Consider the following 57671-nt stretch of genomic DNA (forward strand, 5'->3'; position numbering starts at 1 on the left):
GGAAAAAATTCAAAGGGAATCTCAAAAAGGGGTTCGGAATTTTTTAATTCCGAACCCCTTTTGTCTACAAACTGAGCCCTCCCATAAAGGAGGGCTTTTATATCTATTCCCCAGACTTTTGTTATTCATCAACCGCATCTGCCATTTCATCAAAATCGGAAACTGCGATCTATCAAACAGTTCAGCACAAGAAATACCTGGGTTTGTCATCGCGTAAGACTTGTAATCGGAGACTGCACGCAATGTTTGGATACATAGTATGCATGCACTGGTACTTGTTTTGATCCCTAGAAGTCTTTCTTAATACGATCGTCATGATTTAGATTGTTGACACCGTGTTTCCTCCTTTATAAGTTTATGCTACGTCTGATTGTTTAATTGAATCAACGTAATGGTTTGCTTTATCCTGGTCAAATTCCCCTTCCCATTTCGACATGACAATCGCCGCCAATGAGTTCCCTATGACATTAACCGCTGATCTTCCCATATCCAAAATTCGGTCGATACCGGCAATGAACGCAACACCTTCCACCGGCAGTCCCATAGAACCAAGTGTTGTTAAAACAACAACAAATGAGGCACCCGGAACGCCAGCCATTCCTTTTGACGTTAACATCAATACGAGTAACAAAGTGATCTGTTCTGTAATGGATAAATCTATACCATACATTTGTGCTACGAAAAGTGAAGCAAGTGCTTGATAAATCGATGAGCCGTCTAGATTAAACGTATAGCCTGTTGGAATAACAAAAGAAGTAATGGATTTCGGGCAGCCAAACTTCTCCATTTTGTCCATAAGCCTTGGTAATACCGACTCTGAACTTGCTGTTGTAAATGCCAAAATCAATTCATCCTTTAACACTTTCAGGATAACAAAAATGCTTGTCCCTGACATTTTCGCTATAATTCCAAGAATGGCGAATACAAAGAATACCATCGTCACATAAACAGCCATTACTAGGTTACCTAAAGGAATTAATGTTGCGATACCGAATTTCGCAACGGTTACACCAATCAGTGCAAACACACCAAAGGGGGCAAATTTCATGACTAGATTCGTCACCCAAAACATTACTTCCAACACACCTTCAAAGAATCCAAGAATAGGCTTTCCTTTTTCGCCTATCGCAGCCACACCTAAGCCGAATAAAACAGAAAAGAAGATAATCGGTAATAAATCCGCTTGAGCCATTGATTCAAATACATTTGAAGGAACAATATGAGAAATTGTTTCTCCAAAGCCACTGCTGCCAGCGGTATTTGTCGTTTCTTCATATTTTGAAATATCACTTTTTTCAAGATTGCTTGTATCTAAGCCAGACCCTGGGTGAAACATGTTTGCCGCCAGTAATCCAATAACAATGGCAATTGTGGTGACAATCTCAAAATAAAGAAGAGTCTTCCCGCCTAATTTTCCAAGTTTCTTTATATCGCCGACCCCCGCTATGGAGACGACTAGTGCAGCCATGACGATCGGGATGACGATCATTTTAATTAAATGAATGAAAATATCGCCGATAGGCACCAAAATGGCCATGACTGTTTCATTACCATGGAATAAAGCACCGACAACGATACCTAGTACAAGTGCAACAAAAATTTGAGTAGCTAAGCCAAACCTTTTCATTTGAATTCCTCCTTTGATAGTCGTTCTGTTGTTAGCGCTTCCAATTTTTAGATTATTTCAAGTTTATGATCATCCTACTGGAACCTACTGAATCCTACGGATACTTACAAGGGCCATAAAAAATAATAATTTCAGTCAAAACCCTTCTCACTTTTTTACCTTTTCATGTGTTATGTTTTTAATATAGTGACTGGGGAGGGACCGTATTGAAAAAGAGTATAAGGATATTGCTATTGATTATGATTGCGGTGCCTCTTGCGGGCGAATTCAAGTTTTACCCCTTCGATGATACATTCAGAGTCAGTTTGGGAACCCCCGTCTTCTTCTTGTTTTTACTATGGGGGAGGAGCATCCACCCGATTATTGCAGGCATAGTGACGGGAGTGAGTGTGTTTTTTTTGCGTTTTTCACTGGCTGTCGGGATACGGGACATATCCGTTGAGGATGCGATCTATCTTCATGTTCCCGCCTTTTTCTACTACTTCATTTACGCGTTGGCCTTTCATAAAACGAAATTGAACGAACGGCACGATCAGCCGTTTATGATCGGGCTTTTAGGGGTATTGATCGAGCTTTCTGCAAGTGTATCGGAGATGACGATCCGATCCATCCTGGCGAATCAGGGCACACCCTTGTTAGCCATTGACCAACTTGTTTTAATCGCCTTTATTCGAAGCTTTTTCGTTCTCGGCTTTTTTAATATATTAAAGCTGAGAGAAGCGAAATCCGCAGAAGCGGAGCAACGCATCCAAAAGGAACAAATGCTGCTTTTCATTTCAAGTTTGTATGAGGAATCGGTTCAACTGAAGAAAACGATGCAAAATGCGGAAGAAATCACCCGAACTTGTTATGACTTTTACCGTCGGATAAAAACAAGGGGGACTGATGGAAGCGATGCGCAAACTGCGTTGCAGATTGCCGGTCTTGTGCATGAGATCAAAAAAGATAACCAGCGGATTTATGCGGGGCTTTCGAAACTTATGTCATCCAAAAACCTGCAGGAATATATGAAGATCGAAGACCTTGGTAACATCATGATCGTGTCCAATAGACGATATGCAGAGTCCCTTGGCAAAGTTATTACATTTACCTTGCATATAGATGATGACCATCCCCCCTATCATGTATATATGGTATTATCATTAATAAATAATTTATTGGCCAATGCAGTGGAAGCCATTGAAGAAGAAGGATACGTATCACTGCATGTGAAAAGGAAAGATCAATTCGTGGAGTTTTGCATTTGTGATAATGGCCCAGGCATTGCGCCAAAGCAGAAGGAAATCATTTTTACAGCAGGTTATACAAAGAAATTCGATGTGGCGGGAAACCCTTCGACGGGAATTGGCTTATCGTATGTGAAACAAACAGTTGAAAAATTTGGAGGACATATCAAGCTAATGGATACCTATAAAGAAACCGTATTCATCGTAGGAATTCCGATTGATGCTATTATGGAGAAAGGGCTAACGAGATGAATTATTTCATTATAGATGACGATCCTGCCATTCGAGGAATGTTGACAGAGATAATTGAAGACGAAGATTTAGGCAAAGTGGTGGGAGAAGCAGAAGACGGAGCTTTAGTTAATAATGGCTTGTTGTTTTTAAAAAAAGCAGACGTTGTCTTAATTGATTTGCTCATGCCATTAAGGGATGGAATTGAAACAATCAGGTCTCTTGCTGATGGATTTCAAGGAAGATTTGTGATGATATCGCAAGTGGAAACGAAAGAAATGATTGGTGAGGCGTATAGATTAGGAGCGGAATACTACATTACAAAACCGCTGAACCAAGTTGAAATTTCATGCATATTAAACAAAGTGAACGAGCGAATACTGGTGGATCAATCGATCCAGGGCATTCAAAAGTCGTTGAACGTGTTTACGGACCGCCCGAAGTCTTCTAAAACCTTTCAGACAAAAAATATCATGGAAGCCGGGCGGTCCTTAATTTCTGATTTAGGTATGATTGGCGAAGGGGGAAGCGAGGATTTATTAAACATCTTAGGATTCCTCCAAAATGAAAAGCAAAGACTCGGTCCTGCCTACTCGTTTCCATATTTAAAGGAGATTTTTGCTGGGATTGCTGCTGAAAAGCTGGGAGATCAAGCGAAAGAAGCCGAAATCCAGAAAGAAATGAAAGCTTCCGAGCAGCGTGTCCGTCGCGCTCTTAACCAGGCACTCATCCATATCGCTTCATTAGGATTGACGGATTATATGAATCCAAAATTCGAGGCCTATTCATCCACATTTTTTGATTTCTCGGAAGTCCGAAAAAAAATGCTGGAGCTAGAAGACAAAAGCAAAAAAGTAAGCAGTCAGAGCCGCAATAATATGAAAAAATTTATCCAAGTGCTGTTTATGGAAGCAAGGCAGATGATGAAATAATAAACCAGTAACACAAGTGGAATAGATTGAAAATTCCCAAAAACATTTTCTTATTTTTCGTTGGAAGAAGCATAAAGGCAAATCCGTTTATATGGGATTTGTCTTTATCGCTATGTTCTCCGTATTTTTTTATGGCTCTTTTCGTAAAGATTGTTGTTTTTAAACGAAACTATTTAAGGTTGATTGGAGCGGAAGTGCGAGACTCCTGCGGGAGCAGCGGGAGAGGTGAGACCCCACAGGCGTTTACGCCGAGGAGGCTCACCGCCCGCACCAAGGAAAGCGAGTATCTTGAGAGGAAATCAACCACAACCCACTACCTGGTAAATAGCAACAAAGTATGTGAAAACAGCCTTTTTTATAAACAGTATTGTTTCAAATCAATAGAAAAAGGATAAAGAAGTTCATTCGTTTTCTATTCGTTGATTAATTCCATCGCTCTAACTTTGGGATGCCTCTAGTGAAAAACTTAGCAATAAATTTAGGCATATTCATATTTTCCATCATATGATTTTGAACAACTTTTTGCATTTCTATCGCAGTAATGTTTTGAGTGAATTCACCATTTATATAACAATGACTGCAATATTTAGTACTTATCCTACCATCTTTTTCAGTTCCGCCACCTAATTCATCTTTAGATAGCGGCATTCCACAACTCTGACATGCTTTATAATTTTTCATGATAATTTCTCCTACAAAAAGTTTTATCCTAAACATTATCTAACAAACAAAGTTAAGTCAAGACAATATGAATCACATCTCATCGAAACGAATCAAACGTTGATGTGGGTGTTGCAGTTCTTCTGAAAGGCGGGACTAGCGAAGCTTTAGGCCTTCAATAATCATAAAAATAACCAGCCAAGCTATTGCTCAACTGGTTACTGGCTTTACATGTTAAATTAAAGTTTAAAATGACGATTCCTTATGGCAACTGTTGTGCAAAATACATTGATATCATTCGAAATTTATGATAAGTTAGTATAGAAACACATTTAAATATACTCTAAAACAGTTTACCCCTTACTATAAGTATAAGGTAAAACTCACCTCTAGTCAACCCCTAATTTCTCATTTTTTAAAGGAGTGTCCGTTATGAACAATGAAATTCGGCAGGAGCAAGAACGTTTGAATGAGGTGATAGAAACAATCACGAAACAAATCAGCAAAATAGAAGGAGAAACTTCAAAGCGTAAAAAAGAAGTTGTTAATATCCGTAAACACTTTTGGGATGACCTCAAGGTTAATATCGATACTTTCGATGATTACCTCGAGACCATCATTGGCTTAAGGCAGCAGGCCCAAGACTTGTCACAAAGCGAAGGCGCACATAGATATGCCTTCAAAAGGCTGTCAACACTGCGCCGCATGCAGGAAGTGCCTTATTTCGGCAGGATTGATATCACTGAAGAAGGGTCTCCCCTTACGGAACAAATTTATATTGGTACTTCCACTCTTACTGATGCAACAGGAGAAAACTTCATTATCTACGATTGGAGGGCCCCGGTTTCGAGTGTTTATTATGACTATCCTCCCGGTCCTGTAGAATACTCCACTCCCGGAGGCGTAATTCGGGGGATGCTGGAGAACAAGTGGCAATACACCATCAAGGGCGGCGTTATCGAATCGATGTTCGATACGAGTCTCACCATTGGGGATGAGATCCTGCAGCAGGTACTGGGCAAGGGAACGGATAAGCATATGCACAGTATCGTGTCCACCATTCAACGTGAGCAAAATAGGATCATCCGGAACGATCGCGGACGTCTGCTCATTGTTCAAGGTGCAGCTGGCAGCGGGAAGACATCAGCTGCCCTCCAACGGATCGCTTACTTGCTCTACAAGAACCGAGAAAGGCTTAAAGCCGATCAAATCATTTTATTCTCTCCAAACTCCATGTTTAATAACTACGTATCAAATGTGTTACCCGAACTTGGCGAAGAGAATATGCAGCAGGTAACATTCCAGGAATATCTGGATCATCGTCTGTCTGACTCGTTTCAAGTTGAGGATCCTTATGAGCAATTGGAATATTTGCTGACTGCAGCGGAGGATCCTTCCTATAGCACCAGGACAGCGAGTATCCAATTTAAGGCATCCATTCGCTTCTTTGAAATCATCAAGACCTACAGACAATCACTGGAGCAATCCGGAATGATCTTTAGAGGGGTGAAGTTCCGAGGGGAAACGCTCGTCTCAGCCAAACAAATTTCGGAAAGATTTTATAACACAGACACCACATTAAAATTTCACAATAGGATTGAAAAGCTGAAAGAGTGGTTATGTGAGCTACTTGATGAAAGGGAAAAGTTCGAGTTGAAACAACCCTGGGTCGAGGAGGAAATCGAGTATCTTAGCAAAGAAGACTACCAAAAGGTATACACCTATTTAGAGAAAAAACGCGGTCATGATGAAGATTCCTTTGACGATTATGAGATAGAAAATAAAATGCTTGCGCGTATGATTGTTCGAAAGAAATTGAAGACGTTACGCAAACGGATAAAAGCCCTTCATTTTATCAATATTAAGGGCATATACAAGCAACTTTTTGACGAACAAATACGGATCGAACTGTGGAATGAGGGTGAAACACCTGCCGAAAGGGAGATTTGCTTATCAACCCAAAAAATGCTGGACGAAGGCAAACTGTATTATGAAGACGCGACCCCATTTTTGCTGCTGAAGGAGTTAATTCAAGGATTTCAGTCGAATACAGCTATAAAATACGTGCTTGTAGACGAAGCACAGGATTATTCTCCATTTCAATTCGAGTTCTTGAAACGATTGTTTCCTAATGCCAGGATGACCGTGCTCGGTGACTTTAACCAGGCAATATTCGCTCATGCCAGTGAACGGGTTGATTTCCAGACTCTTACCAGTTTATACGGGATAAATGAAACCGAGAGCATTACCTTGGATCAAAGCTACAGATCCACAAAGCAGATTATAGAATTCACACGTGAACTAATTCCAGAAGGCCATCGAATTAAGGCATTCAATCGTGAAGGCGAGAAGCCAGTACTCACTCAAGTGTCCAGCCGTGATGAATTGCACCGTAAGATCATGTCTAAGGTCAAAGACTTTCAAAGCCGTGAGTACAATACAATCGCAATAATCTGTAAATCTGCTGCCGAAAGTGCCGCCGCATACGATGCCCTTAATGCCCACTGTGAAATTAAACTCGTACAGAAAGGCACAAATGAATATGAACAGGGTGTAGTTGTTATACCGGCTTATTTGGCCAAAGGCATCGAATTCGATGCAGTCATCATTTATGATGCATCCATGCAAACATACGGTGATGAGAGCCTGCGTAGATTGTTCTACACCGCATGTACCAGGGCTATGCATGACTTACAAATTTATACGGTTGGCAAACCCAGTCCTTTCTTGAAAAACGGTGCAACGGAGAGTTCACTTCTGACCTCCAAATAACAAAGAATGGAGTCATTATTAGTGCTTCCTTTTTTCTCCTTTCATTTTATTGCTCTTTTATCGAAATACTATAAAAGAAAATCTTTAGAAAAGGAGGAGATGGATTGACTAATGAGAAAGAACAGGTGGAAACGGGAGGAAGCCAGGTGACTGGTGAATCAACGATTCAAACAGTTAATGATGGCCATTATCATTATCCAGGGCCCGTGGAAGAAGGCTATAGCGGAAATACATGAAGAGCCGTACAGCCTGCCGGGAAAAAAGATCCTGATGTTCCTCAGAATAAAGACACATTTAATTACACCCGTAATTTAAAGTAGATCCGTCCAACATCATATACTTGGAGGTGAAGGAAATGAGTAAAAAGACAGGAAGAGGTCGCATTGCACCAAGTGTTAACCCGCAGGGACATGGAAAAGATGTGGAATTCTCCACCGAGCCTAAAAGCGATCTTGAAAACAAGGCAAAAAAGTCCAATACAAAATAAACATATTGGATAAAAATGCGGTCATGCTTTATTAAGGAAAGCCCTTCTCTTAGTCGAGAGGGGCTTAAAATTACTTACTCGTGGAAATAATTTAGTCGAATCCCTATACACTATGGAGCAAACTATAAAGTAATTATGAACTTTCACACTTGCTGCACTTGACTTCGATGCTTAAAAAGGCTATAAGGTGAACCGTATCAGGATAATAAAATGTCGTTAGTGATAACATCTTCTAACGCATTATAATTTATGGTAAACATGTTATATGAACTACAATTCCCAATTCTTTGCATGTAGATATAAAAGATGAAAGCAACCAAAGTATTTGGATAATTTCGTGTGGACAGGATCTGCCTTGTTGTAAGTTATTTAAACCTGACTCTAAATTGGATTTAGAAAGAAAATTCACCACTATATATATTTCTTTACCTGATATAGGAGAATTAATCGTCCTTTTTAAATATTCTCCGCCATTTTCCACGGAATCTCCAATCCTCTTTAAAGATATTTCTGTGTCTTTTATATTTTCATTCCATCGTATTATTTTACGATTTAAGTCAGTAGTGGACATGCTCATATTTCCTATATTTTTAAGTGCTTGAGCAAGAACTACTTGGAAATCGGAAGCAGAAAGCATAGAATTTCCATTTTTCGCATGGTAAAAGCAAATACTTTTTAAATTTTTGACAGATATAAAATCTGCAAATTCATTTCCTAAATCATCGCAAAATAAGTAATCAACATCAGTTGCTAAAGTATTTTCTATAAAGAAGAATAATGAATTTGGATCAAAATTAGTATAAGTAGGTAAATTATTACCTTTTTCTGAAGTAATATTAATTAATGATTCGTAGGGCTCTAATACCTCCAAAAATGAAGTAAGATTGCCTAATAACTTTGTATCCTTAAATAATTTTTTATTAGAATAAACATGATCAATTTCAGAGAATGTCACTATAAAATTTTGGTTTTTATTTATATATTCTACAAGATTTACTTCTTTATTAAAGTACTTTATAATAATATTTTTTAACTTTTTGGAATTTATTGTTAAAGAAGTTTTATTTTTTCTGAGCTCTAAGTTATTAACTACAGTATTTAATATACGGTATCTCGATGAATTATCATGAATTGATTGAATTTCACAAAATGTATTAAAATCACTCAGATATTTCTGTAGATTTATACTTCGTTTTGTTCCTCGAAAATCGTATGCTACGTCTTCAATTAATCCACTCTCAAAGTCTTCTAGCAACTCATTGAAAAGAAACAAAATGGAAGATGGTATTAACTCGATTAAATGTTCTTGGTTGCTTATTGGTATAGAGAAATTATCCAAATATGACTCGTTTAATTCAAAAGTTTCGACCTTATCAACTACATCAATAGCCCATTTAAAGTATTCATCAATTGGTACTTTTTTTCCGATTCTATTGATTTTGGAAGTGTTAAGAGCAAGAGATATTCTATTTTCTTTATCCTTAACTCTCAGATTATTAATTATATACTTACTTGAATAAACAGGGGAAAAAGAACTTCTTAAGTCATTTGCTTCAATATTACGCTTTCTAATTGAATTATTACTAATATCCATATTTAACATAGATAATTTTTCAAAACTAGAGGAGTCACTCAAAAACAAACGCGAAATAGTAGTATAGTCAACATCACTAATATAATCTTTTAAAATCGAACTAAGTCCACTTATATTTTTCTTATTTATTACGATCATATTTGAATATTGTAAAATTAATAAATATGCATATTTAATTTCTTCTTCTGAGCCGTCTTCATCTAAAAAGTTTGGTTTTCCTTTAAATTTATATATACATAGTGAATAGTTAAAACTTTTATCACCAATAGAGTAAGATTCATTTATTATTCTAGCTGTATAGGGTCCAGATTTTTTTCTAGAAATATTAATAAATAAACTATCTATAAACCTATCTGATAGTGAATTACTCAAGTGATAATAATATGCGGTTTCTCCTAGCGATAATCTATCAATCATTATCTTTATCTCCTAAACAACATATAATAATACTATTTTACCATTCATAATTAATGTAAAAAGCACGAAGTGGACAGTTTAAGCCTTATTCGATTCAGAGTTATTAAAAAACTTATAGGATCTCGAAGAATAAAATAATAACATCATACATCATTTTGCAAATAATGTAAAATAAGAGTATAATAACCATAGAGGTTATTAATGAATGTTGAAGTGGAATAGGGATGAGTAAATGAATAAAATAAACAATATATCTTTTGTTAAACCTAGAGACTTAAGCGGTCCTAGATCGTCCAATAGATTTGATTATCAAAAAGACTGGGCAATCTTGAAGATGATGGAAATGTATGAATTGAATGATGATTTCTTGCTAGTTATGGACTATTACGATGATGTCGTTATTTATGATTCAGCCGTTGACCCTGAACAAGTTTCTTTCTTTCAAATAAAGACTAGTTCAAAGAATTGGACTTTAAAATCACTAACAAAAAGAAACCAAGGTGCTGAGGGTCCCTCATTGTCCATACTAGGAAAAATGTATGAATGTAAAATGCAATTTCCACAGCATACTTTGTCATTAAATTTCATCTCAAATTACACTTATAATCTTAAATTATCTAGTGGTGATAAAAGTATAGCTAAAAGAAAAATATGTATGTCAGAATTAGAAGAAAATACAATTTCTGAAATCATTAAAAGTCTAATAGAAGAACATGAGTTGACAGAAAACCCAGACTTAGTAGAATTGACTTTTTTTGAAGTATCGGAGTTACTCATAGACAAAAGAGAAACCTATTTAAAAGGAAAATTGTCAGAATTTATTGAACGACAAAATCCGGATTCGAAGTACAAAATTAGTGTTATTTATGATTCTTTATTTAGTGAAGTTAAAGTCAAAAATAACTACGAAGAAGACATTTCTACTTTTGAGGAGTTAGCGAAACATAAAGGCATTAGTAAAGAACAGTTTAAAGAACACATCAAAATATTCTCAAAAGACGATGAGGAAGAGGAAATATGGAATTTTGTCAGTAACAGTTTAGCTCAAGAGGGTCTGCCTTTCTCAGACAGATTGAGAATGAATCAGTCATGGAATGAATATAGGATCGATAAGATGAATTATGCAAACTTAAAATTACAGAGAACGATTAATGACATTACAGAAATTATAAATGGTTATAAACATAAGCAGGTAAATAGAATTCAAAATGATTTATTAGAACCTGCATTTAATGAGTATATATCTAAGTACCCTTCCCCTTTATATGGGGAGTTTTACTTAAAAGTCATTATCCTAATGGAGTACAGTAAATGAATGGTAATTTTAGAAGGCTAATAAGGAATTTGAGGATAGGTAACTATGAAAAAATTAATAATAAAGGAAATAAAACTAATTTCATTTCAAGAAGAGAAAGCAAAGAAGATAATATTTCATCCAAACATAACAGTGATAAAGGGCGATAATCATACAGGGAAATCGTCTTTGATTAAAAGTATTTATTGGACATTCGGGGCGGACCCTAAAGATATCCATCCTAAATGGAAAAATGCAAATGTGATATCACTTGTGAAGTTCTCGATAGAAAATAAAATATATTCTATTCTACGTAGAGAGCGATTTTTTGCAATTTTTAATGAAGAAATGAATGTAATAAAAACATTCGATGGTATTACAAACGGGATCGGTCCATTTTTAGCAGAGATGTTCAATTATAAGCTAGTACTAAATAATAAAAAAGGTGAAGCACAAGTTCCACCGCCAGCCTTTTTTTTACTACCTTTTTATATTGACCAAGATGCTAGTTGGTATAAAAATTGGGATTCTTTTGACAGACTTTCACAATTTAGTAATTGGAGAAATGATGTAGTCAATTATCACACTGGGATTAGACCAAATGAATATTACGAAAAGAACGCAGCAATCAGGAGTCATAAAAAAGAAATATCGAAATTAGAGTACGAGCGAGAAATTTCTAGTAATTTTATTGCAAAGATAAGTAATCAAATTAAAGAGGATGTTGTTTCAATTGATACGGCTCAGTTTAAAAAAGAGATTGATGAACTTCTAGTAAATTATGATTTGTTAAACAAAAAAGGAGCACATTTAAAACAACAAATTCTGGATTTAGAAAATCACAAAATTCATATTGAACAGCAAGTGAAGGTTGTACGAAATACAATTAAAGAGTTAAAGGATGATTTTGAATTTGCAATGGAGCAAACTGATTTAGTAGAATGTCCTACATGTGGGAATGTTTATGAAAACTCTTTTGTAGAACGTTTTGCTATAGCAAAAGATGAAGATACGTGTAGGGACCTTTTAATAGAATTAGATAAAGAACTAAAAAAGGTTGAAATAGAAATTGGTAATGAATACAGTCTCTATGATGAAAACGATCTTGAACAAGCAAATATAAAAGAGATACTTTCTAGAAAACAAGGAGCAGTAAAACTCAAAGATATTATACTTAATGAGGGTAAAAGAGAAATGAATTCTCTAATGGAAAATGAAATAGCACAGCTTAATAATAGTATTTACCTTAATGAACAAGAAATTGATAATATAAAACAAGAGTTAAAAGAATATGAAGATAAAAAGCGGCAAAAAGAAATAAAATCTATGTATTATAATTTAATGCAAAGTAGTCTAGTACAACTTGATGTATTAACTATGAGTGAAAAATCATACAAAAAAATCACTTCGAAAATAGAGGAAACTGGAAGTGGAAAACCTAGAGCGCTACTTGCATATTATTACAGTATTTTAGAAGTAATGAAGCAATATTCTACATCTATATTTTGCCCAATAATTATTGACTCTCCTAATCAACAGGACCAAGAAAAAGCAAATATAGATAAAATGCTTAATTTTATTATTAGCAATAAACCACTTGGCTCACAGCTTATTTTAGGTCTTGTAGAAATGGATGATTTGGAATTCGAGGGAGAAACAATTGTTTTGAGTGAAAAACATAGTTTACTTCAGAAAGATGATTATCCAAACATATTCTTGGAGGTTAAATCTTTACTAGAAAAGTGCAGTTAAACTATTCAATATTTAGATCATTAGATTTTAATTGGCACTTTTGTCTAAAAGCACTAAAAAACAATACGGTTCACCGTATTGTTTTTTTAGTGGTAAAGCAGAGAGCGGAATGGGAGGTTTGCAGAATATTTAGAAAAGTTTAAAGGAGATTAGAATTTAATCTCCTTTAACATCTACCATTTTTTCTACAATTAGTTTGAAATCATTCACTTATCTCGAAATGGCCAATCCGAAAAGGATAACCCCAACTCTTCTCATTTTTAATGAAAGCGAGGTGTGAGATTAATGGATGAATCGAAGTTTCTGTACAACTAATGAAAACTATATTTCTTCGGAAAGGCATGAAATCATTTCCCATATCAAACTGAAAAACAACATCATCGATTACTTTTCTAAAGCAGTAAATTTTTGATGCGGAGTACTTTCCTTAAAACTTAACTTTGAAGAGTAATAAATAATCCAATCACCAGTATTCATCTTTTTTAAAGGAGCTCCTTTACTATGACAAAGTTGGGCTACCTTGAATTGTTTTGCACGAGTCAGCACCCGCAATTATCGTATTATCTTGGGTTGATTTTGAAACAGGAAATTTCATTTCCTGCCACGCCGCAATATCCCCGGTCAATTCTTTAACGTTATAACCTCGTTCCAATAAAACCTGTGCTATTTCGGCAGAAGTATTGCACCACATACCAGCAATTAACAATGATTTCCTTATCTTTTGGAATTTCATTTACACGATATGATAATGTCAGTTCAGGTATAACAGGTTAAATATTTGTCGATGAATCATACGTTTTTGAAGCAGCGGAATGTGAAAGAATGAAAGGGTGGGGTTACCGTTAAAAAAATACCAAATACATATACCGCTGTGCTAATATGAAAGACTGAGCTTTAAAAAATGAGAGGAGTTACAAATGAAAATAAATCGATTAATAGCGAACAATATAAGCCATTTAGATTTATCACTGCCAGACGACCAATCATTAGGAATTGCTGGTTTATCAGGTTCCGGGAAGACGACTTTTTGTCAAACCATTGGCGAAGAATCCAAGAAGCGTCTCGTTTCCTTATTGCCGAAGTCTGAATATCAGTATTTATTCCCTAATATTATGGAAACCAACTTCAGTGCCATCAAGATGGAGGAAATGCCTCTTGTCCTTTTTCTCGGCAAATCATCCATTTCAGCTAATCCCCGTTCGACCATTGGCACACATACTGGTGTGTTTAAAGAAATACGTGTTTGTCTTGCAGAAAAATTCAATCTTTCTCCGGAAGTTTTTTCATTTAATAATGCCTTAGGCTGGTGCCCCACTTGTAAAGGACGCGGTACGACGAAAAACGTCGAATGTCCAAAGTGTGAGGGGAAGCGCTACAATGAAGAAGTCGAGCAATATACCATTGAATTATTAGACCGCCCGCATACTATATCCGATATCAACAACTTAAGCATCGAAACGATCCTTTCACTCGCAGAGACCTTACATATAAGTGAAGCCAAACAGCATATTCTCCAAAATATTATCAATATGAATATTGGTTATTTAGGCTTGAACCGTATTATGGGGACAGTGTCGGGAGGGGAATTGACCCGGCTTTATTTGGCCGAATTCATGGCAACAAGTGAAAATACCGTGATCATCATCGATGAAATCTCCGTCGGTCTTGATCATCAAACCCTTTTGAAAATTTTGGAGCAGATTAAGCAATTAGGTTATAAAAATCAAATTTGGCTCATTGATCACTCCGACACGGTGCTGGATAGCACGGATGACCAATTGTTCTTTGGACCCGGCAGCGGAAAATATGGCGGGAAAATCGTTGAGGAATCACCGCGGCCCAAACCAATCAGCTGGAAGCGTAATGAAGCAGCGCCAACGGAATACTATCAATTTCAGGATCTCTACTGCCGTAATATTCAAATGGAAGAAATCCGGATTCCCAAGAATAGACTCGTTACCTTTACGGGTGAGTCCGGCTGCGGTAAATCTACACTAGTCAATGAATGCATCTCCAAAGATTTTCAGAAGCGGTATCCAAAGGATAAGCTGGTCATGGTCGGGCAGGACCGAAATAAATCGATCACCAGCCGGTCGACCGTTGCGACGTTTCTTGATATTAAAAAGAAGCTAACCAAATACAGTGATGAAATTGATGATATTTTTCAGCGTTCGATCGAAGATATCATCGAAGAACTCCCAAAAGAAGACATCGCACATAAACGTTTGAGCTTATTGATCAAACTTGGGCTTGGTTATTTAACGTTAGAAAGAAAAACACAAACACTATCGACGGGTGAATTTCAATGTGTCCACTTAGTTTCCGAGCTGTTTGCGAAGACAAGGAACCCGCACACGCTGTTCATTTTTGACGAGCCTTCAAAAGGGTTATCGCAAAATATTTTAAACCAATTCATTGACAGTGTCAGGGTCATTCTGGAGGATGAATCCGTCTCCATCATCATGATTGAACATAATGCCTATATGCTGGAAAGCTCGGATTATATCGTGGATTTTGGCAAAAGACAGCTAACACCTGTCCAGCATCTTGACGTTGTCAGTCATGATGATTATTACAGTCACAAAAACAGTGACGAGCGGGTGGAGCCATTGCATATCTCTTCGACGCTCCGGTCAAAAACTGGTATCGATTATTTACAGGAAAATCATCTGGACTATTTCAAAAACGCAGAGAACGTTTATAAGGGCGGCATTTTAAAAAGCCTATCACCAATCGCTCGCGTGATTTATGGGGAGTACGAGTCCGATACGATTGCCCCTGTGATCGCCATTGATCTTGAACGGCACTTGTACAGTCAATATACGTTTCTTTATGAATTGGGCGGAATGATCAACCATATAGTGGCTGCACATCCGACCAATAAGGATACAAGAAGCTTCGATTTCTATTCAGCAGAAAATCATTGTCCAAGCTGTTCGGGACGCCGGTTCATTGAAAAATTCGATTTCGATGTAGTCATACAAGACAAAAACGTGCCATTCTGGGATGGTTTATTACATCCGGACGTGATGGAAGTATTAAAATATTATCAGCATTCCAAACTGCAATTCCTGTTTGATGAGATCAAGAATGAACTCGGTCACGACATTAGTAAAAGCTATAATGAGATGACGGATGCCGAAAAGCATACCTTCTTATATGGGTATTGGGAAAAGTCCTTTTACGATAAAGCAGGCAAGGCATCGCGAATTTGGGAAGGGTTCAATTTCATCATTGGGCGTTATATCTTCGTATCGAAATCAATCATTAAAGAGCAGATGAAAGAAACAAAAGAGATGATCGACTGTCCAGTCTGTCAAGGAACGGTTCTCAAACATCATAAAAAGCTGATGTTTGGTGATACGGACATTCGCGAGATCATCCAACAGCCAATTGATCAAGTCGTCAAAATTGTAGGAAAGCTGCCGGAACTGGAAAAACTAAAAGCGATTGTGGGCGGCGATATCGCACTCACTGATGATGTCTCATTCCTTCCACGTGAAACAAAAGCGGCGTTGAAAATGCTCGAACTCGAACTAGCAAGCTTTGTCGGCTATGAAGTGGTTTTACAAAATACCCAACCATTCTGGGACAGCATTAAAGGCAATATCGAAGCAATCAGCAGCAAAAATCAGATTACCATCTGTGACTTTGCCAATATTAACGAAACAAGAGAAACCATTATTGATAAATATTTCACCAATGGCAAATACAAAAAACTAACCTATGTCTATGAAGCATTCGGCTACAAAAAAATCGTTACCCAAATCAATAAAATTAAAGCAAGTCATAAATGCCCATTCTGTAATGGCAAGAAAGTCATTTCAGAAGACAACATCCATGACGGTGTGTATAAATTAACGATCCCTTGTGTGAGCTGTCATGCCAGTGGCATCGATGATGAAGGGCGTAAAGAAATCGTCGAAAGCATCGACGTCCAGACCTGGCTGACAGGGAAAGTGAAGGATGTCGTGGCCGAAAGTGAACGTACCGAGGCCGTTGCCGATATCCCCATTTTCGCCCGGATACGTGAATTGAACAAACGAGACATGATGGCGGTTTATCAATGCCTAGACGAGAAAAAATAAATGTAACAGCACTCTATGGAAAATCAAGTTTGTCTACAGTTTTATAAAGGTTTGTACAATTTGACCGTTGATTGGAACGTAGGGCACTCGCTTTCCGCGGGCGGTCCGGGAGCCTCCTCGGCGCCTTTGCGCCTGCGGGGTCTCCCTTGGACACGTTTCTCCAACAGGAGTCTCGCACCTTCCGTTCCAATCAATTTTGGTTTTAATAAAAACCATTTTTGTCTACAAACTAAAAGTCCGCCGTAAATGGCGGACTTTGTTTATTATTTTGCAGAATGATCTTCTTGATAAACGGGAAGTGTTATTGAAATCGTTGTTCCCTTATTCAAAGCGCTAGTTAAATGAAGTGTACCATTCATCGTTTGGATGGTCTTGACAGCCACCATAGATCCCAACCCAGTCCCTTTTTCTTTGGAACTGTAATAAGGCTCACCAAAACGATTTATTTGTTCCTTGTTCATTCCGACTCCATTGTCACTGATTTCGATAATGATATCGAAATTATTTACATAAGAAACAATATTAAGTTCCCCGCCGTTTGGCATTGCCTCTATACCATTCTTGATGAGGTTTAGGAAGCATTGCTTGAAATGTTGAATATTCCCCCGGGTGATGCATGGAGCCAACTGATTAGATATAGTAACTAAATTCATGTTAGCCAATGGTTTGATCATTTCAATTACATATCCTATTTCACGGTTAATTAAAATATTTTCCACTTTCTCAAGTGCAGGTTTTGCAAATGCTAAGTATTCACTGATAATGGATTCTGCACTATTAAGCTCTCTAACTACATGTTGTATATATTGTTCTCTTACTTCCTGAGTCAGATCAGGAGCCTTTAGCAGTTGGACAAATCCTTTCACAACCGTTAAAGGATTTCTAACTTCATGTGAAATGCTGGCTGCAAGCTGACTGACTACCTCCATTTTTTCAAGCCTTACCATTTGTGTCCGGATTATAATGGCATCTTTTAAAATTTCTATGATATATAAAGCCAAAACGATAATGAAAGGAGGGAGGATAATAAAGTAAAATACATACGCCTCCGTTATTCGAAAATAATCAGACATAACGATTGAAATGAAGCTCGTTAGTATTCCAAGAAACAAAATTAATAGTATCGAGCTATTAAGCTTATTTTTTCGATTGAAATTTTTGAATTTGGAAGAAAATAAAGCCGTTATAATAAAGATTACGATATATACAGTTAACGTAAGTAAATTGAAACCATAAAAAGCAAACCTAAAAGTTAATATGATGACTAACAGGGCAGCCCCTACAGGCCAACCACCATAAAGGGTCCCTATTATAAAAGGGATTTGCCTGAGATCATGGACACAATATTCATCGATATAAATAGGAAACTTCATACATAAAATAATAGGAATGCTCATGCATGCAGTAATAAGGGTCTTGCCATACTGACTTAACCTTTTGCCATGATCTAATAAAATGTAATAAATCAAAATGCTTACTAAGATATAAAAAAGATTATCTAATATGTTTTGATTAATATAAATAAAATTCATAGGATTCTCCTGAAAAAGTAACCGTTTGGTTTATTATACAAGAATAACACCAAAAAAGAGAATCTTAATAAGTAATTTATTTACAGAACGACTTTAAATTTAAAAAAAGAGTTGGTTAATGTATCTATTTAATTAGAATTATTTAACGATTCATCCGTTCGAATTTGGTTATTACATAATAAAGGAAATATAATAGAGGCAGAGGTGATTTTTATTGAAAAAATGGACAAAAGAAATAGAAATAAATGCTCCGATTGAACAGGTATGGAAGTTTCTTGATGGTTCTGTAGAAAATTTGCAAAAAATTATGCCTCAAGTAGTTGAACAAAAGCCGGTTAAAATAACGGAAGAAGTGGTTGGAAGCGTATATCGCCAAAAATATCGAGAAGGAAAACGAACAGAAGAGTATGATATAGAAACATTGGAATATATGAATGAAACTAATGAGAAAAAGCTAAAAGTAGGCTTCATACTTGCTAAAATGTTTGAAATTACAGCTTTTTATGAACTAAATAAAATCAATGACAATAGAACTTCCTTTACATATACAGTCACCAGTCGCCCGTTAAAGTGGTTTTTGAAATTACTTTTAGTATTTGCCACCGATAAAGTGGTCGTTGAATTTTTAGACCGCGTCAAAAAGGTAGCTGAAGCAGAAACAAGTGTATTAGAATGAATTAGGTCAATCTTCTATAGGGGGAATACAACTTGTCCATATTGGAGGGTGTGCTTTATCGTTTCATTCCACTGCAGGCACTCGCTTTCCGCGGGCGGCCCGCCCTCGGCGCTTTGCGCCTGCGGGGTCTCCCTTGGACGCGTATTCCCGCAGGAGTCTCGCACACCTGCTCCAATCAACTCTGCGTGAAAACTAAGCCGACACGGCAACACAAATTAAAAAGAATCCATCTTTTTTCAAGGTGGATTCAAACTGAAATACAAGCCACATGGCACTATATGATGCCAATAAAAAAAGCGACCGTGATAAAGGCTTGATCGCTTGTGAAAGATATGGATTATTCAAAAGGCCCTTCCGAAAGAAGGGTCTCTTTATTTAAAGATGAAATGTTACTGCAAGCTTGCACGTCGCTTGTTTCGGGCTGTTATTACATTCAGCGTTAGAAAAATGTATGGGCTTCTCTATACCTCAATCTCCATCCCGATGTTCCGTTCTTTCGATTGGCTGTAAACACCTTTTGCCACAGCGAGGTCAAAGTAAGCGGCACCGACTGATTTAAAGAAGGTAATTTCCTCTTCATTTTCCCTGCCTGTTTTGGTCCGCATGACAAGTTCATAAAGCTCCCCGTGTATATCATTAAACGACCAATTTCCCTGATTGGCTGCAGAAATGAGTTCTCCTGCTTCAGCCTTCACGCCCGCCAAATCGTCGACGATAATTTTAGCAGCGCGTGAAACCGTGGTATTATCCACTTCTTTCATATCCGGTAAGTAAGACCCGACCCCGTTAATGTGTGTGCCCGGCTTTACATCCTGCCCATTAAATACTGGCTCGTTCGAGCGGGTTGCACAGCAAATGATATCTGCTTGACGAACAGCTGCTGAAACATCTTCGCAAACTTCAAAAGGAACGGTTACTCCGAATGCCTGTAGCTTTTCAGCGAATTTCTGCGCTTTCTCTTGTGTGCGATTTACTAATAAAATACGCTCAATGTCCCTTACGGCCAACACCCCGATTGCTTGTTCAAATCCCATAGCCCCTGTTCCGATGATCGTGAGAACCCGGGCGTCTTTACGAGCAAGAAAGTCTGTGGCAATGCCGCTCAATGCCCCCGTTCTGAGACGTGTTAAATAGGAGGCATTCAACAATGCTAGGTGTTCGCCATTTTCTGCATCTGACAGCAAGATGACCCCTTGTGTTGTGGCCATCCCCCTTGAAGGATTCTTTGGAAAAATGTTAACGACTTTGACTGCCGAAACCTCTTCAGATAAATCAGCGCTTGGCATGTAAAGGGCCGATGCCTCGTGTTGAGGGAAAGCAAGCACTGTGCGATGAGGGTTATCTATTTGTTGAGCACCATGTGCACGCAATACGGCCTTTATATCTGCTATTGCGTCTTTCATTCCATATGATTGTTGAATTTCCTTCTCACTTATTACCAACATTCAATTGTCCTCCTTGAAGTAAAAGATCCTTGGATTACATGGCACTAGTATTATGTGTTTCGTCTAATTTCTGATTGCTGCGATCCTTAACTGCCCAAATCGCTGCTAGTGACAGGACAGATGCAAAAATAATATAAAGGGCGACAGGAACATAGGAGTTATTAAACCTATCAAGTAAAGCCGTTGCAACTAACGGCGCTGTTCCTCCTGCCAGAGCTGCTCCGATTTGATAGCCAAGCGTGATGCCGGTATAACGGATCTTTGCATCGAAAATTTCCGAGAACATCGTTCCAAGAACTGCTGTGATGGGAGCCCAAATAACCCCCAAACCTATCACTGTTGCAACGATCAATAGCAGTACCGATTTTTGCTGCAGCAACCAGAAATATGGGAATGCAAACAGTGCCATCCCAATCGTTCCCCCTATAAACAGCTTTTTGCGGCCAATCTTATCAGATAAATTCCCCATGATTGGTATTAAAATCGTCGTTATAATTGTCGCAATCATGACTGCAGTTAATGTAGCTGTCCGGGAAAAACCGAGATTTGCAGTAGCATATGATACGACAAACGTGCTGAAAATATAAAATGGAGCTGTTTCTACCACTTTGGCTCCGACGGCGATAAGCACTTCACGCCAATAATTCTTAAGAGTTTCCACAATCGGCAGCTTTGGAACTTCTCCCGATTCCTTCACTTTTTTGAAAGACGGTGTTTCATCAATTCCTTTACGAATCCATAGGCCAAAAAATACTAGCAGAGCACTAAAAATGAATGGTATACGCCATCCCCAAGTCATGAATGCGTTTTCAGGAAGCAGTGTCATAATGGATAGGGCAACGGTTCCAAGCAGCATTCCTATCGTAACACCCATTTGAGGAATGGCTCCGAACAAGCCCCGTTTCTCAGCGGGAGCATATTCAACGGCCAATAAAAGCGCGCCTCCCCATTCACCGCCAATTCCCAGACCTTGTACTAAGCGCAGCGTGATTAATAAAATCGGCGCCCAAATCCCAACGGCTTGATACGTAGGAAGAAGCCCCATCCCAAATGTTGCGACACCCATTAAACTAAGTGTTAAAACAAGGGTTTTCTTTCTCCCGATACGATCGCCAATATGGCTGAAAATCACTCCGCCAAAGGGGCGGATGAAGAATGCTAACGCAAAGGATGCATAAGAAAGCAACAGCCCTATTGTCGGATCCTCATTCACGAAGAATAGCTGGTTAAACACGAGAGCTGAAACGGTCCCATATAAAAAATAGTCAAACCACTCAATTGAACTTCCGACTAAACTCGCAATTAAAATTCGCCGCATTTGTTTCTTCTCCATCTTGAGTCACTCCATTAAAATTGAAGTGTCACTTCAATTTATTATTTCCTTTATTGTAAATAATTTATAATTTTCTGTCAATTATTTTATTAATGACGGAACATTCATCAAAATTTGTACTGTATAATGAAGCTAGATACTATGTAAAAAAAGGGGGCATCTCTATGCCTTTTGATTCAATCGGGGAAAAAATGAAATCATTGAGGAAAGAGCGAAAACTAACATTAAAGAGCCTTGCTGAACAAACAGGCGTTTCGATCAGCTTTTTATCACAAGTAGAACGGGGTAAATCAAGCGTCACATTAGAGTCATTAAAAAAAATCGCTGATACATTGGATGTCAGCCCAAGTTTCTTTTTTTCAGAGGACAGTTCCCAAGAAAATTCAGATTATAATCATGAACAATTTCACTATCAGAATTTATCCAGCGGCATTCGTGATGCTGTTTTTTCGCCTATTCTTGTCACCTTAAAGCCAGGTGAAAATAAAGGAAGCGCCTTTTCTCATAGCGGACATGAATTCTTATTCATTATCGAAGGGAAGTTAACAGTGGAAATAGAGGGAGAAAGAATGGAACTCCATGAACAGCAGTCTTTCATGTTCGATGCTCGAAAAGCCCATTACTGGTTTAACTTCTCGGATCATATTGTCCGGTTTTTGGTGGTGTCGTCGAAATAACGTCACGGTGCTGTGGAATAAAAGTATATCCAGTTTACGAACATATGTCTTACAAAAGGATAGATGTAAACAGGGATTCCTCACTGTTCATCTATCCTTTCTACCTGTTAATTTGTGTCTTTGCATTAGGTCCTCATTAGTTGATAGAATGAGTTGTGTTTCTTTGATGAAACTATTAATGAGGAGCGCTATACATACCTTTCAACAAATAGAAAGTGGGATTTTATGATTAACCTGGATCAAGTGAGTAAAAATTTTTCACAATTTCAGGCTATTAAGTCTGTTACTTTAACAATACCTAAAGGTGAAATTCATGGAATAATCGGAGCAAGCGGAGCAGGGAAATCAACGTTGCTGCGGCTAATGAATTTGTTGGAGACCCCAGATGCCGGCGAAGTGGAGGTAAACGGCCAAAGGTTGACAACATTGAACAATAAAGCACTTCGAGGGGCACGGAAGTCGATTGGCATGATCTTTCAGCATTTTAATCTTGTGGCAAATAAAACGGTTTATGATAATGTGGCAGCCTCTTTAGAGCTGGCAAATTATCCAAAGAAGGAACGTCGGAGCCGTGTTGTAGAATGTCTCCAATTTGTCGGATTGGAGGGTGAGATGGAGAGATATCCTGCACAATTAAGCGGGGGACAAAAGCAGCGTGTTGCCATTGCAAGGGCGTTGGCAAATAACCCGCAAGTGTTGTTATGTGATGAACCGACCTCTTCCCTTGATCCAAATACAACGGCTGAAATATTAGATGTGCTAAAGAACATAAACCAACGCTTCGGTGTGACGATCGTCATCGTTAGTCATGAGCTGGATGTCATTAAAAGTATATGCAATCGTGTATCGATCATGGCAGAGGGAGAGATTTATGACACGGTCATAATCGAACCAACCGGGATTCAAAAAAAGGATAATCGTCCAGAATACTTTATCGAACAATTAGCAGAGAATGGTGGGCTGGGCCATGCCTGAGATTTTAGTTCAATATGAGGCAGAAATTTGGCAGTCAATTGGAGAAACCATTACGATGGTTGGTGTGTCCATTTTAGCTGCGATTTTGATTGGATTGCCTGTCGGGACCTTGCTATTTCTTTCTAGGAAGGGTCATTTGCTTGAAAATCCGTGGGTTTTCTCGATATTAAATTTACTTGTGAATATTATCCGTTCATTCCCATTTTTATTATTGGTTGTTTTTTTAATCCCGTTTACAAGACTCATAATCGGTACAGCCATTGGTACAGCAGCTGCTTGCGTTCCATTAGCCATCATCGCCATTGCCCATTATTCGCGATTGGTCGAGCAATCTTTATTGGACGTGCCAAAGGGTGTGATCGAGGCAGCCATTTCCATGGGGGCTTCCGTTAAGGATGTCATATTTAAATTTCTTTACGTGGAGGCTCGTTCAGGGCTAGTCCTCGGACTCACAACATCGATTATCAGTTTTATTTCCTATTCAACGATCATGGGAGTGGTCGGAGGCGGCGGTATCGGCGACTTTGCCATCAGGTATGGCTACCAGCAGTTTAAAACAGAGCTAATGATTTATATGATTATCATTATGATTATTCTAGTACAGCTTATCCAATTTATTGGAACTGCAATAGCCAGAATGATTGATAAAAGATAAATAATGGAGGGAAACATCATGAAAAAAATACTCTTTCTCATGGCAGCAATTATGTTGTTTTTAGTAGGATGTGGAAAGACGAATGAAGTAAAAGAGAAAGAAAATGCGCAGAATCAGGAGAAGAAAGAGGTAACATTGAAAGTGGCCTCACTCATTCCCCCAATGACGGAAATCCTTGAGCTTGTTAAACCAAAGCTGGCAGAGGAGGGCATTAACCTGGAAATGGTCGTATTAAGTGATAATGTGCAGCCTAACGCCGCACTAGCGGCAAAAGAAGTGGATGTGAACTTCTTCCAACACGTGCCATATATGGAGGAATTCAATCGAAACAAAAATGCCGAGCTAGTACCAGTGAAACCCATTTATTTTGCCAATTATGGTGTGTATTCCAAAGAATACGATTCAATGGATAAATTGCCAGAGGGTGCCGTTATTGCCATTGCAAATGATGTGTCGAATATCGATCGCTCGTTGGCCTTGCTGGCACAGCATAAAGTTATCACTTTAAAGGAAAAAAAGGGTCCATACTATACAATGTCTGATATCACTGAGAACTCTAAAAACTATAAGTTTAAAGAAGTCGATTTATTAATGCTAGCGAGAACGTATGATGAAGCAGATGCGATCGTGATAACACCTGCTTACGCTGCACCGCTTGGTTTGACACCAAAAAATGACGCCCTTCTCACAGAAGGTGTTGAAAATGACTTTGCGATTACATTAGTGGCACGCAAGGATAACGTGGACTCCGAGCCAGTCCAAAAGTTGGCCAAGGCCATGACAAGCCCGGAGGTACGCAAATTTTTAGAAGAGAAATATAGTGAAACGGCCATACCGGCATTTTAATTTTGATACAAAGAAAGGGCTATTCCTTCAACAGGAATAGCCCTTCTTTATGCTAATAAATCCGTTTAGTAAAAAGTCCCTTCATTTCTTGAATAAATATAGAAACTCTTCTAAAATATATTTAGTCCATAATTTTACAGTGAATAAAAATATTACATAGAAATGAATAAGAAAAGAAGTTGAAAGGACTTTCCATTATGTCGATGATCTACGAATCTCAAACACTAGTTTCTGCCATGCAAACGCGTGTCGGACAATATAAGGATCTAAAGGAACAGCTCACGGAATTAAAAAAAGGATTTGAGAGTATCGTTAATTTGGATGATGAGCTGCAGGGGCAAGGCGCAGAGGCCATTAAAGGGTTTTACAAAGCACAGATCGATGTCGTGGATTCTTGGCTGCGCCTGATCAATCGGCATATTGCCTTTTTAAGCGGAATTCAAGGAGATACAATCGAAGCGAACCTTAGTGAAACCATAGTTACGGTTCCTTTTTTAGAGGAAGAGCTGACAAATGCCACTCGGAATTCCAAGGAAATGGTCACAGCCCAGAAACATGATCTGAAAAAAATATTGGCTGGAATTGATGATATCATTCAGTTAGAGCCTTTTTCCGATGATACGTTCTTTGAAAATATCGAGAAGGCTGAAACAAAACGGACCGAAACGATAAACAAAGTAAACGAAATCGATCATAAGTGGACGACTGAATATGCCAAATCCGAAGCGGACCAAGCGGCAGTGACGGCACTCATGGAGCAATTGAAAGTATCCAGTACAAGGGGAGGAGTAGTATCCCCGCTCTATTTTAATGCAACAGCCTATAAAAATAGTGAAGCCTATAAAAACCTGGAAGTAAGGAAGAAAGAAACCGCGCAATATCTCAAGGTTAAGAAAGAGGAAGCGGAGAATCGCCGGATCAAAGACTTGAAGGCACAACTCGATCATGTAACAGATCCAGATGAGTTCCTCAAAATCGCCAAGCAGATCGGGTATGCAAACTTAGCGCCCACCCAGCAGCGATATGTCATGCAGCTAGAAGCATCCAAGCAAACCGCAGACATAGCAAAAGGAATCGGCGTAGGCCTGTATGATGTCGGGAAAGACTTCGTGACAGGAGTTTGGGACTTTGTCACAGATCCCGGGGAAACGGTTGAAGGCGTAGCAAATTCAATCATGCACCCGATAAAAACCTATAAATATATATCCAAATCCATCTCCGACTCATATGAACGGGATATGGTAAATGGCGATGCCTATTCGCGAGCTCACTGGGTATCCTATGCCCTCGGAACAGTCGTCACATCAGTAGTAGGAACAAAAGGCGCAGGTGCTGTAGCGAAAACTGGGGCAGCCACTACAAAAGCGGCTGCCGTCAAAGGCGTTACGAAAGCAAAAGAACTGGCCACTATCCCTAACCTATTGCCATACAATCCTAAAAACCAACTGTCGTTGGCAGGTGGAGTACCTTATAATGTGGTTAATGGTGTTGGGTTGAAGGATCAGTTAATTTCTATGGCGAAAGTGGAGTCTCAAGTCAATGGAGATGGTGGGAAAAAGTTTACTTTAGATACTATGAGGCATGTTTATCATGGAGAGATTAATCGACGTGGAAAAGCTGTTGGTTATCATCACGAGAGTATGATGGGTGGTAAGATAGTTCCAGGTACAGAAACAAGGCCTGATAGAAATGGAGTATATAGAGCAACGATCGAAATTAATGGAGTTAGAAAAAATGTAGATTCAAGTTTTTTTCCAAAAGAATGGGATCGTGTTCAGGTATTAAAATCTATTGAAGAGGCTTTTAATAATAAAAGGCAAATAGGTAGAAATAAATATTCAACTTTAACTTCTTCAGGAATTACAATTGAAATGTATCTAAAACCAGACGGTTCAATTGCAACTGCCTATCCAATTTATGAAGGAGGTCGATTATGAAATATTCATACGAGTTTTATAGAGATCATTTAGAAATGCTTAGAATAAAATTACCAGGTGAGATAGAATTATTCGCTGATTTTATTGAAGACATTTCTACTGAGCAAAAAGCAGATGAGTATATTACAAAGGTTGAAAATGTTTTAAATGGTTTATATCCGGATTTTGAGATTCAACTCAACGCCACAAGTGTGTTAATAAAAAAAGATATGACATTCTTGGAACATCTTTTTACATATGAAGAGCCTTATGAAAATGAAATGGAGACAGAACAATTTAAAGAACTCATGCTAATTTGGAAAAATAAAATTCCAGAAAGATTCAAGAAAAGTGAGAATTGAATCTATGTTTTTAATTTAATTATTTGTCTAAATTTAGAAAAAAATAAATAATCACTAACTGACCACATAAAAGATTTTTTAATAACGAAAAAACTTAAAAGTACTTCTAGGTTATGTGAAGCCTTATTAAATAAGCATTATGTGTTTTAGTGAATAAGATCGAAGAATCTTTCGCATACAAGTTCACCTATAGGAACGCGAATATTATATATCAATGTGTTAATCTTTCAAACCCTTGGTACCATTGGTGTCAGGGGGTATTTAGGGTTTTCTTACATAAAATTAAATGAAGTCATCAATGCCCGATAAATTAACTGGGGAATTTTATGGATTATTCCCTTAGTGTATTTTTCATACTTGCCCGTGCGATACGAAATTCAAGATTAGTAGGTGATTTTGTTGAAATATTCAGCTTTACAGGAATTTATTAAGCAGTATGGCGAAGATGATGATTTTACAGGTGGAGTAAGTGAAGACAAAGTAAAAGAAACTGAACAAAAATTACAGGTATCATTACCGGAAAGTTACAAGTGGTTTTTAAGAAATTATGGTTACGGTGGACTTTTTGGAGTGAGGATAATTGGATATGGTTTTACGGGTCCAGCAGTAGTAGATGCTACCAAAGATCATCAAAAGTATTATGATTTATTAGGTGGACTTGTGGTTATAGAAGACATTGATGAATTTGCCTATTGCCTCGATACTAATAAAATGAAGGATGGAGAATGCCCAGTTATTATGTGGGATAATCAGGAAGGCTATGGTCGAACGCTTGCCGATAATTTTTTAGACTATTTAATCGAACGCCTTGAATTGGCAAAAGAAGATTGGGATGAAGATGAAGAAGATTGGTAAAAGCTGAGGTTAATATTTATTAAATATGCTCTAATGTAATTGTTTAAAACCTTAATCGGTAAAATGCCTTTCAAGGTTCCTTTTTCATTTGAAAAATATGGCACGTTGTTATATTGAAGGCACTGGATAAGATTTATTTCTTATTCAGTGCTTTTTTAGTTTGTTACAGAAGCTTTTAAAATATAATACCGAATATATAAATTATTATTTTTTGTTTGGAAAAATATATTATAATTCTATAATATAGTAAAAAAGAACGAATATTGATTTGTGAATTAATGAGAGAAGTTTGAAGAGTTAGGCGAAATGGCATGAATTAGACGAATTAGAAAATCTATCTGGTTAATTGGTAGTGAATCGTATTACGACTATCCGGACAAACACGTAATAGTCATTATTAATACGCTTGAAGCGGAAATCTGAATATCCTTAACCAGAGATATCGTTTAAATTAGGTGAAAGAATAAATAAGTAAGGGAGCAAGCTATGATTCCGGTAAATATAAAACAGTTATGGCAGTTTTCAAAGATTCCAAATATTGAGGAGTCGAACTTTAATAAAGTTTTAGAGAAATTTTTTAATTTAAGGGTTCCGGGCTTAACACGTGAAAACACACAAAATGCACTAGACGGGCGCTTGCTTGATTGTGATAGACCGGTTATTTTAACTATTAATACAGGTACGATAAAAAAAGAAGACATCCCGGGTATTGACGAAGTTATTGAGCGTATTTCATGTCTAAAAGGACGCAACAGTTATACAAAAGAAGCGATTGGGCATATGCGTAATAAAATGGATCAAGATGAAGTGGGGTATATTTCTTTCGAAGATTTCAATACGCGAGGTCTAAAAGGTGCCATAAATGGTCAAAGTGAATCAAAGGAAGATACGTGGGCGATTTATGCTTACAACAAGGGGGTTCACTCAGAAGAAGAGGATGAATCAGTAGAAACGTCACGCGGTGGCTCTCACGGTGTTGGGAAAATTGCTTCCAATGCAGCATCTGATTTAAACCTTATGTACTTTGCCAATTGCGATGCAGAAGGGAACCAGCACCTTGGCGGCACAGTACAGCTGATCGAGCATACGTACCATGACCAAAGTTATCGGTCATCTGGCTATTTCACATATATTGAGGTTCTTGGTGATAAAAAAACGAAGTTCTATCCATTTGAAAATACGTTCCACAAAGTATTCGAGAAGAAAACGCGTGGTTTAAAAATCGTTATTCCTTACCTGCGTGATGAGTACAACAATGAAAAAGAAATTATTAAGAGTGTTTGCGATAGCTTCTTTATTTCGATCCTTCAACAAAAGCTAGAAGTTGTAGTTAATGACAAAAATATTACATCTAAAACGATTAAGGATTATGTAGAGAATCCAGATTATTATGTGCAAGAAATAGGAGAAATGAAGAATGAATTTACACCTTTATATGTAGGTACTTATTTAAACCAAGAGCGAAGGTCAATAACTGTAACAGATGGTATGATTGATTATCAGTTCAATCTATATTTCCGTTATGATGAAGCAATTCCTAAAGGCCGGATGGCGATTGTCCGAACGATTGGTATGAAAATAGAAGACAAGAAAATAAAAGGGAATGTGAATAAGCCATTCAATGCAGTATTAATCGGGGGCGCGGCAGAGGATGGTTACTTAAAATCATTAGAAAACGAATCACATACAGAGCTTTCCTATGAGCATATTAAAGATCCGAAGCTTCAAAAGCGTGCGAAAAAATTTATCAACAACCTATCTCGTGAAATTTCTAGCATAATCGAAGAAGCAATCAAGAAAAATAACCCAACAGATGGGTTGATGAATACAAAGGATATTTTGTATGTTGTGGAAAACCAGTTTAAACGGGATTTATCAGACTCGATTGCAACCGTTAAGATCAATAAAGGTAAGTCACTTGTGAAAATGACAACAGATGTTCCAAAAAAGAAGAAAAAATCAAAAAGTGCTACAAAACCTGGCGAAACACGAAAAAAGACAAATTACGTAAAGAGAGTCAATCGCCAACTTACTGTAGAAAATGAAAGTGATCAAGAACCAGAACGTGATAAATACATTACGCACCCAGATATCGTTGAGCGTCTAATAATCGGGAATAATGAAATGGTCCATTTTGATTTTAAAGAAAGTAAAGAAATCAATAAAGAGCACTCATGTAATATTTCATTATCAATTATTGACGGTATGGGAGTAGAGTATACGGATGAATTTAATCTTCATGAAAATTACAGCCGTGTTATTGATGGCACTACCGGTAAGGTTTGTAAAGTTGAAAACAATATCATTAAAGATGTTGCCATCACGGAAGGTGTATCCAAACTTCAATTAGAGTTAAAAAACAATTTCAATAAAGCGTTGAAATTTGTTTACTATGTAGAGGTGTAATATGATTTATAAAAAGGACGCAAACTTCCCATATCCATTATTAACAAATACATCAACAAGTTATGAAAGCAGTCAATTTACTTTAGATGTCCAATTACAGGAAAATGTAAATAATTATCGTTTTGACATACAATATGATATCTCTTCGGAGTTTATGAATCTATTACTAGAAAAAGGCAAAGCACAGCTTATTTTAGTTATTCAATCAAAGGACAATAAGTTCTATAAACTAAGACCGCATGACACGTTCATTGAAATTCCAAAGTCACGCATTTCTGTCAGCAAACGAACATCTATCCAGTTACACCTTCAATCGAAAACGGATATAAATTTTAAAGAAAATGATGATCTAAGCGGAATTTACCAATATTATAAAGATAACATTGTTGTACCAAAGCATTCAATTTTAGGATTTTCAAACATTGAGATATTTGAAGGAAGTTATGAAAAACCATTAGAATTATTCGAGAAGAAAGTAGATCCGAATTTATTAAGTGATGTCAAAATTGAACTTGGCAGTGAAACAATTATTATTCATTTTAAAAATGAACAGTTGCAGTTTAATCATTTGCCAATGAGTAATACATTAAATAATCCATATATTTATATGGGACTTCAAAAGGCGCTTCAAAGGTTTATCGAAATTAACGGAGATGACGGAGAAGTAGATCTAGAGCAACTCGAAACACCAATAGATCCATTGGACTTCAAATTGTATAATTTAATGAAGAAAAAGATGATTAATGAAATAAGAATTGATACGATTGATGAAGTCATTTATGCCATTTCGGATAGAATCATAGAGAAGTTTATTGCTGCTGTGAAGGGGCTAAGTTCAAATGGAAATTAGACTGCTTAAAAAAGGATATAAAAACAACGAACAGTTTTACAAGGATTTTTTAGACGATCAAATTAAGTATAAAGAAGATTATTTTTCGGGGGAGGTTGTCTATATAGACGAAGCGCCTGATTTCCCGATTTACTTGGCACAACGAAGCGAAAAAGATCGAAAAGAATTGTTCCTAGAAGCCTTTGATGTACTGTCGCGTACCTATTTAAAAACCGATCGTGATCTTCACTTTGAAGAGGTATTTTGGCATTCCTTACTTACTGTAACGAAGCGAGATAACTTGTTAAAGCAATACCCACAAATTGCAGATGGCATCAATCATTTTAACAATATAGTTTTAAAGGATTTTAACTGGGAAAGCTATATTTATAAATGTGTCCTTGGTGCTCAATATATTAACGATGCGGTGTCAGATAAAGCGGAGCGCATACGTTATTACGAGTTGTTAATTGATAATTTAGATATGTACAACTACATTATTAAATATGAAATTTTCCGCAATGATCGTTTCTTATTGAATATTTTAGACATTATTGACGAACTGAATGTCTCAAAAGTGATGAAGTCGAAAATTATCGGGCGTGATGATCTAGGAAAAGATGAGCGTGTTGGCCGACGCGTCATTTTCGAATTTAATAAAAGCTATCCGGTCATTATGTCACCCATAATTGAAAAGGAAGATTTAAGAGAGTTCTTCTTAACATATTTAGGCTACTATTATGACATTTCGTCGTTACAGGCAACAGTTTAAAATAAGAATTCCTAGAGAAGCCAAGTGATTTTCGATTTTCTTAGACTATTTATTAATGGAAAAAGCACTTATATGTTTTGCCAACAATTTAGGCAATGTAAAAGACTTCAAAGGATAACGAAGAAGACGAACTAATCGTAAAGGCTGCCTTGACAGCTGGCAGAGGCACGGTAGGTGTATTAGTAATAAAGCAGGACTGTAATTAATCTCTCCAGTGAAGACCTCTCCTGTAGAAATATGATCTTGTTAATGACGTAAATTTAAAAGGAACCTTTTTATTGACCAAACAGAATGGTACCATATGCAAAACGAATATGCCTGAACCAGTACTAGCAGTAAAAGATAGAACAACAATAGAGGAGATGCTAAACTACCACCTTAGGAAAGCGATGGATCAAAAACAAATACTCGAACCATCAAAAATTGATGCAATAGACGTATTCTTAGCTTCAATAGGAGCAGCAGCCATCACAGGTGAAGAAATTGGTGTTACAGGTGGTATCTAATAATTAGTTAGATCTTCCCATATACTAAATGAGTACGAAAAGATCGGAAAAGAGCATGATTTCAATTGAAATCATGCTCTTTTTTTATTAATTGATTTGAAATCTATTAACCTTTCCAATCAATGTTACGTAAATTAGAACGTCAAAAGAAATAATAAATTTTAAAAAAAGTGAATTCTAATTTAGATCGTTGCTGTTAAATTTTCGCAGCCATTTTATTTGATGGAGATACTCGCCATGTAAAAAGTGAAAGAATCTGTACCATTTGCAACAAGTAATAGTTTTACAAATAAAGGTGAAAATTTCAAATTGTAATATATAATGGTACTTATATAAAATGGTTTCTTTCATTTGAATTAACCATGAAAATTTTCATTACTTTATATATTGTTTCAATATTAACAATTATTTATGAATTAGTAATTGTTAATGATTACACATTACTCTTTTATTATCACATGTATACACAGACGAACCTATTTTATTTTCATTCGATGAATATTCAGGGAGAAGTATGTGTAAAAATATTATTTTTGGAGGGAAAAACATGTCCATAGTTATAGAGAATCTACACCAATTTTTAATAATCAATCCTTATATTGAAGGAAAACGGAAGCTCAGAATCCTTTCCGGATATGCTTCTCCCACCTTTGTTCATCACATATTATATGCATTGGAAAATATAGAAATTGAACTTATTATTGGTATGATAAAATATGATCCCATCACAATTTGGGAGCATAATGAATATATAAAAATGGCTGATAGTACAAAACGTTTAGAAGTGAAATATTATATGGGGGATACACCAATACATTCTAAGGTATTGTATTGGGAAGCAAATGGTATTCTTGATGAACCCTTAGCTTTTATAGGATCTGCAAATTTTACTAGGAATGGGTTTGTAAATTATCAGGAGACTATGGCCTCGGTTGAACCAGCAGAAGCTTTGACTGCCTTTCCTATTGAAAACCTGTTGAGTTTTAAAACTTCTTCTATTGAGGAATTAATAAACTTTACCTATCAAGTTAGACATACTACAAGTATTGATACATCAGCAGTTGCACAAGTTGTAAGAAACACGAAGCCATGTGTAGATTTACTGTTAACTACAGTAGATAACCCCCGTAAAATACATACTACTGGAGGATTGAATTGGGGACAGAGGCCTGGTAGGGAACGTAATCAAGCTTATATTCCTGTATCAAAGAAGTTACATAATGCTAATCCAGGTTTCTTCCCAAAAAATAAAGAAGAATTTACCCTGTTAACCGATGACGGAGAAAACTTTGTTTGTGTGATGGCCCAAGAAAATAATAAAGCAATAGAGACTTGTCATGATAATAGTATTTTAGGTAAGTATTTTAGAAATAGATTAGGCGTGCCTTTAGGAGAGTTTGTAACTATAAAACACCTGGATGATTATGGGAGGAATTACGTTACAGTATATAAAATAAATGATGAGACATATTTTATGGATTTTAGCTAAAAATCAGGAGGTTAAGTAATGTTAAAACAAGTGAAAAGTAGGGTTAATAAGCTTGCAAGAGTTCTAAGAGACGAAATTGACGAAGAAGGAATCAATCAAATTATTGATACAGCCGAACAAATAAATGAGAAAATCGGCTTAGTATCTGACGGAAATGGGCAGGGTCTGTTGTTTGGACAAGTGCAGAGTGGCAAAACAAATAATATGTTAATGACAATAGCTAAAGCTTCTGATAATGGCCATCGTTTATTTGTAGTTTTAACTTCTGATAACTTGTGGCTATATGAACAAACATTAGAACGTGTTCAAGAATCGCTTCCTGGTTTATTAACATTAGGAAAAGATTCATGGAATGTGGATTCTATGACTAGCAGAGTAGAGACTGCCTTAAAACATACTGGGGTTGTACTAGTTGCAACTAAAAATAGTAGGATACTACCAAAAATGAAGGAATTTATTGAACAGCACATCTCTAATAATCTAAGAGCAATAATTTTCGATGACGAGGCAGACCAAGCTAGTTTAAATACTTTAGCAAATAGTGATAAAGATGAATTAAGCAGAATAAATGGAGACATAGTTGATATAAGAAATTATTTTGAAAGACATGTTTTCATACAAGTGACCGCAACACCACAGGCTTTATTTTTACAAGGAGCTAATACGACATTTAGACCAGATTTCACTATAATTTTCAAGCCCGGTAAAGGCTATGTGGGGGGGGGAATCGTTTTTTGAGGAGAACTCCCACACAATGAGATTATTTCAAGATACAGAAATAGAATCCCTAATGAATGGAGAAAACTACGAAAATATACACAATGGGTTAGCGATCCCGACTGGATTAAGACAAGCCTTATGTACGTTCTTTATTGGAGCAGCATTAAAAATCTATGAAGGTGAAGGAACAAACTATACTTTTTTATGTCACGTTAGTCATAAACAAGATGACCATAAACGGCTAGAAACAATAATCAATGGATTTATTACAAAACTTACTTTAGCTCTTCATGAAGATGATATGCCCGAGAGGGAAATTGTATATGGTTATCTACATGAAGCGTATCTAGATCTGAGTCAAACAAATGAAAATCTACCTTCATTTATAGAGATAGTTGAGGAAGTAGCTGAAAACATTACAAGTACACAATCACAACTACTTATTTCTGGGAGTCATTTTAGACGACCAAACTATAAATCTCCGTTTAACATTTTAATTGGTGGAAATAAGCTAGGACGGGGAGTAACTATAAAAAGGTTGCTAGTAACATATTATGGCCGCACAAGCCAGGCACCGAAATTAGATACAATATTACAACATGCAAGGATGTATGGTTATCGTAAAAGTGATCTTGGAGTATCAAGATTCTTTACAACCAATACAATATGGGATGTATTTAAGGAAGTATATTCTTCGGAGAAACGATTAAGAGATGTCATAGAAAAATCAAACCCAGATGATTTACAAGCTCTTGTCCTCTCGAGAACCAGTCAATCGATACTACGCCCAACAAGATCTAATGTCCTTTATGTTGACTCAATTCTTTTCTATATGCCAGGAAAAAGATATTTTCCTAGATATCCTATGGAGAGTCATGTTGAAATTCTAGATGATGTCCTTAAACCGTATGAGAACAAAAAAGATTTGACGTTAGTTAAAATTCAAGACCTAATAGAGATTCTAAATCTAACAAAATCAGAAAAGACTGAAGGAGGAAGCTGGGATGACGAGGCAATTATAGCTTGTTTAAAAAACATGAAAGAAATGTATAATAATCAAGGCTACATTGCTGTCCGTACTGGTAGGGATATCACGAAAGGATCCAGATCAATGCTTTCTCCAGATGATAACTCATTATTTAATGGAGCTGGTCCTACCTTAACCATTTATAAATATAATGGTAAGGAGGAGAATGGTTGGAATAACAAGCCTTTGTGGGTCCCTAATTTAAGATTCCCCGATGGTAAAACGTATTTCATGTTTTCTACAGTGGATATAACATCGGAGAACTAATTTTTGCGGTTTTAAATGGAGTTAACATTTTAAAAAAATTTTTAAAAATTATTTGGTAATATGTTACAATTAATCGTTATTTAAATTAAATGACTTTCTTGTTGGGCTTCATGTATGTTAACCTTAGCTAGGATATTTTAAATTCAAAATCTAACTCATACTGCTGAATCCATCCCCTTTTGTAAAAGTTGTGCAATTGGATTAAGTAGTTCGAAATAGCTGCATATGTTCGGTTCATGAGTTATACTGTATATACAAATAATGAACGAACAAGAGGTGTTCAACATGAAATTTATTAAAGGAGAATTGTTCTGCGGTCCTGGTGGATTATCTTTAGGAGCTAAAATGGCAAAATTCACTACAGGTAGTGGTGAGGTATTTGAAGTTGTTCATGGGTGGGCTAACGATAATCATCCATCAACATGTGAAACATTTCGAAGTAATATTTTGTCTGAAAGTGATGATCCCGATAGTGTAATTTGTCAAGATGTAAGGGAATTAGATATTGAGTCCTTACCAAAGATAAACGCATTTGCTTTTGGATTTCCTTGTAATGACTTTAGTACTGTAGGGGAATCTCGGGGTTTGGAAGGTAAATATGGTCCGCTTTATTCATATGGCGTTAAGGTATTACGATATCACCAACCAGATTGGTTTATTGCTGAAAATGTAAGTGGATTGCAGAGTTCCAATGATGGTAGTGCTTTTCTTCAAATTCTTAGCGAATTATCTGAGACAGGATATGTACTTACTCCACATCTGTATAAGTTTGAGGAATATGGAGTTCCACAGGCAAGACATAGGGTTATTATTGTAGGAATACGCAAGGATTTAGATGTGACTTTTAGAGTCCCGGCACCAACCACCCCAAGTAAAGAGGAATGGAAAAGTTCTAAGGAAACTTTGGAAAACCCTCCGATTCCATTAGATGCTAAAAACAATGAAAGAACTACACATAAAGAGAAAGTTGTTAGGATGTTAAAATATATTAAGCCTGGAAAAAATGCATGGAGTGAGGATATACCTGAAGATTTACGTTTGAACGTTAAAGGGGCTAGACTTTCTAACATATATAAGCGTTTAAATCCAGAACTACCAGCATATACTGTCACTGGATCAGGTGGTGGTGGTACACATATGTATCACTACTCAGAACCGAGGGCTTTAACAAACAGGGAACGTGCAAGATTGCAAACTTTTCCTGATTGGTTTGTATTTGAAGGAAAAAAAGAGGATGCAAGAAGACAGATTGGTATGGCAGTGCCCCCTGAAGGGGCTAAAGTCATCGTCGAAGCTATTTTAAAAAGTTTTGCTGGTATAGATTATTCTTGGATTGAACCGAAATGGAAAGATTTGTTGAGTATAGAAAAAGCACGTGATAAGAAGAAAAGAACTGCAAAAATAGTTGAAACCGAAAACGGTCAATTAATGTTTAATAAAATGAATTAGTTACCTTAATAAAACTCTTCCTAATAGGAGGAGTTTTATTTTTAAAGATTAAAGGAAAAATGGTGTTAACTTTCTGACTAAATCGATTATTAACCCCTAGTTTTCACGGCGAAAGACTCATACTCGGAAGTAAGAGTTAACTTTATCTATATACAAGGAAATAATTTTTTAGATTTAGATGTTTCGAAACTTTATTGGTGTAAAATAGTATTGCAAATGTTAGATTCATATTCTATTTTTTATAAAAAACGCAGAGATTTATATAGCAGCAAAAACTGCCTCAGTTCTTTTTCCTAAATGCTTATACAAATATTAAGGTATCATCCTCTTAATATCTACAGTTGTTGGCAACATATCAGACAGTCTTATACTTCAATGTAAAAAATACATTGAAAAAGCTGATCGGCCTTTATAACTAGTTGTATTATATGCCAGATAAAAATGAGATTCTACATATATTACAATTATAAATAATTAGTATTTTTCAGGAAGTGATAGTATGACTAAGATAGAAGATACAGAGATTTCAATTCCAAGTGCAGCTCCACTAATAGGGTCACTGCGATCAATTGGATATGATTTAGAGACAGCAATTGCTGATATTGTAGATAACAGCATTGATGCAGGGTGCAAAAATATTGATATTACAATGAATTGGGATGAAGATGGAAGCTTTATCCGTATAGTAGATGATGGGTTAGGAATGGACAGGGAAACATTAACTGCAGCTATGAAATTAGGATCTAAAAATCCTGAATCGATTCGCAACAAGAGTGAGCTTGGGCGCTTCGGGATGGGATTAAAAACAGCTTCTTTTTCACTCGGAAAAAGGTTGACTGTCTTAACCAAAAAAAACCAAGCAACCAATATAAGATGCTGGGATTTAGATTATATTGCAAAAGAGAATAAATGGGAGATATTTTTGTTCCCTCGGGATGAAGTATCTATTGGAAGATTAGGGGATATAGAGACGGAGTCAGGTACCGTTGTTTTGATTGAACAATTAGACAGAGTAGTGAAGGAGCCCTTTTCAACGGCCAAACAAAAAAGTTTCTTCAATAAGATTGGCAAAGTAAGAAGTCATTTAGGGATGATTTTTCATCGTTATTTGAGCAGGATTGATAAAAAGATTTACATATCTTTAAATGGAAATTTAGTTGAGGGGTGGGATCCATTTTTCAATAAATCTTTTGCCACTCTAATCAGACCTGTGGATCAATATATGATCTATAACAGCCCTGTAAGTGTACGTATTTCTATCTTGCCCCACTTTTCCAAATTAACAGAACAGGAGTATGAGCAGGCAGGCGGGCCAAAAGGCTGGAGCGCTCAGCAAGGATTTTATATTTATCGCAACAAACGCATGCTGATCAGCGGCGGCTGGCTGGGTTTATTCAACCGAGAAGATAGCGCCAATTTAGCCCGTATCGAGATCGATATACAAAATGATGCTGATTTTGAATGGAATATTGATATCAAGAAGTCTAAAGCAACGCCGCCGTCCGAGATGAAAGCTATATTGGAGAAAATTGGTGCAGAAGCACGTAGATTATCACATGAAGTTTATTACCGCCGTACCGTGACAGGTGTTGGAGGAAGATCAAAATTACAGCTTTATCAAGATGAATATTTATGGGAGCAAGTATCCAAAAACTCAGGTATTCACTTCCGGATTAACAAGAAACATACTCTTCTGAGAGAGATTAGAAAAGAACTTGATGACGTACTTAACAATAAATTAGACTACTATTTTTTACTACTTGAAGAATATAGCCCTGGCAACTTGTACGCCTATCCTACAAAAGCGGAAGAAAAGTATATCGAGCTTGATAAGGAACAGCAGCAAAATGTGCTTCAAATTACACAGTTGCTTAAAGATACTACAGAAAATAATCAAGACATAATAATCCAGCATATTTTGTCTTTTGAAACGTTTAGCAGAATTGATCCTAAAGAGTTAAAGAAATTTATTGTAGAAAACTGGTAAGGAGGGCTACAAATGATTGACGTACTAAAGGATATAGTGTTACGAATGATCGAAAAGCCATTAAATGACGGAGTACAACCAAATATAGTTGTGCCGCCAGCTGTTGAACAAGCGATTGCTCTTCCGATGTTTGTATCATTAACTGAGGCAGATAAACAGCGTGCTATCGATGAGTTAATTACAAGTTTAAAACCAAGTGCTCAAAGTGGAGCTTTATTAGCAAACAAAGATGATGTGAACCATAAAGCTTGGTACAAAGAAAAGAAGGAACACATTGAATTTAATTATTGGAATCGGTACCGAAAATACTTGTTACAAAAGAAAAATTGGGCTTTGGATGTTGTAAATAAGCTGGATGATTCTACTGATACGATTTTAGAGCTTTTAGAAGATCCTATGGAAAAAGGTCGCTCTTTTGACCGCCGCGGATTGGCTTTTGGTTACGTACAATCAGGGAAAACTGCCCATTTTACAGGACTAATTAACAAAGCTTTTGATGCTGGATATAAATTAATTATAGTTTTAGCAGGTATGCATAATGATTTGCGTACCCAAACACAAATGCGCTTAGATGCTGAAGTACTGGGTTATGAAAATAGTGTTAAGCATACCTCGCAAAACAAAGAAAATCGTATTGGTGTAGGTACACTGCCAGGCCACTACATCTTAGAAGTTGATTCACCCACTGACCGTACTGAACAGGGTGATTTTCAATCTAAAAGAGCCCTAACATTCAATAAACAGATTATGGTTGTAAAGAAAAATAAAACTGTGTTAGAGAAATTATTGAAAGCCTGTCAGAGGAGTCCACAGGCATTATATGTATCAGAGGAAGACAGTGAAGGGAAAAAGGGATATAAGATTATACACGATGTACCAATTCTCATTATTGATGATGAAGCAGATCAAGCTTCAATTGATACATCAAATATATATGATGAAAATGGTGAAATTCTAGAAGAGTATGATCCTAAAGCTATTAATAGCTATATCCGTCAAATCTATAAAACGTTCAGTCAGCGTGCTTATTTGGGGTATACTGCCACACCGTTTGCGAATGTATTGATTAATCAAGATGCTGCAACAGAAATGCATGGACAGGATTTATTTCCTCAAGATTTTATAGTTAACTTGCCAAAAGCATTTAACTATGTGGGACCTGCAGAATACTTTTTGAAAACAGACGGGGATACGGGCAAATTGCCCTTTGTTAGAGAGATTAATTATGATGAAGATTTTGCACCTTATCCGCATAAAAAAACATTTGAACCTGTTAAAATTCCGGACACACTCAAAAAAGCAATGTATTCTTTTATTTTAGCGATTGCACTTCGCCGTCATCGCGGGCAGGAAAAAAAGCATAACTCTATGCTGATACATGTTACTCGATTTAAAGACGTTCAGGAGAAAATCAAAGTACTAGTTAGCGCTATGCGAAAGGAGATTTTAGAAGACGTCGAAAATGGTGAAGGACGAGGCGAGCATTATAAAGGAATTAAAAAGCAATTTGAAGATGAGTATAATGCACAAAAATTAAATGCGATTCAAAAAATGTTTCCGGACCAATTCGATGATTACTTTACTGCGGAATGGTCCGAAATTAATCCTTTAATTTTAGGTGCTATCAAATCTATTTCGGTCATGAGTATTAATGGAAATAGTGCGGATGTTTTGGAGTACGCTGATTACGAAGACAAAGGGTTAAATGTCATCGCTATTGGCGGCGATAAACTTTCAAGAGGGTTAACTCTTGAAGGACTGACAGTAAGTTATTATTTAAGGGCTAGTAAAATGTATGACACACTTATGCAAATGGGCAGATGGTTTGGATTCCGCCAAAACTTTTTAGATGTGTGCCGTTTATATACTACGAAAGACCTTGTCGGCTGGTTCCAGTACGTAGCAGAAGCGACAGATGATCTAAGGGCCCAGCTTGATTATATGGCTGAAATTAAAGCAGAACCGAAAGAGTTTTTATTGCGCGTGCGTTCCCACCCGAACTTGCTGATCACAAGTCAGAATAAAATGCGCTCAGCAAAACAAATGAAGGTAAATTACAGCAATGAGTTGATTCAAACGACAGTGTTTCCAATTGATGATAAGCAATTCTATAAACAGAACTATTCAGCTGCGCGTGCATTAATTGAACAAATTGACGAACAGTATGAAATGAATCCGCAAATAGATATGCGAATTGCACAACAAAACTCTAGCCACTATTTCTGGACGGGTGTCGAAGCTCAGCCAATAATTAATTTCTTAGAGAAGTATCAGACTGTTGCAAGTGCAACAAGGGCAGACAGTAAGTATATCGGGAAGTATGTAAGAAGCTTAAGTGAAGTAAGGGAACTTACAAATTGGACGGTTGTATTAATTAATACAGGCGGTGAGGAAGAGGTATTTACAAGGAGTATTGCTCTTCAAAGAGGCATTAAACGGACAGGAATAGAAGATAAAATTAATAATCATTTAACATCTCTTAAAACTCTTATTTCAGGAGAACATGTGTTATTCGATTTCTCTAAGGAAATGGCTGAAAAAGCACAGGAGATTAAAGATAGAGACAAGGCTGAAAAGAAAGCAAAAGGGACAACAGCATTAAAGATCCGGGCTTTACGCAAACCAACGGATGCACTCCTTATCCTATATCCTTTTAATAATGAAATTGAAGGTGTCAGCAAATTAGTCGGTGATCTCACTTATGCTAATGAAAGTAAGCCATTCGCCTTTGCGATTGTAACACCTGAAACCTCATCTGAAGAAGCTGAAGTTGACTATGTAATTAACGAGTCAATTGTAATTGAAAAAGATGTAGGTGCAGAGTATGTTTGAATTAAAGAAGATTTTTGACCATCTAGCTTCTCTGGAAAGAGAGCTAGATGAAGCATATTTAATTCAGGAAGTGCTTGATTTGGGTGTAACCAGTGTACTTGCAGGTTTAGACGCAGATTATAAGCGATGCGTTATTATCCCTATCAAATTACCAATAGAACGTACGGAGTATGACCGCTTTCCCAAATGGAACGGATTATCGATTGTACAGGAAAAACATGTGAATACTCTCGCGAATGGAGAGAAAAGATGGTTTTTAATATTCAAAGAAAATAACAAGTTTGCGAATATTAATGATGAGATCATAATTCATATTTTTGAAGACATTTGCAAATCAGTCCAAACCGAAACGGTGCTTCCGCGTATTTTTGATAAAATTAAAATTGTGTTAAGGAAATGGGAAGATTTCTTTCATAAAATAGAAGGAAACCCAATTTCCAAGCAAATAATACAAGGATTGTTTGGCGAACTGCTTTTTTTGAAGCACCTTTTAATCGAAATGGAAGAAAGTCAGCAAATTCAAATTTTAAACGGCTGGTATGGAACCGATTATGCTAAAAAAGATTTTCAATATAAACAAAAATTCATTGAAATTAAAACGTCAACTCAGCAAAAGCCATATTCTATACGTGTATCGAGTGATACACAATTGGAAAAGCCGGATGATTATCAATTATATCTATGCTGCTTCATGCTGGAGGTAGATATACAGCTAGGAAAAACAATTAAAATGCTTATTGAAGAAATTGAAAGCCTTCTTTTAGATGATGTAAAAACATTGTTTAAGCAAAAACTTATGAATATAGGCATAATTGTGGAACTGCTGGACAACAGCTTACTAGATTTCTTTATAGTACGTGATACATTGGTTTATGAAATTACAGAACAATTTCCAATAATCAAATCAAGTGAACTGCCAAGTGCAGTATTTAAAGTTGAATACTCCTTAGCATTGGATCATTGCGTGGATTTCAAGCTGGGAATAGATCGATTACTGGGAAAAATTGAGGTAGGATAATATGAATTTGCAAGAGTTTGTAATTGAATTTAAAGACTTGCACAGCGACGGACAGAATCAAGAAGAAAAGTTCATTAATGCTTTTTGCGAATATTTAGAAGCAAATGAACTATTTACTGATTTTAAATTAAGTTACCGATCCCAATTAGGCATTCAAGCTAATGCTTATGCTTATGACAGAGATCACAATAAATTAATTTTCATTGTTGCAGATTACGAAAATTTTAATTATGGAACATCAGTTTCTAAAACGGTCATTCAGAAACTGTATAAGCGTGCGTTAAAATATATAAAAAAAGCAAGAACAGATTTAGTTAATGTGATTGAAGAAATAGCAGGTGACTATCCTTTAGCACAATTAATTTATGAATTAGATTATGAACAGACAGAGATCGAAGTGTTAATTCTTTCTAATCGCATTTACAAAAGCAATGCTTCTGTAGAGATCGAAGAGGTTGAAGGGAAAGAGATTGTTTATCAGATTTGGGATATAGAGCGTTTATTTCAATTAGTAAATGAATCACAAGGTGTCGAAGCCATTGAAATTGATTTAACACAGTTGTCTCATAAAAGCTTTTCTATGCTTCGAGTAGATGAAAGCAGCAATGATTTTGATTGTTTTGTCGGGTACATATCTGGGGATACCTTAGCTACTTTATATGAACAATGGGGACAAAGATTAATTGAACGAAATGTGCGCTCTTTTTTACAGTCTAGAGGTAAGGTGAACAAAGGGATTAAAAATACACTGCGTGCCGAAAAAGAAATGTTTGTCGCATATAATAATGGAATTTCAACAGTAGCCGAAGAAGTTGAAGCAGAGGTTTCAGCGGATGGCCGTCTTTATACGATCAATAAAATAAAAGGATTGCAAGTTGTGAATGGCGGGCAAACTACAGCATCTCTGTATTATACAAAGAAAGACGATAAAGTTGATTTAAGAAATGTATATATACAGATAAAATTAACAGTCATTAAATCACGTGAAAAGATGAACATGATGACTTCCAAAATTTCAGAGTATGCAAATACACAAAATAAAATTTCAGATTCAGATTTAAAAGCAAACCATGAGGCGCTCATCAACCTAGAAAACTTATCTCGTACTACGTGGGTTCCTTCAGTATCTAATCTGAAGTCCAATAATCGATGGTTTTTTGAACGTGCGCGTGGCCAGTATTTAGTGGATTTAAGCAGGGAAACAACTCCTGCAAGGAAAAATGAATTCAAAAAAGTAAATCCTAAATCGCAATTGCTCAGCAAAACAGATGTGGCGAAATTCTACATGTCATGGATACAGTATCCTCATAAAGTAAGTGATGGAGGTGAATCCAACTTTAAAGCTTTTATGGAGCTTATCGAGCAGTCAGTAGTAGATATAGATACAGCTTTTTATAAGCAATTGATCGCAATGGCAATTTTATTTAAAAAATGCGATGATTTAGTGAAAGAAGCAAAGTATCCTGGTTATAAAATAAATATTGTCACATATACCCTTGCCGCGCTTTCTTATGGAAAAGGAAATCAAATTGATCTAATGGATATTTGGAATCAGCAATCAGTTCCTGAAAAATGGATTTATGAGCTTGCTAGACTTCTCCCTATTACGTGGGAACATATTAATAATCCGCCAGTCACTGGGTCGAATATTACTTCCTGGTGTAAAAAGGAAGAGTGTTGGATAAATTATCAAGAGAAATTAAAAAAACATAATAAGCAAAGTTAAGATCAATCATAAACAGAGATATCTACATTGGTAACTAAGCATCCTTTAAGCTGCATCGTGGATAGAAAACTAACAGCTAAGTTATATCTTAAGTAGCGCAAGAACTGTTTAATTAGGGTTTTACAAAAACAAATGAAGGTTACTGAAACCGCGATGTTGAAAGTTGGCAATGAACAGGTACACCATTTCTATTTTAGTTAACCTATTTTCAACAAAACAATCTAGTAAGCCAATTAGAACCTCAAGCATGGTAGATGTTGTCTAACATGCTTGAGGTCCATTTAATTGGCTCTGTTTTTATTTGGATATATTATAAGAATTTTCTGGAACACTATAATCCATATAATATGTTTCATTATCTATTTTGTATACTCTCACAAATAGTTTTCCGTATTTTTCTAAATCTTCAAGCTCGACCTTAACTCCATGTTTCAATCCTAATCTATCTCTAAAGTATCGACCTAGTATACTGTTATTCCTAGTTGTTTCAATAGCTTTTCTGCCTTCCTGGGCCATAACACACACAAAACTATCTCCATCATCTGTTAACATCGTATATTCTTGTTCCTTTGAAGGGAAAAAATCTGGATTGTCCTTGTTAAATTGGGTAGGAACTTTAATATATGCCTGATTAGGTTCCCTGCCTAGTCTTTGCCCCCAGTTCAACCCAGCTATTTGTTGAACACTATTAGTCCTTTCGTTGTAAAGCGGCAAATCAACATAGGGTAACATTGTAAATTGTTTTTTTAAGAAAACTGCTCCCGTAAACTCTTTATTAGGTGCTTTTAGGGTTCTGATTGTGGCTCTTACAGTATGTAATTTGATCTTTCGGTCTATATTCTCTGTACATTCAATCAAAGGACCAACATTAAAGACTTCTTCAGGGGAGGCGTAGTTGGTTTGAACCATCAATTCATTTTGATCCCTAAAACCATTCCATGAAAAATTTGCTGAACCGACAAAAGTAGCGCCTGAACTAAAATGTGTTTCATCTTTCCAATAATATATTTTAGAATGATTACCTGGGATACTATCGAGGTAATAAACTTTTACTCTATTGGTTTCACTTGTTAGTCTGATGTATTCTTGGTGGTCCCAAAAGTTTATGCCGTCTTTTTTTGCCATACCAATTATAAGTTCAATTTGAATTTCTGGTAACTTCCCTAAAATATGATGTAGGAACGAAGAAGAAGCGTACCCAGTAATAATTTGTAACTTCCTCAATCCTATATTATAATAGGGTCTTTCAAAAATTGCTTCAAATAGTTTGCTTGTTAAAAACATTTTAAACCTCCTCCAAATTTATTCACTTGAGAATTCCATTTAAAGGTATGAAAATTTTTTGAAATTTATAAAAAAATTTATAATCATTTGTTTCCCTATCAACTAAAAATCAAACTAATATAGATAAAATTTTCATTTGTTTTGTTCTTTTGCATTACATATTTCTCTAATTATTTTTTGGATGGTTAAATCTAATTCTTTTTTAACTTCATGCTCCCATATTCTTAGAATATGCCAGCCTTGTTCCATATAATAGGAAGTTACTTCTTCATCTCTCTTTTTATTTCTAGATAATTTATTCTCCCAATAATCCAAGTTGCTTTTAGGCATGTTTCCGTGAATGGGGCAACAATGCCAGAAACAAGAATCAATAAAAATCACTATTTTATATTTTTTTATAGCTATATCTGGTTTTCCAAATAATGTTTTAACATTTCTTCTATACCTAATACCATTTCTCCAAAGTTCCTTAGCTACGATCTCTTCTAATTTAGAAATGGACTTAATAGCCTGCATATTTTTTCTTCTTTGGGAAACTGTATGGTTATCTGTCATGAACTAATCTCCCTTTCAAATTCAATTTTTATTTTATAGTTCCCAATTTATAAAAAAAATCAAACAAAAATTAAAATACAAAACGACTTGTATTATAGAATAGTATCCAGGGGTACTGTATTAAGATCAAGATACTTGTCAAAAGACCGAAAGCAGATATATTAATTTATCAATTATTTAACCCGAATTTTAAAAATAAAATATTCAAGGTGGAATCTTTTATGAAAAAGGTAAGAAGTTGGGAAAAGGTTGATAACCTTAAAAATTTAATTGGCAGAAAACAAGTAGATTGGTCAATTTTTGAGTATGGCTCCCATATTCCGTCTGAATTCCATGAGGATTTTGCAGATGCAAATGGTGAGTACTTAAAAAATGGAAATAAGAAAAATGTTGAATTAATCATAGATGATAAATCATATCTAGCAAATCTTGTGAATAATAAACGGGATGAATCCAAGGATGCGTTACAGCTCCGATATGACTCAAATAAAGAACTAAAGGAACTGATGAAACATCAATTTAAATCTTCCTTTAAATATATTTCTGAACATAAAATAGAAAAGTCCAAAAAGCCAGTAATCACACCATCAGAAGCAGCTGAGTTTATTGATTTTTATAAAACTGATAGGCCATATGTATATCAAGTTAAAATAATAAATAAAAAACAGGAAACAAAATTTTGGTGGGTAAATCAAGGAAAAGCATACAATGAGCAAAAAATGGGAGGGTATTTATGGGCACCGCAAAAGTCAAAACAAAATCGAGCAATATCCTATCATACTGATTTATTGAAAGCGGAGGAAGGTGACCTAGTATTCTGTTACTCTCTCCAAGAAGTAAGATCAATTGGTATTGTTCAAAAAAATGCAGAGGCAGGAGATCAGCCCTCTGAAATGGTCAGCCATGGATGGAAGAGAGACGGAATAATTTTAGAGATGAAGTATTTTGATTTAGAATCGCCATTTACTAAAGAAGATATTCCATTGGAATGGCGTATAAAAGAAGAAAATGGACCTTTCGACCGTAATGGAGATCTTAAGCAAGGCTATTTTTATTCCGTTTCTAAAGAACTTTTAAATAGGTTATTTGAGCGGTTTTCTGGGAAATTTCCTGAAGAGATTAGAAATAAACTTATTAGCTATTCATTAAATAATCCCATCATATTAACGAAAGAAGAGGATAGAGCTTATATGAAAATCTCCTCCAAAGACCTAATTAACCACATCCATTCTTACATTACAGCAAAAGGTTTTTACTACACTTTAGAAGAAGTAACGAACTTATTTTTATCTCTGAAAACAAAGCCATTTGTTATCCTTTCCGGTATTTCTGGTACAGGGAAGACGAAGATTGTTCAGTGGTTTGCGGAGAGTGTGGGGGCTACTGAGGATAATGGGCAATTTACATTGATACCGATTCGTCCGGATTGGAATGATGGGTCGGATTTGCTTGGGTATGTGGATATTAAAGGAGACTTTAAGCCAGGTCCGTTTACGACTGTGATTGAAAAAGCGGAACAGAATCCGGATGATCCTTATTTTGTATTGTTGGATGAGATGAATTTAGCACGGGTGGAGCATTATTTTAGCGATGTGTTGAGCGTGATGGAGAGCCGTAAGTGGGAGGATGGGAAGATGGTTACGTCTACTCTTCTTTCTGCTGAAATGGCGAAGCGGGATATTAAGCTGCCTGTGAACCTTTATGTTATTGGGACGGTCAATATGGATGAAACGACACATCCTTTTAGTAAAAAGGTGCTCGACCGGGCAAATACGATTGAGTTCAACCGGGTGGAATTATCGAATCTTGCTTTTCTGGAAGAGCAGGCAGAAGTGGAACCAAAATTGGTTCAGGATCATATGTTCCGGTCCAAATATTTGCACTTGAAGGATCTTTATTTGGGGAATCAGGAACTTGTTAGAAAGGTGACCGCTGAATTGGAAGATATTAATAAATCCTTGAAGCTAACCAATGCCCATATCGGTTATCGGGTTCGGGATGAGATATGTTTTTATCTTGCTTATAACGAAGACAGTGAATTGATGAGTTTTGAGATGTCATTTGATCATTGTATTTTACAAAAGATCCTGCCGCGTATTTCAGGCAGTGATACCCGGGTAGAAAGGCTATTAGAGGGTTTATATCGTTTGTTTACTACAAAAGAATATATCGATGATGAGGAAAGTAATGAAATCAGTATACGTACGGCGAGATATCCGAAAAGTACCGCTAAAGTAGTAGAGATGCTTAGGAGGTTACGAGATGATGGCTTCACATCCTTCTGGATCTCCTGATGATGTCAACTTGGTCAAAATAGAGGCAGAGGCATTTTCATTGGTGATTAAGGGAAAGCCGTATCATTACCGGTACGAGGGGTTAAAGCAGTATCGAAAGATGGATTATCATGATGTCATGCAATTTTCTGTTTCAGGAGAAGACGTTCAAAGTGTTGAAGTTTATGATATCGAAACAGGAAAGTTAGCTGATTCCCTGCAGGTGCGGCCGATTTTCTTTGAAAATGGGACATATCAAGTGCTTATCATTTCAAAACAAAATCAAGATCTGGACTTTTACCATGAACATCCTTTATTACGCCAGGCAATATCTCGCATGGAATTGAGTGGTATGTCTCTATTAACAGGGAATCTCCAATTTCAAAATGAGGTAGGATATACGACTTTTGAAGTTCGTTCGGGTGCACAAACGTTAGTGGAAGTAACGCTTGAAATCTTTCCAGTTAAATTGGATTATCAAAAAGATTATCGACAGCTGCTTGAGGAAGTGAATGATGAGATTTACAACTTGGCTTTTCACTTTATCCGGAAAACGTATTTAGGGGCAAACATCAAGCTTGAAGGAAAGCCAAGCAGGGCTGAATTCTATCGTTTGATGACGAAGCATTTTAAGCAGTTTATTCAGGCTGTAAATCGAATCGAGAGGCAGCCACATCATATATTAGAAACATCATATGTAAAAGCGCGCGGCGATCAGCTCAGCAAGTCTGATTCTTATACACGGAAGTATTTGCAAAAACGGAGTCAGTCTTTTATGGAAGTGGAGAATGGAATTAGGATAAATGGGAAAACAGTGATGCCGCGTGAAGGGGTTAAGCCTAAAAAAGAACTGCGTTACGATACGATGGAAAATCGTTATGTGAAATGGATGATGGACAGGCTGATTCATAAGTTTGATGATTTGTTGAGCGCTTTAATGAATAAGAATAAGCGCTGGAAGGAAGAACCTGATGCGGAACTTCTGTTACGGCTGAATCAAATGAAACAGCAGCTTGAGTCAAGGAAGAACAATGTCTTTTGGCGCTCGATTGGCAGACTTGATCGATCGGTAATGAGTTTGGTCCTGCAAATGGCACCAGGTTATCGTGATGCCTTTCAAATTTATTTAACTGTCTCAAAAGGACTTATGCTGCAAGGAAAGCTATATCAAATGTCTGTTAAGGATGTCGCTACGTTATATGAATACTGGACTTTTTTAAAGCTAGGACAAATTTTAAGCAGTAAATATACCCTGTTGAGTCAGGATATTGTCAGTGTAAACCGAGATGGGCTGTTTGTGAATTTAGAGGCGAACCGAACTGCTAAACGAGTCTTTGAGCACCCAGTAACTAAGGAAAAGATTGAACTAATCTATCAAAAGTATGAGAAAGATTTACCGACCATTCCTCAAAAGCCTGACTCGATGTTGACTATTGAGAAAAAAGGCAAGAATCACCGCTATAATTATGTATTTGATGCCAAATACCGAATTGATTATGCGCAACCTGAAAGCTATTATCAATCCCGTTATAAAACGCCGGGCCCGGTGGAGGATGATATTAATACGATGCACCGCTATAGGGATTCACTCGTTTCGATGAGTAATGGCCCATATGAGCGAACAGCCTTTGGAGCGTATGTGTTATTTCCTTGGTCAGATGAGCAAAGTTATGAAGACCATCATTTTTATAAAAGTATAGATCAAGTTAATATTGGTGGGTTGCCGTTTTTGCCAAACGCTACCCATATGGTCGAGCGATTCCTAGAGTGCCTCATTGAAAAAAGTTCTGAGGAAATACAGCGTGAAGGGATATTACCTAGGGGAACGAAAGAGGAATGGGAATCTACATTAGAAGAAAAAGTACTTGTCGGAACGGTTTCGAATGAAGCAATTTATCGAGACTTTATTCAGCAGGGCTACTATCAGCTTCCAATTAATAGCCTAAAAAAGGGCTGGCAAGAAGCAAAATATGTAGCACTTTATACGACTTCAGAACTTGGGGAGAACGGTGTTAGAGAGTATGGAGAAATCAAGCGAATCACTACTGAAGAAGATACTGTCCGTTTCTTTGTGGACGTTTGGAAGAATACTAAGCAGATTATCCGTCCTGTAAAATACGGCATAGCAACGTATATGATGACAACTCTTTCTTTACTAAACGAGGCGAAAGAGCTGCCTGAGCTGTACATGAAAAACAAACAGGAAACCACACTTTGGAGGATACTGAGAAGGATTTCTGATCAGATAGAGATTAACTTGGATAACAAGGTTTTAGATGAAGCCTTAGGAGTAGGGACTTTCTCGTTTAAAGGAATCGAAATCCATTTGGACAAAGAGAAACAAATCTTATGCATCAGGAATGATAGTGAGGAACGAGTATTGGGTACAGATTTACTAATACATCAGCCTTCCAAAGTATTTAGAGAAGTTCTTAGTTTGCTTTGAACCACTATACAGTTGTAAAGCTACTGCAAAAATCAGCACATTGTGAAGGAGCCTAACCCATTTGATTTGTGGAGAGGGCTTCTTTTATTTATAAATGAGGATATTAATATATAAAAATTCTCACTTATTTAACTGATGAGATGGCAGGTAAATACTTTCGAAGAAGAAGGATCTTAACAATCTATTTTAAAGAAATATAAGGTGAAATTGAAAGTATATTGTCCTTATCGTTTTTGAAGATATGGTAAAATCAAATGGTATTTCACATAAGACTAGATTAAAAAATGAATAGGTACCATGTTTGAAAAGTAAGGCCACAGGAGGGATAAATATGAATAATCATTCTTTATTTGAGTTCGTTGGTCAATTTTCTAGTGAGTTATTCGAGCTTGTTTGCCGTATTGAAAATCAGCTGTTGGATCAACCGCTTGCATCATTGATACAGGCTCGTTTATATACAGAACAGTTGGTTAAGATTATTAGCAAAGAAGAGGGTTTTGAGGATATCTATCCGCTCAAGCACTCAGAACGAATACATAAATTATATCGCCAGAATGCGGTTGAAGAAGATATTTATTTGAAATTAGAATGGATCAGAAAGAAAGGAAATAAAGCGGCACATGATATAAAAGAAGTGAACATTACTGATGTGCTTCAGGTTCACAAATTTCTATTTGAGATCAGTGTTTGGTATATGCAAGTATACATAAGCTATGATTTTGAAGAACCTATTTACAAGCTGCCTATTAAGACGGCTCAAGAAACTACTAATCCATTAGAAGCGAAGGATTTAGATGTCTTAATCAAACCATATGTAGATCAGACTATGCAAAAGATGGATGAGATGTGGTTGGAGGTTCAACGTCAGTTGGAAGCTATAAAAGAGGAAAAGAAACGGGTGCAAACTGAGGCAGCTATAACTGAAGCCGTCAGCCCGCAGCAATTGGAAATAGCTGCAACCGAAGAAAAAGAAATTCTGGCATCCTCTCAAGAAAATCAACAAGTATTGGGAGTAAAGCAAATCGAATTAAATGAAGAAGATAAAATGACAATAAGTGAAGAAATGGCGATATTATATAGGGTTTTTAAAAGAAATAATTTTAATTTTAAAAAGGCAACCAGTAAGGCTACAGAATTTAAAAGTATAAAAAATGGAGAAGTATTATACTTACTTACTAATAAAGAAATAAGTATTGTATTGGATCCAAATACTGTCGAAAATAATTTGAATTTTAAAAGTAATGGTAAATACCATAGTACTGCCTTAAAACAATTTCCTAAGAAATTAAATAAAGGACAAACTCCAATAAATTATGGGTATTCTTTTAAATTTAAAACAGAAGAAGAATTAGATGCCTTTTTAAAGAGTTTAAATGATAGTTTAATATAGGAGTCTTTCATGGTTACTTAGAAAGAGTGCCCCGGAATTTTTAATGGCAGCCTTCTTTTATAAACAGAGTTAGATAAGAAGATTAATGTCAATGAGCCAGTCGTGCCAGACCTATATCATCAAAAGAAAGACATCCCCCCACCAAAGGATGTCTCTTCTCTTTTTATAAACTAATAACACTCATCATCCCCTCATGCGTAGCTTCCTCAATCGTCCGCGGACCAAGGCAATCCCCAATCTGTTTAACAATGGGCGCATGGCCTTTCATTTCTTCGAATAGTTCTGTGTTGGGAATGCGGCCAAGGGAGAGGACGATGGAGTCCCAGTTGGTTAGTTCTTGTTTTTGTTGGGTGAATAGGTTCCGGATGATGACGTGATCTTCTTTGATTGCCCCGATGTCGTAATGGGGTAGGAGTGTGACGTTTAGGTTGTATAGTTTTTTTAGGTATTCGTTCCTGAGATATTGGTGGACGGTTTCGCCGATGTGCAGTCGTGATGATATGAGTGTGACTTGGTGGCCTTTTTCGGCTAGGTAGATGGCTGCTTCCATGCCGGGCCAGTCTCCGCCAAAGTCGAATACGAGTACGTTGTCCCCGACTTTTTTAGTTGAGCTGAAGAGGTCATCACTCATGATGATCCGTGGGTCATCGATTCCTTCGATGGCTGGTGTATAGGGCCGTGAGCCGGTTGCACAGATGATGGCGTCCGGATTCGCTTCGGATATTTCCTGGGCGGTTGCTTTTTTGCCTAATTGCACATTTATATTGCTTCTCATTAGTTTCCGGGAATAGTTATCGAGCATCGATTCTGCGAGTTCATGCCTCATGGGTGCTTTGCGCATGGTGCGAAGCAGGCCGCCGATTGATTTGCTTTGATCGATCAGTGTAACGGAATGACCGAGGTAGTCCGCAGTTATGGCTGCCTGTAATCCGCCAGGTCCTGCGCCGATCACGAGAACATTCTGTTTGTTTCTTGTTTTCTCTAATTCTGGCAAGATCCATGCTTCTTTACCTGTTGTCGGGTTTTGGACACAGCCAATCGGCAGTCCTTTATGATAGTGACCGATACAGGCTTGTAAACAGCCGATGCATGCATCGATTGCCTGCAGGTCGCCATCTTTTGCTTTGTTGGGCATGTCTGGGTCGACGATTAAGGCCCTGGTCATTCCGACGACATCGGCTTTTCCGGTTGATACGATCTGCTCAGCTTCAACGGGGTCGACGATTCGATTGCCGACAAAGACCGGTACGGCTCCTGCCATCCTGATTTTGAATCCATGTGGAGATAGGTATGCATGCTTGATCGGTGATGGCGGCACGATATGTGTTGATCCCTCGAAGGTGCTTGAATCTCCGGCAGTGACATTGATGAAATCCAAACGGACTTTTTCCGCGAGATATTCGACGATTTGCACAGAATCCTTCATCGTGGTCCCGTCCATCGTCAGTTCATCAGAACTCATGCGAATGCCGACGGTAAAGTCTTCCCCGACTCTTTCCCATACTTTCTCCAAGATTTCCACGATGAATCGCATCCGATTTTCAAAAGACCCGCCATAGTGATCGTTGCGTTTATTTGTATGCTGTGACCAAAACTGGGCAGGAAGATATCCGTGTGAACAGCAAATTTCGACTCCATCAAGTCCGCCTTCCTTTGCCAGCTGTGCTGAATGGGCGAACCCTTCAATCACTCCTTCAATATCTTCCAAGCTCATTGGTTTTGGCATCACTCCGAAGCGCAGGCTGGGAACGGCCGATGGCGCCCATGCTGCATTTCGATAGTCGCTTGATACGACTTCCCGTCCGCCATGGAATAGCTGCGAGAAAACCTTCGTTCCATACTTATGGAGCGTTTCGGAAAGCTCTTTGTAGGCATCGACGATTCTCTGGTCATATCCTGCAATCGTTTTGGACGTAAGCATCCCGGATGGATGTACGGATGCCGCTTCAAGGATGATCAATCCTACGCCCCCTTTAGCACGGGCTTCATGATAGGCGACCATATCCGAGGTGGGGATTCCGTCAGTGACATGATTTGTTTGATGTGCTGTACTTAAGATCCGGTTTTTTAATTCAGTAGAACCGATCGTTAATTGGGTAAACAGATTCTTGAATTGAGCCATATACATGACCACTCCCTAATGTTAGATAGAATGAGAGTATAGAGGGCAACCGCCTCTACCTATCCCTATACAGGTTCAATATGCAATAACCATGCCGTTTGGGGGAATGTGGTTTCATAATCGTTTTTTTACTTGGATAAAGAGGGTATGGCTCATGAGTATCGTATTTTATAGATAGATAACTGAACCTTTTTTGAAAAGTGGTGATTCATAAAAGGTTCAATTCTGAATTTGTTGATATATAGACATTCGTCGCTTATGAAAATGAAACTTATTTCTTTTCGTATCAAAAAGTGTAACAAAATCGGTTCGTAATTAAAATATGGGGTGATGTGATGGAAGTAAAAAAGGAATCACTAATTGTATTTTCCGATATTTCTATTTTGGATGTGAAAGCATTATTGAAAATTAATTCTTCGCCTTTTATTGTCATGAAAAATCACTTGGAGATCCTCGGCATATTGGAGGAAGGTTTCTTTTTGAAGAGATTGGATAGCGATGGTCAAAATCAGGAAATCACGGCTTATCTTAATTCATCGTTTGTCGTCGTTGATGATCTAGATAAGCTAAGTGAAGAGGAGATAAGCACCTATGATTTTGTAATTCAACATGGCGATAATCAATATAGCTGCCATCCGAGCTCTGAAGTTAGGGAAATGCTGCTTAAAAAGAAGATGAGGAGCTTAATCAGTCTAAATGAATCACTGCAGAAAGAGCTGGAGGTGACAAGAAAGAAGGTAAAGGAGCTTACGCAAATCCTGGATTCCAGCTATGATGAAATTTTCGTGACAGATGCGAACGGAAACACGTTATTCGTGAGTGAGGCGTGCAAGAAGCTTACAGGGCTGCCGCCGGAGGCCTTTATTAATAAGAACATAAATGAGTTGGTTGAAAAGGGACTGATCGTCAATTCGGTTACATTAAAAACGATGAAAACGAAAGCGATCCATTCGGCGGAGCAAACCTATCCGCATGGAGTGACTGTATTCTGCACAGCAAAGCCGATTTTTGATGAGGAGGGGAACTTATATAGAATTGTTTCGAATTCCAGGGACATCACGGAATTGGTTGAGATGAAAAGTCAATTGAACAGGGTGAACCTTAGGAACCAGCGGACCCAGCATGAAAATTCGAGAACCGTTTCATTCAATAACTTCATTACAAATTCGGATAAGATGATAAAGGTTTTGGAATTAGCTGAAAAAGTCGCCCCGATGGATTCCTCGATCTTCATCCATGGAGAAACAGGAGTCGGAAAAGGGGTTTTAGCAAGGGTCATTCATGATCTCAGCAGCAGAAAGGATAAGAATTTCATTCAAGTGAATTGCGGCGCGATTCCATCGGCTTTAATTGAGTCCGAGCTGTTTGGCTACGAAAGCGGTGCATTTACGGGAGCTAATAAGCATGGGAAAAAGGGGCTTGTTGAGAGTGCTGATGGAGGCACGTTGTTTCTTGATGAAATCGGGGAAATGCCGCTCGACATTCAAGTGAAAATCCTCCATCTGGTCCAGGACAGAACATTCATGAAGGTGGGTGGAACGAAGGAGAAAAAGGTGAATATTCGCATCATCTCCGCCACGAATAAAGACTTGAAGCAAATGATCAAGAATAATCAGTTCCGCGAAGATCTATATTACCGGCTGCATGTCGTTCCAATGGAAATACCGCAGCTGCGTGAGCGGAAAGAAGATATCTTATTATTAACCGATTATTTTCTGAAGAAATTCAATGAAAAATACGGTCAATCCATCACGATCGATGATCATTCCAAGTTAATTCTGCAGCTGCAGGATTACCCGGGTAATGTTCGGGAGTTGGAAAATGTAATTGAACAAATCGTCGTCACGGCTAGAAAGCCTATCGTAACGATAGAGGATTTGCCATCCGATTTAACCTACAAAGATACGGCGCTGGTCAATTTAACAGGAATCATTCCCTTGAAAAAAGCATTAGAGGAAACGGAAAAGCAATTATTGTCACAGGCCCTTTCCACCTATAAATCAACCAGAAAAATGGCCAAGGCCCTGGGGGTCAGCCAAACGACGATCATGCGCAAACTGGGCAAATACCAATTTAGCTATCAGGACGATTAATAATAAATTAACCCCTGATAAAATCTGAATATTCAAAAACTTGGTATGGATATTGCATATTTAATGATTGATTATTTCTATTTTGATAAGGGGGTCAAGAAATGGGTGAGCTGATTTTCTCTTTAAGC

At 37.0% G+C, this 57671-nt stretch carries 42 protein-coding genes (1 of these 42 running past the window's edge); 33 read left to right on the plus strand and 9 right to left on the minus strand.

The annotated features are described in order from the left end of the window. Positions 1–355: 355 nt before the first annotated feature. Positions 356–1627, minus strand: a complete 1272-nt coding sequence (locus AC3WLU_RS01665; RefSeq protein WP_492596671.1) for a cation:dicarboxylate symporter family transporter — start codon at positions 1625–1627, stop codon at positions 356–358. 206 nt (positions 1628–1833) lie between these two features. On the opposite strand from AC3WLU_RS01665, the gene AC3WLU_RS01670 reads away from it, so the two are divergent. Continuing rightward, positions 1834–3105 carry a sensor histidine kinase gene (locus tag AC3WLU_RS01670; protein WP_492596672.1) on the plus strand — a complete coding sequence of 424 codons (1272 nt, stop codon included), beginning with the start codon at positions 1834–1836 and terminating at the stop codon, positions 3103–3105. Continuing rightward, positions 3102–4016, plus strand: coding sequence for a response regulator (locus AC3WLU_RS01675; protein ID WP_063575257.1), 915 nt, complete (start codon positions 3102–3104; stop codon positions 4014–4016). The genes AC3WLU_RS01670 and AC3WLU_RS01675 overlap by 4 nt, the downstream gene beginning before the upstream one ends. Positions 4017–4439: 423 nt before the next feature. Here the strand turns inward: AC3WLU_RS01675 and AC3WLU_RS01680 are convergent, their stop codons facing one another. Then, a complete protein-coding gene (locus AC3WLU_RS01680; protein WP_057276990.1) occupies positions 4440–4697 on the minus strand; it encodes a zinc ribbon domain-containing protein in 258 nt (85 codons plus the stop codon). Between the two features lie 411 nt (positions 4698–5108). On the opposite strand from AC3WLU_RS01680, the gene helD reads away from it, so the two are divergent. The 3 genes from helD (at position 5109) to sspL (ending at position 7935) form a co-directional block, all read left to right on the plus strand. Beyond that, positions 5109–7448, plus strand: a complete 2340-nt coding sequence (gene helD, locus AC3WLU_RS01685) for an RNA polymerase recycling motor HelD (RefSeq protein ID WP_492596673.1) — start codon at positions 5109–5111, stop codon at positions 7446–7448. Between the two features lie 104 nt (positions 7449–7552). Next, complete coding sequence (locus AC3WLU_RS01690) at positions 7553–7684, plus strand: hypothetical protein (protein WP_492596674.1); 132 nt, start codon at positions 7553–7555, stop codon at positions 7682–7684. Positions 7685–7803: 119 nt separating this feature from the next. Continuing rightward, positions 7804–7935, plus strand: a complete 132-nt coding sequence (sspL, locus tag AC3WLU_RS01695; protein ID WP_034304091.1) for a small, acid-soluble spore protein L — start codon at positions 7804–7806, stop codon at positions 7933–7935. Positions 7936–8182: 247 nt separating this feature from the next. On the opposite strand, the gene AC3WLU_RS01700 is transcribed toward sspL, so the two are convergent. Beyond that, on the minus strand, positions 8183–9946 hold the full coding sequence (locus AC3WLU_RS01700) for a hypothetical protein (RefSeq protein WP_492596675.1): 1764 nt from the start codon (positions 9944–9946) through the stop codon (positions 8183–8185). 232 nt (positions 9947–10178) lie between these two features. Here AC3WLU_RS01700 and AC3WLU_RS01705 point away from each other — a divergent pair, with 232 nt between their 5' ends. From AC3WLU_RS01705 to AC3WLU_RS01715, 3 genes are all read left to right on the plus strand, one after another. After that, a complete protein-coding gene (locus AC3WLU_RS01705; protein WP_492596676.1) occupies positions 10179–11261 on the plus strand; it encodes a DUF4297 domain-containing protein in 1083 nt (360 codons plus the stop codon). 45 nt (positions 11262–11306) lie between these two features. Next, positions 11307–12992, plus strand: coding sequence for a hypothetical protein (locus tag AC3WLU_RS01710; RefSeq protein WP_492596677.1), 1686 nt, complete (start codon positions 11307–11309; stop codon positions 12990–12992). Between the two features lie 917 nt (positions 12993–13909). Continuing rightward, complete coding sequence (locus AC3WLU_RS01715) at positions 13910–17080, plus strand: ATP-binding cassette domain-containing protein (protein WP_492596678.1); 3171 nt, start codon at positions 13910–13912, stop codon at positions 17078–17080. Between the two features lie 263 nt (positions 17081–17343). Here AC3WLU_RS01715 and AC3WLU_RS01720 read toward each other — a convergent pair whose 3' ends face one another. After that, positions 17344–18612 carry an ATP-binding protein gene (locus AC3WLU_RS01720; RefSeq protein WP_492596679.1) on the minus strand — a complete coding sequence of 423 codons (1269 nt, stop codon included), beginning with the start codon at positions 18610–18612 and terminating at the stop codon, positions 17344–17346. 214 nt (positions 18613–18826) lie between these two features. Between AC3WLU_RS01720 and AC3WLU_RS01725 the strand changes: the two genes are divergently transcribed. Further along, positions 18827–19288 (plus strand): SRPBCC family protein, encoded by a 462-nt coding sequence (locus AC3WLU_RS01725; protein ID WP_491718249.1) that lies wholly within the window; start codon positions 18827–18829, stop codon positions 19286–19288. Positions 19289–19749: 461 nt separating this feature from the next. Here the strand turns inward: AC3WLU_RS01725 and AC3WLU_RS01730 are convergent, their stop codons facing one another. Together AC3WLU_RS01730 and AC3WLU_RS01735 are read right to left on the minus strand one after the other, a co-directional pair. Next, positions 19750–20733, minus strand: coding sequence for an ornithine cyclodeaminase family protein (locus AC3WLU_RS01730; RefSeq protein ID WP_492596680.1), 984 nt, complete (start codon positions 20731–20733; stop codon positions 19750–19752). 34 nt (positions 20734–20767) lie between these two features. Further along, positions 20768–22066, minus strand: a complete 1299-nt coding sequence (locus AC3WLU_RS01735) for an MFS transporter (protein WP_258249062.1) — start codon at positions 22064–22066, stop codon at positions 20768–20770. A 164-nt stretch (positions 22067–22230) separates the two neighbouring features. Here AC3WLU_RS01735 and AC3WLU_RS01740 point away from each other — a divergent pair, with 164 nt between their 5' ends. From AC3WLU_RS01740 to AC3WLU_RS01830, 19 genes are all read left to right on the plus strand, one after another. Beyond that, positions 22231–22743, plus strand: a complete 513-nt coding sequence (locus AC3WLU_RS01740; protein ID WP_492596681.1) for a helix-turn-helix domain-containing protein — start codon at positions 22231–22233, stop codon at positions 22741–22743. Between the two features lie 225 nt (positions 22744–22968). Continuing rightward, entirely contained in the window at positions 22969–23718 is a 750-nt protein-coding gene (locus AC3WLU_RS01745; RefSeq protein WP_063575266.1) for a methionine ABC transporter ATP-binding protein, read from the plus strand. Next, positions 23711–24373, plus strand: a complete 663-nt coding sequence (locus AC3WLU_RS01750) for a methionine ABC transporter permease (RefSeq protein WP_492596682.1) — start codon at positions 23711–23713, stop codon at positions 24371–24373. Before AC3WLU_RS01745 ends, AC3WLU_RS01750 begins: the two co-directional genes overlap by 8 nt. An 18-nt stretch (positions 24374–24391) precedes the next feature. Further along, positions 24392–25219 (plus strand): MetQ/NlpA family ABC transporter substrate-binding protein, encoded by an 828-nt coding sequence (locus AC3WLU_RS01755; RefSeq protein ID WP_492596683.1) that lies wholly within the window; start codon positions 24392–24394, stop codon positions 25217–25219. 197 nt (positions 25220–25416) lie between these two features. Further along, on the plus strand, positions 25417–27156 hold the full coding sequence (locus AC3WLU_RS01760; protein ID WP_492596684.1) for a T7SS effector LXG polymorphic toxin: 1740 nt from the start codon (positions 25417–25419) through the stop codon (positions 27154–27156). Next, entirely contained in the window at positions 27153–27497 is a 345-nt protein-coding gene (locus AC3WLU_RS01765; protein ID WP_492596685.1) for a tRNA-Val4, read from the plus strand. Before AC3WLU_RS01760 ends, AC3WLU_RS01765 begins: the two co-directional genes overlap by 4 nt. Positions 27498–27896: 399 nt before the next feature. After that, on the plus strand, positions 27897–28352 hold the full coding sequence (locus tag AC3WLU_RS01770) for an SMI1/KNR4 family protein (RefSeq protein ID WP_492596686.1): 456 nt from the start codon (positions 27897–27899) through the stop codon (positions 28350–28352). Between the two features lie 486 nt (positions 28353–28838). Next, a complete protein-coding gene (locus tag AC3WLU_RS01775) occupies positions 28839–30758 on the plus strand; it encodes a hypothetical protein (RefSeq protein WP_492596687.1) in 1920 nt (639 codons plus the stop codon). Between the two features lies 1 nt (position 30759). Then, the gene (locus tag AC3WLU_RS01780) at positions 30760–31608 is read left to right on the plus strand and encodes a hypothetical protein (RefSeq protein WP_492596688.1); all 849 of its coding nucleotides are present in this window, start codon (positions 30760–30762) and stop codon (positions 31606–31608) included. Next, positions 31598–32359 carry a hypothetical protein gene (locus AC3WLU_RS01785; protein WP_492596689.1) on the plus strand — a complete coding sequence of 254 codons (762 nt, stop codon included), beginning with the start codon at positions 31598–31600 and terminating at the stop codon, positions 32357–32359. Before AC3WLU_RS01780 ends, AC3WLU_RS01785 begins: the two co-directional genes overlap by 11 nt. Positions 32360–32637: 278 nt before the next feature. Beyond that, positions 32638–32865: a hypothetical protein gene (locus AC3WLU_RS01790; protein WP_492596690.1), complete on the plus strand. Its 228-nt coding sequence runs from the start codon at positions 32638–32640 to the stop codon at positions 32863–32865. A gap of 547 nt (positions 32866–33412) precedes the next feature. Next, positions 33413–34354 (plus strand): restriction endonuclease PLD domain-containing protein, encoded by a 942-nt coding sequence (locus AC3WLU_RS01795; protein ID WP_492596691.1) that lies wholly within the window; start codon positions 33413–33415, stop codon positions 34352–34354. 18 nt (positions 34355–34372) lie between these two features. Beyond that, complete coding sequence (locus tag AC3WLU_RS01800) at positions 34373–35092, plus strand: DEAD/DEAH box helicase family protein (RefSeq protein ID WP_492596692.1); 720 nt, start codon at positions 34373–34375, stop codon at positions 35090–35092. A 16-nt stretch (positions 35093–35108) separates the two neighbouring features. Continuing rightward, positions 35109–36368 carry a Z1 domain-containing protein gene (locus tag AC3WLU_RS01805; protein WP_492596693.1) on the plus strand — a complete coding sequence of 420 codons (1260 nt, stop codon included), beginning with the start codon at positions 35109–35111 and terminating at the stop codon, positions 36366–36368. 285 nt (positions 36369–36653) lie between these two features. Then, on the plus strand, positions 36654–37817 hold the full coding sequence (locus AC3WLU_RS01810) for a DNA cytosine methyltransferase (RefSeq protein WP_492596694.1): 1164 nt from the start codon (positions 36654–36656) through the stop codon (positions 37815–37817). Between the two features lie 499 nt (positions 37818–38316). Then, positions 38317–39804 (plus strand): ATP-binding protein, encoded by a 1488-nt coding sequence (locus AC3WLU_RS01815; RefSeq protein WP_492596695.1) that lies wholly within the window; start codon positions 38317–38319, stop codon positions 39802–39804. Positions 39805–39816: 12 nt separating this feature from the next. Further along, positions 39817–42636, plus strand: a complete 2820-nt coding sequence (locus AC3WLU_RS01820) for a Z1 domain-containing protein (protein WP_492596696.1) — start codon at positions 39817–39819, stop codon at positions 42634–42636. Beyond that, on the plus strand, positions 42629–43654 hold the full coding sequence (locus tag AC3WLU_RS01825) for a PD-(D/E)XK motif protein (protein ID WP_492596697.1): 1026 nt from the start codon (positions 42629–42631) through the stop codon (positions 43652–43654). The genes AC3WLU_RS01820 and AC3WLU_RS01825 overlap by 8 nt, the downstream gene beginning before the upstream one ends. Before the next feature lies 1 nt (position 43655). Further along, a complete protein-coding gene (locus AC3WLU_RS01830; protein ID WP_492596698.1) occupies positions 43656–45380 on the plus strand; it encodes an AIPR family protein in 1725 nt (574 codons plus the stop codon). 297 nt (positions 45381–45677) lie between these two features. Here the strand turns inward: AC3WLU_RS01830 and AC3WLU_RS01835 are convergent, their stop codons facing one another. Both AC3WLU_RS01835 and AC3WLU_RS01840 read right to left on the minus strand, forming a co-directional pair. Beyond that, a complete protein-coding gene (locus tag AC3WLU_RS01835) occupies positions 45678–46664 on the minus strand; it encodes a restriction endonuclease PLD domain-containing protein (RefSeq protein ID WP_492596699.1) in 987 nt (328 codons plus the stop codon). Between the two features lie 132 nt (positions 46665–46796). Beyond that, complete coding sequence (locus tag AC3WLU_RS01840) at positions 46797–47219, minus strand: very short patch repair endonuclease (protein ID WP_492596700.1); 423 nt, start codon at positions 47217–47219, stop codon at positions 46797–46799. A gap of 221 nt (positions 47220–47440) precedes the next feature. Here AC3WLU_RS01840 and AC3WLU_RS01845 point away from each other — a divergent pair, with 221 nt between their 5' ends. The 3 genes from AC3WLU_RS01845 (at position 47441) to AC3WLU_RS01855 (ending at position 53328) form a co-directional block, all read left to right on the plus strand. Next, the gene (locus tag AC3WLU_RS01845) at positions 47441–49513 is read left to right on the plus strand and encodes an McrB family protein (RefSeq protein WP_492596701.1); all 2073 of its coding nucleotides are present in this window, start codon (positions 47441–47443) and stop codon (positions 49511–49513) included. Continuing rightward, the gene (locus AC3WLU_RS01850; protein ID WP_492596810.1) at positions 49485–51938 is read left to right on the plus strand and encodes a DUF2357 domain-containing protein; all 2454 of its coding nucleotides are present in this window, start codon (positions 49485–49487) and stop codon (positions 51936–51938) included. The genes AC3WLU_RS01845 and AC3WLU_RS01850 overlap by 29 nt, the downstream gene beginning before the upstream one ends. A gap of 331 nt (positions 51939–52269) precedes the next feature. Beyond that, the gene (locus tag AC3WLU_RS01855) at positions 52270–53328 is read left to right on the plus strand and encodes a hypothetical protein (protein WP_492596702.1); all 1059 of its coding nucleotides are present in this window, start codon (positions 52270–52272) and stop codon (positions 53326–53328) included. A 163-nt stretch (positions 53329–53491) separates the two neighbouring features. Here AC3WLU_RS01855 and AC3WLU_RS01860 read toward each other — a convergent pair whose 3' ends face one another. Further along, positions 53492–55450, minus strand: coding sequence for an oxidoreductase (locus AC3WLU_RS01860; protein WP_492596703.1), 1959 nt, complete (start codon positions 55448–55450; stop codon positions 53492–53494). 335 nt (positions 55451–55785) lie between these two features. Here AC3WLU_RS01860 and AC3WLU_RS01865 point away from each other — a divergent pair, with 335 nt between their 5' ends. Beyond that, the gene (locus AC3WLU_RS01865; protein WP_492596704.1) at positions 55786–57543 is read left to right on the plus strand and encodes a sigma-54 interaction domain-containing protein; all 1758 of its coding nucleotides are present in this window, start codon (positions 55786–55788) and stop codon (positions 57541–57543) included. A gap of 101 nt (positions 57544–57644) precedes the next feature. Beyond that, a protein-coding gene (locus tag AC3WLU_RS01870) for a hypothetical protein (protein ID WP_153246165.1) crosses the window boundary here: on the plus strand, positions 57645–57671 show its beginning. The gene runs 114 nt beyond the window's last position; 27 of the gene's 141 nt are visible here — the first part of the coding sequence; the start codon lies at positions 57645–57647; its stop codon lies off the right edge, out of view.

Source organism: Peribacillus sp. FW305-BF15 (assembly GCF_058783805.1).

What these genes read in the sequence shown, in the direction of transcription:
- AC3WLU_RS01665 (WP_492596671.1), bottom strand. Translation starts at nt 1,627, where the DNA reads ATGAAAAGGTTTGGCTTAGCTACTCAAATTTTTGTTGCACTTGTACTA.
- AC3WLU_RS01675 (WP_063575257.1), top strand. Translation starts at nt 3,102, where the DNA reads ATGAATTATTTCATTATAGATGACGATCCTGCCATTCGAGGAATGTTG.
- AC3WLU_RS01680 (WP_057276990.1), bottom strand. Translation starts at nt 4,697, where the DNA reads ATGAAAAATTATAAAGCATGTCAGAGTTGTGGAATGCCGCTATCTAAA.
- helD (WP_492596673.1), top strand. Translation starts at nt 5,109, where the DNA reads ATGAACAATGAAATTCGGCAGGAGCAAGAACGTTTGAATGAGGTGATA.
- sspL (WP_034304091.1), top strand. Translation starts at nt 7,804, where the DNA reads ATGAGTAAAAAGACAGGAAGAGGTCGCATTGCACCAAGTGTTAACCCG.
- AC3WLU_RS01700 (WP_492596675.1), bottom strand. Translation starts at nt 9,946, where the DNA reads ATGATTGATAGATTATCGCTAGGAGAAACCGCATATTATTATCACTTG.
- AC3WLU_RS01705 (WP_492596676.1), top strand. Translation starts at nt 10,179, where the DNA reads ATGAATAAAATAAACAATATATCTTTTGTTAAACCTAGAGACTTAAGC.
- AC3WLU_RS01710 (WP_492596677.1), top strand. Translation starts at nt 11,307, where the DNA reads ATGAAAAAATTAATAATAAAGGAAATAAAACTAATTTCATTTCAAGAA.
- AC3WLU_RS01715 (WP_492596678.1), top strand. Translation starts at nt 13,910, where the DNA reads ATGAAAATAAATCGATTAATAGCGAACAATATAAGCCATTTAGATTTA.
- AC3WLU_RS01720 (WP_492596679.1), bottom strand. Translation starts at nt 18,612, where the DNA reads ATGAATTTTATTTATATTAATCAAAACATATTAGATAATCTTTTTTAT.
- AC3WLU_RS01730 (WP_492596680.1), bottom strand. Translation starts at nt 20,733, where the DNA reads ATGTTGGTAATAAGTGAGAAGGAAATTCAACAATCATATGGAATGAAA.
- AC3WLU_RS01735 (WP_258249062.1), bottom strand. Translation starts at nt 22,066, where the DNA reads ATGGAGAAGAAACAAATGCGGCGAATTTTAATTGCGAGTTTAGTCGGA.
- AC3WLU_RS01740 (WP_492596681.1), top strand. Translation starts at nt 22,231, where the DNA reads ATGCCTTTTGATTCAATCGGGGAAAAAATGAAATCATTGAGGAAAGAG.
- AC3WLU_RS01745 (WP_063575266.1), top strand. Translation starts at nt 22,969, where the DNA reads ATGATTAACCTGGATCAAGTGAGTAAAAATTTTTCACAATTTCAGGCT.
- AC3WLU_RS01750 (WP_492596682.1), top strand. Translation starts at nt 23,711, where the DNA reads ATGCCTGAGATTTTAGTTCAATATGAGGCAGAAATTTGGCAGTCAATT.
- AC3WLU_RS01755 (WP_492596683.1), top strand. Translation starts at nt 24,392, where the DNA reads ATGAAAAAAATACTCTTTCTCATGGCAGCAATTATGTTGTTTTTAGTA.
- AC3WLU_RS01760 (WP_492596684.1), top strand. Translation starts at nt 25,417, where the DNA reads ATGTCGATGATCTACGAATCTCAAACACTAGTTTCTGCCATGCAAACG.
- AC3WLU_RS01765 (WP_492596685.1), top strand. Translation starts at nt 27,153, where the DNA reads ATGAAATATTCATACGAGTTTTATAGAGATCATTTAGAAATGCTTAGA.
- AC3WLU_RS01775 (WP_492596687.1), top strand. Translation starts at nt 28,839, where the DNA reads ATGATTCCGGTAAATATAAAACAGTTATGGCAGTTTTCAAAGATTCCA.
- AC3WLU_RS01780 (WP_492596688.1), top strand. Translation starts at nt 30,760, where the DNA reads ATGATTTATAAAAAGGACGCAAACTTCCCATATCCATTATTAACAAAT.
- AC3WLU_RS01785 (WP_492596689.1), top strand. Translation starts at nt 31,598, where the DNA reads ATGGAAATTAGACTGCTTAAAAAAGGATATAAAAACAACGAACAGTTT.
- AC3WLU_RS01795 (WP_492596691.1), top strand. Translation starts at nt 33,413, where the DNA reads ATGTCCATAGTTATAGAGAATCTACACCAATTTTTAATAATCAATCCT.
- AC3WLU_RS01800 (WP_492596692.1), top strand. Translation starts at nt 34,373, where the DNA reads ATGTTAAAACAAGTGAAAAGTAGGGTTAATAAGCTTGCAAGAGTTCTA.
- AC3WLU_RS01805 (WP_492596693.1), top strand. Translation starts at nt 35,109, where the DNA reads ATGAGATTATTTCAAGATACAGAAATAGAATCCCTAATGAATGGAGAA.
- AC3WLU_RS01810 (WP_492596694.1), top strand. Translation starts at nt 36,654, where the DNA reads ATGAAATTTATTAAAGGAGAATTGTTCTGCGGTCCTGGTGGATTATCT.
- AC3WLU_RS01815 (WP_492596695.1), top strand. Translation starts at nt 38,317, where the DNA reads ATGACTAAGATAGAAGATACAGAGATTTCAATTCCAAGTGCAGCTCCA.
- AC3WLU_RS01820 (WP_492596696.1), top strand. Translation starts at nt 39,817, where the DNA reads ATGATTGACGTACTAAAGGATATAGTGTTACGAATGATCGAAAAGCCA.
- AC3WLU_RS01825 (WP_492596697.1), top strand. Translation starts at nt 42,629, where the DNA reads ATGTTTGAATTAAAGAAGATTTTTGACCATCTAGCTTCTCTGGAAAGA.
- AC3WLU_RS01830 (WP_492596698.1), top strand. Translation starts at nt 43,656, where the DNA reads ATGAATTTGCAAGAGTTTGTAATTGAATTTAAAGACTTGCACAGCGAC.
- AC3WLU_RS01835 (WP_492596699.1), bottom strand. Translation starts at nt 46,664, where the DNA reads ATGTTTTTAACAAGCAAACTATTTGAAGCAATTTTTGAAAGACCCTAT.
- AC3WLU_RS01840 (WP_492596700.1), bottom strand. Translation starts at nt 47,219, where the DNA reads ATGACAGATAACCATACAGTTTCCCAAAGAAGAAAAAATATGCAGGCT.
- AC3WLU_RS01845 (WP_492596701.1), top strand. Translation starts at nt 47,441, where the DNA reads ATGAAAAAGGTAAGAAGTTGGGAAAAGGTTGATAACCTTAAAAATTTA.
- AC3WLU_RS01850 (WP_492596810.1), top strand. Translation starts at nt 49,485, where the DNA reads ATGGCTTCACATCCTTCTGGATCTCCTGATGATGTCAACTTGGTCAAA.
- AC3WLU_RS01855 (WP_492596702.1), top strand. Translation starts at nt 52,270, where the DNA reads ATGAATAATCATTCTTTATTTGAGTTCGTTGGTCAATTTTCTAGTGAG.
- AC3WLU_RS01860 (WP_492596703.1), bottom strand. Translation starts at nt 55,450, where the DNA reads ATGGCTCAATTCAAGAATCTGTTTACCCAATTAACGATCGGTTCTACT.
- AC3WLU_RS01865 (WP_492596704.1), top strand. Translation starts at nt 55,786, where the DNA reads ATGGAAGTAAAAAAGGAATCACTAATTGTATTTTCCGATATTTCTATT.